This is a genomic window from Proteiniphilum sp. X52 (assembly GCF_003712195.1).
GTDB lineage: Bacteria > Bacteroidota > Bacteroidia > Bacteroidales > Dysgonomonadaceae > Proteiniphilum.
In genome coordinates this window covers 57,672-111,344 of record NZ_RDSD01000014.1, presented here as the reverse complement: position 1 = coordinate 111,344, position 53,673 = coordinate 57,672, and the positions used below count along the sequence as shown (strand labels likewise).

The following is a 53,673-nucleotide window of genomic DNA, read 5'->3' as shown; positions in this document are numbered from 1 at the left end:
GACTGTCCCAAAAACAGGATTACCGCATTGTTGTCGAATAAAGAACTGCGTAACCTGTTTTGTTACGGAAATAAAATTACAGGGGAAAATGCCACTGCCCTGATGAACTCTTTACCCGATCGCAAGGAGGCAAGTTTTGCAGGCACATTGGCTTTTATTGATACAACCGTTCCGGATGAACAAAACAAGGCTACAAAAGCGGACGTGAATATCGCGGTTTCCAAGAACTGGGGAGTCTTTGATTATAAAGGCAGTAATTCAAACAAAGTACCTTACGAGGGAGAGTAAATAATCGTAAAAATAAAAAAACTAAAAATGCAGATCATGAAAAGGAAATTTTACTTGCTATTTGCTATAATCGTCCTTTTATCTTCTTGTAATCCTATCTTGAAAAAAAAGGAACCAAAAGAAATCTGCCTGCCTGTCCAGACAGAAGTACCTGATCGGCCTGACGGTCAAAAACATGTACTGGGGCTCACAACCCCCAAAATGGATACGGTAAGAGTCGGGTTTATTGGATTGGGAATGCGTGGTCCTGGTGCGGTACAAAGGTTTTCCCACATTGCGGAGACAAAAATCGTAGCCCTTTGTGACCTGCATCCTGACCGGGTTGAAAAAGCGCAAACAATTCTATACAGGGCCGGTCGTCCACGTGCTGCCGGATACAGCGGGAGCGAAGATGCATGGAAAGAACTTTGCCGCAGAGACGACATCGATCTGGTTTACATTGCGACCGACTGGAAACACCATGCCACTATGATCATTTACGCAATGGAACAAGGCAAGCATGTAGCTTGTGAAGTTCCTGCAGCCATGACCCTGGAAGAAATATGGGATGTAATTAACACGGCCGAACGGACACAAAAACATTGTATGCAACTTGAGAACTGCGTGTACGATTTCTTTGAACTGACCACTCTCAATATGGCACATCAGGGTGTTCTGGGAGATATTTTATATGCCGAAGGCGCCTACATCCATCAGCTTGAAGAATACTGGGAATCTTACGAAAGTGATTGGCGCATGGAATACAACAAAAACCACAGAGGCAATATTTACGCTACGCACGGAATGGGTCCGGCCTGTCAGGCTCTTGATATACATCGCGGGGACAAAATGAACTACCTGGTGGCAATGGACAGCAAACCGGTAAGTATCCCTGCTTACCTGAAAGAAAAGCGAGGTGAAAAAGTTACCGATTTCAAAAACGGCCAGCACACCATGACCATGATCCGTACGGAAAACGGGAAGACCATCCATATTCAACACGATGTCGCCTCTCCCCGCCCCTACAGCCGTATGTATCAGGTACAAGGCACGAAAGGGTTTGCCAATAAATATCCGGTAGAAGGATATGCCTTGAAAGCGGATACCGTTGAAGAAAGCACGATTCCCGACCGGGAAAATATGTCGGCACATTTTTTTGTTGCGGATGATGTAAAAAAAATGCTGATGGAGAAATACAAACATCCCATCCATGTAGAACTGGAAGAAACAGCTAAAAAAGTGGGAGGACATGGGGGGATGGACTTTATCATGGACTATCGCCTCGTTTACTGCTTAAGGAACGGGCTGCCACTCGATATGGATGTCTATGATCTGGCGGAGTGGTGTTGTCTCGCTCCTTTAACGGCTTTATCCCTTGAAAATAATTCGGCGCCCGTGGCCATTCCCGATTTTACCCGCGGACACTGGAACGATGTAAAAGGATACAGACACGCGTTTTGCAAATAATTTTCTAACAATGAACCATAAACAATTATACTATATTATTTCTATGATTACCAGAAGTTTAAATCAAATGTCGTTGTTGAAGAAAATGAGAGTAATTGTTTTCTTTCTATTATTTTTCCCATTGATTGTATGGGGACAAGGAACTACAGTGAGCGGTAAAGTAGTGTCTTCAGATAAACAGGCTTTACCGGGAGTAACGATCGTGCTGAAAGGTACTTCTACCGGGACCACGAGTGACATTGATGGCAATTTTGTGTTATCGGGCATTCCGAATGATGCTGTTTTAATATTTTCTTTTGTAGGAATGCGCACTCAGGAAATTGCCGTCGGTAACCGGGAAATCATTGATGTGGTTATGGAAGAGGAGACTATAGGACTGGGAGAAGTAGTTGCCATTGGATACGGTACAACGAAAAAAAGCGACTTGGCAGGCTCGGTATCCTCCGTCTCGGGTAAACATTTTAAAGACCAACCGGTCAAACGTATTGAAGATATTCTTCAAGGCCGTGCACCCGGGGTGGAAGTTACCAACCTGAGCGGTATGCCCGGTGCAAGCGTAAAAGTTCGTGTCCGCGGTACTACATCTATCAATAAAAGTAGCGAGCCGCTGTATATTGTGGATGGGATTGTCGCCAGTGGATTAATAGGCCTCAATCCCTCCGATATTCAGTCGATTGAAGTATTGAAAGATGCGTCGGCCACAGCAATTTACGGCTCCCGTGGAGCTAACGGCGTGATATTGGTAACTACGCGTAGAGGTACTGAAGGCCGTATGGAAATAACATTCGAAACATCGATAGGTGTTTCCCGTTTGATGAAGCGGTATGACCTGCTTAACGCCTATGAATATGCAACGGCGCTCAACGATATTTGGGGTTCTTCCACAATTCCCGATGCCGACCTCAAAGCCTATGAAAACGGGACAAAGGGAATCGATTGGCAGGATATTATGACGCAAACGGGCATCAGTAAAGATTACAAACTGAGTATTTCGGGCGGGAATGTGAGAAGTCGGTATCTCGTCTCCGCAAACGTTCTTGATCAGGATGCCATAACTATTACAACCAATCTAAAAAGATACAGCCTGAGAGCGAATATTGATTCTGAAGTAACCCCCTGGCTAACGATGTCCGCCAAACTGAATGCTGCGAGAATGCATGTGCATAACGGTAGCGTCAATCTGATGGAAGCGATCAATTATTCACCTGCCATGGAAATGAAAAACGAAGAGACGGGTGTATACAACAAAGACCCTTATAATGCCATCGGAAATAATCCTTACGGGACAAGAATGGCAAACTATGACGACAATTACCGGTATTACCTGAATGCCAACGGCACACTGTTGTTTAAAATTATTGACGGCCTTACTTTGTCCGTACAGGGAGGTTACAACTATGCCCATAACCCCTCTTATTCCTTCACCTCCAAACTGGTAGCCCCGGGAGCTATCAATGGTATGAGAAATCGAAGTCAACTTTCTCTCTTTTGGCAGAACACGAATAACCTGACCTGGCAGAAAACGATCGGCGATCATAATATTACCGCAACAGCGGTATGGGAAACCAGTAAAAGTCAATCTGCCGACCTGGATGTAAGCGGTTCAAATTTACGGAATGAAGCTGTAGTCGGATACTGGAATATTGGTAATGCCGACACGAAAAGTGAGAGCAACAGCTATTCGGATACTTCTATCGCCTCGGGGATCGCCCGTGTTATGTACAATTTCAAAGGACGATATTTCCTGACCGGTACTTTCAGGGCCGACGGTTCTTCCAAATTTCAGGGAAACAACAAATGGGGATATTTCCCTTCGGCTGCCGTAGCCTGGGACCTGGCTAAAGAAAGTTTCATGAACAATCAGGATGTTTTTCAACAAATGAAATTGAGAAGCAGTTTCGGAATCACGGGCAATCAGGGTATCGATGCTTACAGCACATTGGGGATGTTATCCGCTACCTCCTATGGTTGGGGTACATCTACGGATTATGTCGGTTACTGGGGAGATTCGTTTGCAACCCCCGACGTACGCTGGGAAAAAACGTACCAGTACGATGTGGGTTTGGATTTCAGCGTGTTGAGCGGAAAAATGAATTTAACGTTCGATTGGTTCCGGAAACAATCCAAGGATTTGCTTTTCAAGAAAGAAGTTCCGATGTATAATGGAGGCGGCTCATTTTGGGTAAACCAGGGAGAAGTAAAAAACACAGGGGTGGAATTTTCAGTTACCGCTTATCCGTTGAAAAGCAGTGAAGTTATATGGGAAACGGTCTTTAACGCTTCCTATGTGAAAAACGAAGTGGTAGATTTGGCCGGAGAGGATTTTATCCTGGATGCCACTTACAGCAACTATGGAGGCTCCATGCAGATCATGAAACCGGGATATCCGTTAGGATCCTTTTATCTGTATCCATGGAAAGGATTTGACGATGAGGGCGCCAATCTCTATCAGAAAGCAGACGGAAGCCTGACGACCAGTCCTACCGCTGCCGACCAGGCAATTGTGGGACAAGGCAATCCAAAATGGACGTTTGGATGGAATAATATGGTGTCGTGGCGAAACTGGAGTGCAAGCATATTTATCAATGCAGCCACCGGATTCGACCGGTTGAACCTGACTCGTTATGCGCTTACATCCATGACCGGCATGTACAAGTTTATAACACTTCGCGATGCCTATTTCAAGGGTTGGGATTATGTGGAAAACAAAGCCGACGCGCGGTATCCAAGTCATACCAATTCCAACACAAAATACTACGGTAACTCGGATATGTGGTTGGAAAATGCTTCGTTCCTGAAATTAAAAAACATCAGTATCGCCTATCGAATTCCAAAACAAGTCGTAAAATTTGCGGATATGCAATTGTCGGTAAGTGCGCAAAACCTGTTTACCTTGACCCGATATAAAGGAATGGATCCGGAAGTGTATAATGCCTACAGCGGACTGGATATGGGCGCCTACCCGGTACCACGCACATTTACCTTTGATGCGAGATTGACTTTCTAAAAATGAAACATCGATTTTTAACAAAAATAATAGAGAACAGTATGAAGACAACACATAAATACACCGGAGTATTGCTGTTTATGCTTTTACTCTTGTGGATGGTTTCCTGCAACGATTTTTTGACCGAAGATCCTAAGGGAAGGATGGCAACACAAACTTTTTTCTCCGAAAGAAGCGATCTTGACGCATCGTTAAATGCGCTTTATTTCATTGTCGCGGATGCGCAATATGCCAACCATTATACCGGCACGAATTTTTTAGCCGGTGACGATATCACCACCCATCCGGCCAGTAACAAGCAATCGCTTAGGGAACACGATCAATTTGGCGTATCGGACAATAACGCTTGGATGCCCTATTTGTGGGAGCAACGTTGGAAGATTATAAAGGCAGCCAATTTTATCATCAATAATGCAGGGCGAACGCCTGAAGCTTCTGACGAAGAGATCAAATCGGCGATAGCAAATGCTTCTTACTGGCGGGCTTTCGCTTACTTCTACTTAGTGACAACCTGGGGGCCGGTACCTGTGATGCTGGAAGAAGAAATAAATTACGACGCGCAGCTACAATCGGTAGAGAAAATCTATGAATTGATTATACAGGATTTAAAAATGGCCGAGGAGAATTGTCCGGCATCCTATACCAAAGCGCCTTATGCCAGAAACGGAATGAATATAGCGGTCAGCCAGGGAGCGGTAAAGGCGACAATGGCTTACGTATACATGGCCATGGCAGGATGGCCGCTGAATAAAGGAACGGAATATTACCGGTTAGCAGCCGAAAAAGCAAAAGAAGTGATCGACGGAGTGGAAAACGGTACTTACTATTATACCCTGTTGGACGAATACTGGAAGGTATATTCATGGGAATTCAACGATAATAATCCGGAAGTGCTGTTGGGCGTTTATTACAACAGGGATAGGAAAAGCAATATGTCCTCGGCATGCGACTTTCTGCAAGACATGAAGCAAGGAGGATGGGGCGACACGAACGGCGAGATCAAATTCTGGAAAGAATTTCCGGAGGGGCCGCGTAAAGAAGCTACTTACTTTCCCAAAATCATGCTTAGTGATGGAAAATTATACGACTGGTGGTACGACACCGATCCTCCATCAAGGGCTGTTGTCGCTCCTGTTTTTATGAAAACCGTCGAAGGGGCGGTTCGGGGAACGGAATTTGATTATTCCAATCCCTCCAGGATCTCTTCTTCCGGTGAAAAACAGCACCAAGTGATTCGTCTTTCACAAGTATATTGTTGGTACGCCGAAGCAATAGGCCGAAGCGGACAAGTCAACACAAAAGCCATTGAAGTACTGAACAAGGTACGAAACAGGGCAGACGGCAAAGAATCAAATATCTATCACTCCGGCATGACTCCGGAAGAACTGGCTGAGGCCGCATACAATGAGCATGGATGGGAAATAGCAGGATACTACTGGGGTGGTCTGGCAAGCAGGGCCAGGGATATGTTCCGGATGTACCGTTATAAAGACCATTTTGAATTTCGAAAAGAGAATCCCCTGATAGAAGTGGCACCGGGTGTATTTCGAAAAGAGGGTGTTCCGGTAACAGGGGCATGGGACGATGGCAAAATGTATATTCCTTATCCTTACAAAGATGTCATTCTGAATCCAAACCTGAAACAATGAGCCTGCCCAAAATTATTTTTTCGAATCAACGTTTTGAAATTAACCCCCAAAAAAACAAATGTAACGATGGTTGGAGAATGGTCAAAGATTTGATTTTTCATTGACAGGTATGCTAATTGAATGGTTCGACTTTTGATAGTCGAACCATTTAAATACTAAACTGAAAACGAATTCTTTCTTATTAATACTTTTTGCATGTAATGAGAGTTAACCTATATTTTATTTCATCCTTTGAACCCGAATTTTTATTATGATAAAAATATTGTTGCTTATTGACTACTCCAGCGAATTCAGCCGCCGGCTACTGAGAGGATTGATTCAATATGCCCATGAGCACGGACCCTGGTTGTTTTACCGGTTGCCTACCTACTATAAGATAATGTATGGAAAGGAGGGAATTGTGAAATGGGCAAAAGAATGGCAGGCTGATGCCATTGTTGCCCGGTGGGATCATGAGGGAACCAATCTGTTAGCCTCGTTAAACATCCCCGTTGTGCTACAGAACTACAAATCCAGAAGTCCCTACTTTTCCAACCTGACCGGAGATTATGTGGGTACCGGCGTGATGGCGGCGCAATTTTTCATCAAGCGCCGTTTCCGCAACTTCGCGTTTTATGGTAACAAGGGTGTTGTCTGGTCGCGTGAGCGGGCTGAAGGATTCAGAAAAGAGATAGAGAAAGTCGGAGGTAATTATTACTATTTCGAGAGTGAAAATTTGAATGGAGAACAATGGAGTAGAAGTTATATACAACTGGATGACTGGTTGTTGTCGTTACCAAAACCAGTTGGATTATTTGCATGCGACGATAGCTTTGCTCTGCAAATTTCGGAAATTTGTAAAATTAACAACATTCAAATCCCCGAGGAGATTTCATTGTTGGGGGTGGATAACGACGACCTGATATGTAATCTCTCCGACCCTCCCATTTCATCCATTGCATTGGATGTAGAAAAAGGCGGTTATGAAGCCGGGAGATTAATCGACCGATATATAAGGAAAGAAAGGAAAGATCCTTTTAACATCATAATAAAACCCACCCGGTTTGAATTGAGGAAATCGACCGAAAAGTATGATATCTCAAATGCATATATTTCGCAAGTAGTCAATTATATTGAAGAGAATTTAATTTCTGATATAAATATTAAAGAACTTGCTCAAATGGTCCCTTTATCCCGTCGGAATTTAGAGGCAAAATTTAAAAAGGAGATGAATATATCAATTTATCAATTTATTTTACAAGGTAGAATTGAATATCTTTCCAATCTCTTATTAACGACTAACCGTTCCTTGTTTGATTTAGCATTGGAGTCGGGTTTTAACGATAGCAAAAACATATCCCGTATTTTTAAGAAAATCAAAGGCTGTACCCCTACGGAATTCCGTCAAAAATTCAATAATATGGAGATGGATAGCGTTTTTTGAGGAGTGCTGTTCGCTTTTTAAGTGATTGCTATTGCTTTCAAAAATAATTTTGTGCATTACAATTTGTTGAGACACAGATTTTGTATTTCATAAACTCTAATGAAAATGAACAGATTACCTCAAACGGCTCAATTCCGGAATAAAAGCGCCACCCTCCAGTCGATGATCATCCTGGCCTTGCTGTTTTTTATTTTCGGTTTGGTGTCGTGGGTAAACACGATCCTGGTTCCCTATTTCCAGTTGACCCTTCAATTGTCTAATTTCCAATCCTCGCTCGTCACCTTCGCTTTTTACATCGCTTATCTGGTGATGGCCATCCCCTCTTCTTTCCTGCTGAACAAGGTGGGCTACAAAAGGGGAATGATGCTTGGGCTATGGTGCATGGCAACCGGAGCACTGCTCTTTGTTCCTGCTGCCTATTGGCGTCTTTATCGGCTGTTTTTGGTGGGACTCTTCCTGCTGGGTGTGGGACTGGCTATTTTGCAGTCTGCCGCCAATCCCTATGTGACCATCGTCGGGCCTATCGAGAGCGCCGCCAAAAGGATGAGCATAGTCGGGACAGGGAATAAACTGGCGGGAGTAATCGCCAACCTTATTTTTGCCGGAGTGGTGATCCGCGAACCGGACAAGGTGCTGATGCGCGGGATAGAATCCGGGTCATACACCGGTGAGGCATTGGAGACTGCCCTGGACACCCTGATCAAGGGGGTCATGATGCCCTACCTGATTCTGGCCATCGCGCTTTTTATTTTTGGCATTGTTGTCCGTTATTCGGTTTTGCCCGAACTGGATCCCTCGGTGGTAAATAAACAGTCGGCCGAAGACGGGAGTCCGCAAAAATCCATCTTTCAGTACCCCGCGCTGATATTGGGAGTGATTGCCATGTTTTTCCATATAGGGACACAGATGATCGCCCTGGCTACCAGCATCCAGTATGCGGGCACCATGGGGGAAAGCCTGGCCGGGCCGGCGAAAAATATCCCTTCCTACACCATGCTGTTGACTTTTCTGGGGTATTTTATCGGGATCGTATCGATTCCCCGGTACCTGAAGCAGCGTGACGCGCTCTTGATCTGCGCTTCGCTGAATTTATTGCTTTCCGTTCTGATAATCAGCACATCGGGAACGGTGAATTTCCTCGGTATCACATCCGACATTTCCATCTGGTACCTTGTCATGATGGGCCTTCCCAATGCGTTGCTCTATGCCGGAATTTGGCCTCTGGCCATTAACGGATTAGGGAAGCATACCAATCTCGGCTCCGCTCTTCTGGTCATGGCCCTTTGTGGAAGCGCGTTCATGCCGATGATCTATCATTCGCTGGTGGAACTTAATTCGTCGCTTTCTCCTTTCGCCGCCATGAAATATGCCTACTGGATCCTTATCCCTTCTTTTGCCTATATTGTCTGGTACGCCGCTTACGGATACCGGATAAGATCGTGGACGAAAACAAACTTGTAACAAGCATTAACGTATAAATTTCAAAGGATGAAACGAGCATGTAAATCAGTTACGCACAAGTACATGATTGTAGTGATGTTGCCTCCAATTTTAATTCTCAATGGAAGTCGGCGATTTCGCTTCGCTCAATTCCATGCGACCATAATGTGAAAAATAAAATATAAACACATGAAAAATAGACTTGTCATAAAAAACGGAAAAGTAATCTTTCCGGAAAAAATTGAAGAGAACGTCACCGTGGTGTGTGAAAACGGGAAAATAACCGGTATCCTTCCTCATGAAGAGTTCATACAGGGTGATGATGACCTTGTGATAGACGCGACAAACAGGTATATTGCTCCCGGGTTTATAGATATCCACACGCATGGTGGAGGCGGCCACGACTTCATGGACGGAACGGTGGAAGCTTATCTGGGAGCGGCGGAAACGCATGCCCGGTATGGAACCACGGCGTTGTTGCCCACAACGTTGACCAGCACGACCGACGAGCTCATCAACACCTTTGCCGTATATAAGGAAGCCGCAAGACAGAACACAAAAGGCGCGAAATTCCTCGGCATGCATCTGGAAGGCCCTTATTTCGCGTACAATCAGCGGGGAGCGCAGGATCCCGAATACCTGAGAAACCCCCAACCGGAGGAGTACAACAAGATATTGTCGGCTTCGGACGATATTGTGCGCTGGAGCCTGGCGCCGGAGCTGCCCGGCGCGTTCGACTTCGGGAAAGTGCTGGTTTCAAACAATATCCTTACCTCCATAGCGCACAGCGATGCCATTTACGAGGAGGTGGTGGAGGCCTTCAACGCCGGGTTCACCCACGTGACGCACCTTTATTCGGGCATGTCCACCGTCACCCGCAGGAACGCGTTCCGGTACGCGGGTGTTCTGGAAGCCGCCTACCTGATCGATGACATGACGGTGGAAATCATAGCCGACGGCGTGCATCTTCCCAGGCCGCTTCTGCAGTTCGTGTATAAATTCAAGGGAGCCGACAGGACGGCGCTATGCACCGATTCCATGCGGGGCGCCGGAATGCCCGACGGGGAGTCCATCCTGGGCAGCCTGGAAAAGGGACAAGCGGTGATTATCGAGGACGGGGTGGCCAAACTGCCCGACCGTACCGCCTTTGCCGGGAGCGTTGCCACGACGGATCGTCTGGTAAGGACAATGGTTGAGGTGGCCGGAGTGCCGTTGGTGGAAGCGGTGAAAATGATGACGCTGACTCCGGCACGCATCATGAAGATCGATGGGCGGAAGGGGTCTGTCCGTAAAGGGAAAGACGCCGACTTGGTTGTTTTTGATGATAAAATTCATGTTTCACACACAATCTTGGAAGGAAATGTCATATACGGAAACTAACGCAAATGTAACCGCATTCAAGGTGGGAATGCTGGAAGTGAGGATTTTTCCCGACCGGGAAGAAATGGGTAGAGAAGCGGCAGCCGATGTGTCCGGCACTCTGCGAAAGCTGCTTGATGAAAAAGAGGAGATCAACATGATTTTTGCGGCGGCGCCATCGCAAAGCGATTTCATGAAGGAGTTAACAGCCGATAAACGGATCCGGTGGGAGAAGATCAATGCCTTTCACATGGATGAGTATATCGGGCTGGAAAAGCATGCGCCTCAGGGGTTCGGCAATTTCCTGAGGGAGCGGATTTTCGAGAAGGTCCCTTTTAAAAGCGTGCATTACATCAATGGGCTTGCGGAAGATCCCGATGCCGAGTGCGAGCGGTATGCCGGCTTGCTGGAACGGTATCCCGTGGATATCGTCTGCCTGGGAATCGGGGAAAACGGCCATATCGCCTTTAACGATCCTCCGGTAGCCGATTTTAACGATCCCAAACCGGTGAAGGTGGTGGAGTTGGAGATGGCTTGCAGGCAACAGCAGGTGAATGAGAATCTTTTTGCCGGGATAGACCTGGTGCCCACCCATGCCATTACCGTAACCATTCCGGCATTGCTCAGGGCGAAACGGCTGTTTTGCATGGTGCCTGCCGGAAACAAGGCAAAGGCCGTGTATCATACTCTTAACGATGATATCGGCGAGGATTGCCCCGCCACGGTCTTAAGGACAAAAAAGGGAACTGTGTTGTATCTCGACAGGGAGAGTGCTTCGTTGCTGGAGACAACTGACAACACGGCCGGTAAATGAATTCATATCTTTCACAACATCAAAAAATAAAAATATTATGAGACTTGGAATCATATTGTTTGCCACTATGGCCTGTTTTTTACCGTCCTTGCAAGCGCAGATGAAAATCGGCATCATCGGTCTGGATACCTCCCACTCAATCGCTTTTGCCAAGTTCCTGAACGGAGATGACAAAAAGGAAGAGTTCAAGGATTTCAGGATTGTCGCGGCCTATCCCTACGGCTCGAGAACCATCAAATCGAGTTACGATCGTATTCCCGGCTACATCGAACAGGTGAAAGCGTTGGGCGTGGAAATTGTTCCTTCCATCGCGGAGCTTCTGAAAAAAGTGGATTACGTGATGCTGGAGACAAACGACGGAAACCTTCACCTGGAACAGGCATACGAGGTTTTCAAGGCCGGAAAGCCCATGTTTATCGACAAACCGATAGGCGCCAACTTGGCGCAGGCTATCGCCATCTTCCGGCTGGCTGAACAATACGATGCACCTCTCTTCTCCTCGTCTTCTTTGCGGTATGTCGACCAGAGTCAGAGATTGCGTAACGGGGAATTGGGGGAAGTGCTGGGAGCGGACTGTTATTCCCCCGCGCATCTTGAACCGTCGCATGTCGATTTGGCTTGGTACGGGATTCATGGCGTTGAAGCTTTATTCACCGTCATGGGAACAGGTTGCGTGTCGGTGAACCGTATGTCGGCGGAAGGTACCGACGTGGTAGTCGGCTTATGGGGCGATGGCAGGATAGGGACTGTGAGAGGGGCGCGTACCGGAAAAGCCCCTTACGGGGGACATGCCGTCACGGACAAGGGTGTCGTCTCCACGGGAGAATACCAGGGTTACGAGGGATTGTTGAAAGAGATACTGAGATTTTTTAAAACCGGAATTCCTCCCGTAACCGAAGAAGAAACACTGGAGATATTCACGTTTATTGAAGCTGCAGACATCAGTAAAAGTGAAGGAGGAAAAATTGTTTTGATGGAAGATGTATTTCGTCTGGGAGAACGAGAGGCAAAGGAATTGCTCCGCAACTTAAAATAACCGCCGCCTCATGAAACGTTACCAAGTAGTACTGTGATATCATCAAGAGTATTGTAACTATCTCTTTTCTTTGACAATAAGAAATAAAAATCGATTAAAGATAAGTAATAATAAAAAAGTGAAATCCACAATCTGAAAAAATAAAAAAATTTGAGAGCTATTTTTTCATGTGGAAATCAAGAACGATCAGGGTTCTTTAAAATATGACGACGCTCTGCAAATTATTATTCGGTTTTAATAACATCTCCCATTTGCAAAGTAAATTGCTTGGTTATGTAGAATATATATTACCCATAGATTTATTCTACATTTATTCGAATTATTTTTTAACTCTTAACAAATTAGATTATCACCAATGATGAACAGAAATTTTAATCAAATGGCATTATTAAAGAAAATGACCTTGAATATTTTCTTTTTACTATGTCTTCCTTTAGGTATGTTTGGGCAAGGTGTCACAGTACAAGGCAAGGTAGTATCTGTGGACAATCAACCGTTGCCGGGTGTAACTATAGTAGTGAAAGGCACATCGAGCGGAACTATCAGTGATATTGATGGCAACTATGTTTTGCCAAATGTCTCTGAGAATGCAACACTGGTTTTTTCTTTCGTTGGGATGCGCACGCTTGAGGTTGTCGTAGGCAATCGAAAAGTGATCAATGTTGTAATGGAGGAAGAATCAATAGGCTTGGAAGAAGTGATAGCGATAGGTTACGGAACGGTAAGAAGAAGGGATTTAACCGGATCAGTGTCACGGGTAAGTAGCGATCAGATAAGTAAAATAGCCTCTACCCAGCTTACCGAATCTCTTAACGGTACAGTAGCCGGGCTCTATTCCTCTCAGGGTAGCTCCGCAGCAGGCGGAGGATCTTTGGAGATTCGCGGACCATCGTCCATTTCGGCCTCTTCCTCTCCGTTGATCGTATTGGACGGGGTTATCTATCCGGGTAGTATAAAGGATATCAATCCCAATGATATCGAATCAATTGATGTTTTGAAAGATGCCAGTTCTGCGGCTATTTTTGGTTCAAGAGCAGCCGCGGGAGTAATCATCGTCACATCGAAGAGAGGTCAAAGCGGTAAACCCACCATTAACTTTTCAGCACGTGTCGGGATATCAAATCCCACAAATAATGTTTATCCGTACGGCATGGGGCCGAACGATGATCCGATGGATTATTTCAACATGCATCGGGACAATCTGTACGAAAGAAACAATGGAAATTTACCATACTACTATTTTTGGCGTCCCCAAGATTTGCCGGATAATATAAGCATATCCGAATGGCTCGGTTATGTGGAAAATCCCAATCCCGATCCGCTCACGGAGTGGTTTAACAGGATAGGCGCTTGGGACATCGAACGTAAAAACTACTTGGCGGGTACAACCACCAATTTCTATGATCTGGTGATAGGAAGAGGTATTCGTCAGGACTATACGGTAAGCGCCAGCGGAGCTACGGATAACCTGAATTATTACTGGTCTTTGGGTTATCAGGAAAATGAAGGTATTATAAAAGGAGACCAGTTCTCGTCTATACGGAGTAGAATTAATCTTGATTTGAATATCACGGATTGGTTGAAAGTAGGTACAAACACACAATTCGCTTATCGCGACGAAGGAGGAGTTCAAGCAAATCTGCGTGAACTTGCATATATGAGTCCATATGGATCCATGTGGGAAGGCGATGGCTCAATTCGCTGGTATCCCAATGATTATTCAGCTGCAAGGAATCCTTTATTGGATCATTATGGTACTGATCAGTTGAAGGATATGTATACACTTTTTTCCGTCTTGTTTGCCGAATTCAAATTGCCTTTTGGCATTACCTATCGAATTTCTTATCATCCCAGTGTCGCCGTCACTAAAGAGGCCAACTACTATTCTACAAACACTTTCACAGGAAAAACGACTTATACGGGAGGGTACGGATATCGTTACCATACGAATGAATTTGCCTGGATGTTTGACAACCTGATAAAATGGAACCGCACTTTTGGTGTCCATAATTTTGACATCACTTTGCTGGCAAATGCTGAACAATCCAAGAGTTGGAGATCTGAACTAAATGCCAGCACCTTCTCTCCCAACGAGAACCTTACGTATCATGGACTGCAGTTTGGAGCAAACCAAAGCCTTAGCAGTAATGACACCCAAAGCTCAGGTGATGCCCTGATGGCAAGGTTGAACTATACCCTGCTCGACAAATACCTGTTGACAGCCTCCGTAAGGCGTGACGGTTATTCTGCATTCGGCCAGCGCAATCCGAGAGCCGTATTCCCCGCTTTCGCTCTTGCCTGGAGAGTAAGCGAAGAGCCTTTTTATCCCCAAAATGATATTTTAAACCGTTTAAAGGTACGGGTGTCATGGGGGGAAAATGGTAACCGCTCAATTGGCATCTATTCAGCACTGGCACAGATGGGCTCGAGGAGGTACTATACAGGCAGTGCTATTCAAACAGGTGTATATAATACCACGCTTGCCAACCCTTACCTTCGATGGGAACGTACCGAAGCGTTCAATATCGGATTTGACTTGGGACTGTTAAAGGATCGTATTGACATAACCCTTGATATGTATGATGCCACAACTGGAGATTTGCTACTGAACAGACAACTGCCCAAAATCACCGGATTTGAGAGTATTATGTCGAACCTGGGACTATTGGGTAACCGAGGAATTGATTTCACCATCAATACCGTGAATGTAAAAAATCCTAATTTCTCCTGGAACAGCACTCTCGTATTTTCTCTCAACCGAAACAAAATTAAAGAATTGTGGGGTGATATGGGTGATTTTACATTGCTTAACAAGGAGCAACACGGTGAGTTGCCCGACTTTCAGAACAAATGGTTCCCGGGACAGGCATTGGATGTGGTATGGGACTACGACCGATTGGGTATCTGGCAAGAAGCTGAGTCAGAAGAAGCGGCTAAATATAACCTGGAACCGGGAGATTATAAGGTGGACGATGTTAATGGAGATTATAAGTTGTCACAATTTGAAGATAAAAAATTTATCGGTTATACCAAACCCAGACAACGTTGGGGATTGACCAATGATTTTACTTTCTTTAAGAATTTTACGGCTTCCATCTTTATTCGTGCCGATTTAGGTCACATTCGTTCTATGCCTGTTACGAATAGTAAAGATACCTATAATCAGCGTAATGATTGGAATTGGGGACACTGGTCACCGGAAAATCCCGATTGCGAGTTTGCTAAACTTGATTATCCAGATAATTTAGCCCGATACGGTGGTGGAATTGGAATATACAAACCGACCGGTTTTTTGAGGGTGCAGGATGTCAACCTTTCCTATAACGTTCCCGCAAATGTGTTGAACAAACTCCTATCCATACAGGGTATACGTCTTTCCATCTCCGGGCGTAACTTATTGACATTCACCAAGTGGCCGGGGTTTGATCCTGAAACGGGTGCTACTACCCCCATGCCCCGAACGGTCACTTTCGGAGTTGATATCACTCTCTAAACGAATATATAATATATCACGAATAAGAAATAACAAACAACATGAAAAAAATAAATATAAGCACAAATAAGTCCCATTTATTTCTCTACGGAAAATTTGTCTGCGTTTTCTTGACTGCAGTTTTCATGCAGTTTTCATGCAGCGAGGACTTTTTGAAACCTGTGCCCCTCTCATTTTATGCCCCTGAAAACGTGTATGTTGACAAGGAGGGATTTGAAGCAGGTTTAATTAGCTGTAAACGGATGGTCAAGAATGAACTCTATGGCGGATGGAATAACCAGCAGTTGGAATATGCCACATCAGATTATGGATATGGACTTAATTTAACCGACTATACCAAAATGACTCCCTCTTCGCAGGCGACTGTTCATGACGTTTTGGGAATGTTCAGCAAGACTTACGGTTATATCAAAGACACAAATGTTATCATTTCCAGGATTGATAATATTGAATGGGATAAAGAAGAAGATAGAAATTTCATATTGGCTTCAGCTATGTTTTATAGGGCATGGTGGTACTATAGGCTAATTACAAGCTATGGTGATGTACCCTATATCGGCTACGAATTAACGGAAGCCAGGTTGGATTTTTACACGCATAGCCGCTGGGCTATCCTTGATAAAATCATCAAGGATATGGAATTTGTTAAAGAGTGGTTACCGGAAAAGTCGGAACCAGGTGAACTGAATCGCTACGTGGCCCTGCATTTCCTTGCAAAGCTCTACTTGGCCAACTCGGAATACGACAAATCCATCAGCGCGGCGACCGAGGTGATAAACGGTCCATACGAATTGATGACCCAACGTTTCGGTGCTGACGCCGATAATCCGGAGTATAATTTAATTTGGGATTTGCATCGCCCCGTGAACAAATCCATCCCAACCAATAAAGAAACGATATGGAATCTTATCGATAGAGTGGATGGACCTGATGATACCAAGGCATGGAGAATCACCATGCGCGGATTCCACAGCCAGTGGTGGTGGCCATGGGTGCTTGACAGCGAGGGAAAGAGAGCCACATTGCCGGAAGGTCCTCAATACAAAGCATTAGGCCGGGCCAATTCGGATGTTTATCAATCAAGATGGGTTAGTTATGAACTTTGGGAAGAATTCGGTCATACTTGGAAATCGACCCCCGACTTGAGACGTTCGGATGCATGCTGGTGGGAATCCAATGAAATACTTTCCAACAATCCCGCGTCGGTTGACTACGGAAAGCCGATCAATTTCCAGTATCTTGCCAACAAGTACGACAGTTTGCGGCTTTGGCCGATGGCATATTACAAGACCTATTACCCTCATGCCGACGATTACCAGGGAGTACCGTATGGTGGCAATGGCGATTCGTACATGTTTAGACTGGGTGGAACATACCTTCTTCGGGCAGAGGCATATTTCTGGAAAGGAGACAAAGAGAATGCTGCCAAAGATATTAATAAAGTAAGAGAACGAGCCAATGCGCTACCCGTTTCAGCAGCCGATATAGATATAGACTATATTTTCGATGAACGAATGCGCGAACTATACTTAGAAGAGTTCCGGCACTCCGAGATGGTACGGGTCGCCAACATTATGGCCCGTAATAAGATTGGCGGTTATAGTCTTGATAATCTCCACGAGAATAACTGGTGGTACGATCGTGTAAAGAGTCGTAATACCTGGTTCAAGGAGGGTAAAATTGGGCCAAACGAATACATTGTAACTCCAAGATATATATTTTGGCCTATTGAAATACAAGTTATCACTACAAACACGATGGGGGTTATCAACCAGAATAGGGGATATCCGGGTGATGAATTAAATATACCTCCGTTGACAGAGATAATTGATGAAGGCAGACCAACCAAAAATTAAGTTGAAACCGATAGAGAGTAACAAAACCATATTCGGTATGATGATAGAAACAGTATTCATATCAAACAAATCATAAAAGTTGAAGGTATGTTTTATTCGAACCCAGGAGTCACAAATAGAGAAAGGTATTTGTACGTGAAAATATCTTTTTCCATTGTGTTCCTTTTCCTATTCTTCGTGGCAAATAAGGCACTCGGAGAAAACGTTTTTGAAAACAGATCGCCGGCAAAGGGTGTCACACCAAACGTGATTTCGGACCTTAAAATTTCGAAACAACAAGCGTTCGAACAGGTTTTCGGCGATGCCGCCAGGTTAGATCCTGCCATGGTTGCAAAAGTGAAGAACGACACGCCGGGAAAGCGTCACTATGTGGACAAAGACGGCGACGGGAAACCGGAAGAGGTATGGTTTATCGACAACGATCGGCGTCACAATAAAAACAATCTTCCGATATTGGTTAAGGTGATTGATGAGAATGGAAATCTGGAAGCAGGAAAGGAACCGGACAAATACGGTGATCTTTGGATAGCAGATTGGAACGCCGATGGCTTGGTTGATGCCGTGATAGATTATGAAGATATTGATGGAGACGGAGATGTGGACAGTATGGGAATGTTTTTCTACGACCCCAAAAATGGATTACGGGTTTGGTGGAGCAGGGATGATGGCGATGACAACCTGCTGTGGTATGACGTAGATTATGTATACGATCAATCGTTGTGTCAATACAGAACACATTTTGGCGGCGACGAGTCTTTTTGCAGTTTTTACTATGATCCAGATAAAAACCGCTGGATACCTTTCTCTGAAAATCCGTTCCTTTTTTACGATCGGAACAACGACGGAGTGGCAGAAGAAGTTATCCGTGTAGCCGGTCATGGCAACGATATTTGGAGTATTCGTTGGAGTTTTGATGCCGATAATGACGGCACATTGGCCCAACCCCGCAATTTCGATGCAGGTATAACGGCTTTGGCGCCCGGTTGGACACCTGCTAAAACCGATGCGACACTAAAGATAACCGGTGATGAGAGCGAAACAATGGTCATACGAGGTATTCCAACCGGTTGGGTGCTTAACAGGAAAACGGCTACCGACTACCTGAGACAAATCACGTGGGGACGGGTTCTGCTCACATGGGATGAAATAGATCTGAACAGGGCATGGAACAAAGCCAATGACACCATCGACCGATGGGAAGGCGTCATCGCCGCCGCGTCGCTCGACACCTCTTTTTATATGCCGCGCGTTGGGGGACCCGATTGCGGACCTTACAACAAACGGTATGAATTGGTGCTTCAACCCTCGGCACCTAACGAATTTTATTTCAACCCGGCCGATTACCGGATACATATCAAATATGCCGACAAGGCATGGATGGATGTGGACTACGATGGAGACAACGAGTCAGACATGTATTACAACTGGTTGGACACCGACAACGACGGCATCCTGGATAAAATAACTTTGGATATCGGCCACAACGGCGTTATTGACGATTCATGGGATATCGACATTTCCGAAGTGAAACCGGTACCGTGGACTTTTGACGGTCTGAATTCGGTCTATGCACCGATGCTTGCTTCCATGGTGCCCCGAAAATATCTATTGAACAAAGCGTTGATGGCCGTACTGAAATCAACAAGGAATGACGTGGCGGAAGACCCTATATGGGCGTTGGTACAAAAGAACATGGAAAATGAAAATTTTTCCGGCGATGTTTCCCGAAGAGTTACCAACAGTGACGAATCCACCCTATTTTATCTGAATCTTGTTTGCGATCGTCAAATTGTGACTCTTAAAAAGCTGAAAGCGGGAACCGATTCCTTTTGGAAAGCTTTCTACACTGCCCGGGGAAAAAATGACATGGAGTCGATGATTGAATTACTATGCGAAGAGTTCGGGGTGGAAACGCCCGTACAAGATTATCGTGAGTGGAATGATCGCCGGAGGAGTCAGCCTTGCCGCCGGCGCGTGGCATGGATGGAAAATCCGTCGTCAAACTGGCGCTGGGAATCGGAAGATGCCGCTTTCCGATTTTATGAAGGACATTTTGATCTGTTCGGAAAAAGGACAAAACAACTGATTTTTCCCCGTTTTGCTGAAATCACGAAAGAAAATTATCATTACGACAGGAATGAATGGGGGATGGATATTCTCGAAATAGGGAACAGCAGCGGTTGTGGAGGATTGATTCTTTATGTGGATGGTGTGGCGCATCCCATCCGCATCGAATCCGGCCGTGATACACCTACATTTACAGGTCGTCTGATTAGAGAAACGTCGGAAGAGGTTACGCTTGAATTTGTTGCGGAGCATATCGTCTCGGGTAAACCTTATAAAGTAAGGATCCGACCGACCGCTTTTGCAGGGCGGGAAGATTGCCGGATTGAAGTGACGGTGGAAGGTAATTCCGAAGGAGAAAAAATAGAAATGGGTATCGGTCTGACTTCTTTACTTCAAGAAACTTTTTTATTCGATCCTCAAGCGGGAATCATGGGAAGTTGGGGATTCCAGAATCCGGAAATCGGATGGATGGGTATGGGAGTGATATTTCCTGCCGACCGGTTTGCAAGACTGGACGAACAACCCAATGAGCATCGCGTCGTCATGCCATACGAAAAAGGAAAACCGCTCATGTATCATATACAAAGCAGGTGGTTAAAAGGGCTTCGTTTTAGTTGCTGCCCGTCGGCTCAAGACTGGGGGAATATTTTAAAAGTTAAAGCAAATCAGATAAAGAGATGAATGATATTTTCGGATATTTTAAAGTTAAATTAAAATAATAGGTAACTATGAAACTTTTCGCAAAAAGCTATTCACGCCGTGAATTTATAAAAACGAATTTAATTGCCGGAACAGGTGCTGTCATGGGAGCGGGAACGACAAGCAGGGTGCTGGCAAGTTGTACGGAGATAAACAAAAATACGCCCGCCGTTTTAGGTGGAAGCCCCCTGATAACCTCCCACGACTGGCCTTCATGGCCTGTGTGGAAACCGGAAACCGATGAGAAGAGGTTGCTGGAGGTGATGCGAAGCGGTGTTTGGTCGAGAAATAAAGTCACAGATGAATTTGAAAAAAAATGGGCGCAACTGCTGGGTTCCAAACGATGCCTGGCTGTCGTAAACGGCACCAACGCCCTCAACGCCTCCCTGGCGCAGCTGGAGATCGGATGGGGAGACGAGGTGTTGGTTACGCCTTATACCTTTATCGCGTCCATATCATGTATCCTGTTCAACGGTGCCATTCCCGTTTTCGTGGATGTTGATCCCGAAACTTTCCAGATGGATCCCGCGAAAATAGAAGAAAAGATAACTCCCCGCACCCGGGCAATCCTGCCCGTCCACATTCTTGGGCTCCCTTGCGACATGGAGCGGATTATGAGTATTGCCCGCAAACATAACCTGCTGGTGGTGGAAGATGCCTGTCAGGCATGGCTGGCGGAGATTAACGGAAAAAAGGTCGGGACTTTCGGGAATGCGGGATGCTTCAGCTTTCAAACCTCAAAAAATATGCCGATCGGTGAAGGAGGGGCAATCATCAGTGACGACAATGCATTTATGGATCGTTGCTTTTCATATCACAATTACGGGAACCCGTACGGTTCTACCGCAGGCCAAATAGGGGTCGGCACCGTGATGATCGGAACAAAACTACGCATAACCGAATATCAGGCGGCCATCGGGCTGGCACAGCTCGAACGTTTGGAAGAGCAGACCACAATAAGGAACCAAAATGCAGAATATCTTAAATCGCTGATTGGAAAAATTCCTGGAATCGTACCCTATAGATTATATGAAAATGTTACGAAAGCCGCTTTTCATTTATTTCCATTCTTGTATAATAAAGAATATTTTAAAGAACTGCCCCGAAATAAATTTATGGAAGCGTTGCATGCCGAGGGCGTTCCCTGTTCCGGCGGATATACGGAATTAAACAAGATGCCTTATTTGAAAAATGCATTTGAAAGTAAATATTACCGGAAATTCTATTCGGCTGAACAGCTGGATTACGATAAGTATGCGCAGGAGAACAGGTGTCCACTGAACGAGAAATTGTGCAACGAGTTGGCGGTCTGGATCCCGCAGAACATACTGCTGGGGTCCAAATCGGATATGGGAAATATAGCATCCGCCATCGAAAAGGTATATCTGAATGCTGAAAAAATTAAAAACAAAAAATCATGAGAGCCATCATATTTTTGATTGTAATGACTTTTTCCATTCCGATATTTTTTATATCGGCACAGGAAAAGAAAAATGATTTGAATAATACGTCCCAAGGGTTGAAGATCTCCGTTTTTGATTTGGATGTGACTCCCCCTATTGATTACAAGATGCCCTATGGGGTTGTAAAAAACGGATGGGATTTGGGTCTCCGGGCAAAAGGGATTGTTTTGTCCGGCTCTGAGAAGCCGGTTGTTTTGGTTTCTTTGGATTGGCTCGGCATAGCGAACGACTGTTACGACGAGTTCAAGCGTTCGCTTGCCCGGGCTGCCGAAACAACACCCGAAAGGGTAGCCGTGCATGTAATCCATCAGCACGATGCCCCCTACCCTCACGATTATCTGAACGACAACTTTGCATTGTCGGTAATCCATCGCTTAGAGATGGCTGTGGCTCAATCCCTTGAAAACTCAATCCCCGTAACGCACATAGGCTTGGGGGAAGCGCAGGTGCATCGGGTGGCCTCCAACCGTCGGATCCTCGGAACCGACGGCAAGGTGAAAGCCATGCGCTGGACGACATGCAAGGATTCCACATTACGCGCCGAGCCCGAAGGGTTGGTTGACCCGATGCTGTCCGCCCTGAGCTTCTGGAATGGGGACAAGCCAGTCGCCGTGCTGAACTTCTACGCCACCCACCCGCAAAGTTACTACGGCACCGGCGTGCCCAATCCCGACTACCCCGGCATAGCCCGTTTTTACCGGCAGCTTGCCCTGCCCGACGCGTTACAGGTTTATTTCACGGGAGCGGGCGGAAACGTGGGTGCAGGCAAGTACAACGACGGCTCGCACGAAAACAGGGGTGTTCTGGCTGAAAGGGTGGCAGACGGGATGAAAAGAGCGTGGGAGAATACCGGACGAAGCCCTGTCGCAGCTTCCGACATCGAATGGAGCGTCGAGCCGGTCTCCTTGCCGCTCGACTCCGTAAAGGCCGGCAAACTCCTTTGGGAGCGGTTCAAGTCAGAAAAAAAAGTTGACTTGCAATGCCTGGCAATTGCGAATAGGGCGCGCATTCTCTTTATGCCGGGAGAATTAACGGTTGAGTACCAGTTGGCCGCAAAAAAAATGCGCCCGGACCTGTTCGTCGCCATGGCGGCGTACGGAGACCTGGGGTTTGGATATATCCCCGCCGCCGCAGCCTTTCCCCAGGGAGGTTATGAGGTGGAGGTGGCGAAAGTAACCCCTGAAGCGGAAGAAGTGCTTTTAGATGCAATGGCCGGATTATTGAAGATTAAGGAACAATTAAAATGAATCATGATGAAAGACAGGATTTTATCTGCAATACTTATTGTAACGACAGTGGCAGGTTGTTCAGATGTAAACAGTCAAAAAAAACGAACATCGGAAGAAAAGCGATTGACCGCCACATCTTACTTTTCCGGTTTTGACCTGGCACACGACACCTACAATGCCATTTCCGCCGCCAGCGACGGTAAAATTTATTACGTGCTCTCTTCACAACCTTATAATGTGGCAGGTCAGATTCACGTTTACGACCCGCAAGCGGATACAACCCGGTTTTTGGCCGACTTGACAGAAATTTGCGGCGAAAAAGATAAAAAGGTTATCGCGCAGGGTAAGAGCCACGTCCGTTTTTACGAAAGCGGCGGAAAACTGTATTTCTCCACCCATGTGGGCTACTACGAGATGATAGACGGAATGGAACGTCTGCCTGTAACAGCGCCGGATGGATATGGGCTTTACACTGGCGGCCATTTTTTAGCCTACGACCTCGGTACCGGTAAATTCGAAGATTTGGGCCTTGCACCTCATGGTGAAGGTGTACTTACCATGACAATGGACACCGTCAGAAAACAAATCTATGCCATTACATGGCCGAAAGGATATTTTGTACACTACGATGTAAACAGCGGTGAAATGAAAGACTTGGGATTGGTTTCAGCCAACGGTGAAAATGGCAAGATAGGTGAAGATTACAGGGTTTTGTGCCGATCCATATTTGTCGACCCGCGCGACGGGCTGGTCTACTACTCCACCGCCGAGGGGGATATCATGTGTTATGATCCCGAAGGCGGTACGATTGAAAAATTGGAAGATGTGGACTTGCGGCTGGATTATTTTGGGAGTTATGATCCCACAGGTGCGGGAAGCATGGGCTATAACTGGCGTGCAATTGTCTGGTACCCCAAGGAAGAAGTGGCATATGGTGTCCATGGAAATTCGGGATACCTGTTTAAATTCGATCCCAAAAAGCGAAACGTTGAAATAGTGGAAAGAATAACGTCCGAACCTTCCCGTAAAAGCGGAATGTACGACCAGTTCAGTTACGGGTATCTGGGATTTGACCTGGGAAACGACAGGGAAACGTTGTACTACCTGACGGGAGGACCCATTTATGAAGACGGAAAGAGAGTGAAAGGAAAAGATAAAATATCGATGGGAGCGGCTCGCGGTTTAGAAAATCTTCATCTGATCACATATCATATCCCTACCGGACAATACATCGACCATGGCCCCGTATTTTATGAGGACGGATCCCGTCCCACCTATGTGAATTCAATTGCTTTGGATAAAGATGGGAATGTATATACCTTAGCCAGGTTTGAACATGAAGGTAAATTGGTGGAAGATCTGGTAAAAATACCGGATCCGTTTGAAAAGTAATTGAAACATCAAGTTATTAATTACAACGTCTTGTCATCTACTATCCTAATCAGTTCTTTTATAAATTCATATTACATTTCAAAACAATAAAAAATTATGCACGAAGAATCTAATAAACCAGCTGGCGAGGCCAAGGAAGAGTATATTTCCCCCGAAATCGAAATCATTGAAGTGGAAACTTCACAACACATCCTGGGCGGGAGCACGGAACTGCCCGGAGTAGGCGACGGCGGCGACGCCTGGTAATAGTTGTCATGTATCGTATTCTATCTAAAAAACAGAAAATTATATGAAGAAACAGTATAAACGTATTTTACCTGCTACGGTCATATTGTTGCTGGTCGCCGGTTGCGCCGAAGAGATGATGAATGTCCCCACAGCAAAAGAAACTGTAGGGAAACAGATCACCATTCACGCAGGCATGTCCGGCGACACGGGAACCCGCGTGGCTTACGACGATGTCTCCCTCAAACTCACCTGGGAAGCAGACGATCAACTACTGGTGGTGGGTTTCGATGATTCCGGCAACTATAAAGGCCAATCGACATTCACCTATACGGGTATACCGGGTAAAACCTCCGGGCCTTTCACCGGAACGGCAATTAGCGGAGCCGTCAAGTACAAAGTGTATTATCCGGCCACAATAACCGTTGATGAGGAGACCGGTGCCGTCACCTACCCTTCCATGAGTAATCAGGAACAGGAAGCCGATGGCTACGCCGCACACCTGAAGGAAGTTGTTGTGTTGGAAAACACCGAAGTAACCGATCTGGCGGTTGCCATTCGGTTAACAATGATGAGTTCCATCGTAAAGTTCGACCTGACTAATGTCCCTGCCCAAGTGGGAACATTAAAAAAATTGGAGTGGAAGGTGGAAACAGACACCGGTATAAAAACCGTCTCCATGAATTTTGCGTCCGGAGCGGTTATGTTCAGCTTATCGGAAAACAGCCTCACCGCCTATATGGGCTTTCTCCCGGCGGAGATACCCAATCTAAAAGCGGGTGGCACGTCTGCGGTAATACTGGTGGGCGATAAAACCTATAAAGGCGGGTTTATTTCCACGGCCGGTAAAACCTATACGGCCGGTCAACGATATACCGCCGCACTGAGTGACGGATGGCTGGAGGAAGTAGGATCTCATGAAGCCGGGGATGTAATTGTTTATGATCAACTGGGGGCACTGAAGAATTATTATTCTTGTACCGCCGACAACATCCGCTGTGATACCATCATAAACAAAGCGTTGAGAGAGGTCGTACAATTGGGCCGCGGAACAGTTTATTTAAAAGGCCCGTTCACCTTTCTTATAGGTGATACGGTGAAAATTGGGGATAATACCCATCTAAGAGGAGACTCCGATGTGAAAGTCCAACCACATGACGGAGCCAATTGGGCCGAATACATCCCGTTAATCGGAAATATGTCGGATTTTAATCAGAATATTGAGATTTCAGGATTTCAATTATACGGGAATGAATCGGGAGTTGTTACCCCGCCGAAGCTGGACCGGTATTATTTATGTATTATCTTAAACGGGAGTAATATCTCCATTCATAATATGCATTTAAGTGGAAATTACGGCGACGGGATTTTAATCGGGCGTAACAGCCCTGCTTTCAATGAAAATATCCAAATCTATAACAACACGATAAACAGGATACAACACGATGCCGTTAGTGTGAACAAGGGGAAAAATGTGCAAGTTTACAATAATCGCATCACTTCCAGGTTAAATTGCGGAATACGGATGTATAATACAAATATTGTTGAAGTGTACGACAACTACATCACCTCCAACAACGAAGGCGGTGCAGGTATTCAAATCCAGAAGTGGGGCAATATTTCAATGGATCAGATCAATATTCACGACAATGAAATTTACAAACCAAAGACACACGGAATATGGATCTTCGGAGCCGGAAGTTACGGATCATCTGTTGCCAAAATAAGTGTTCATCATAATAGAATATACAATACGGGACAGCACGGTATCATCTCTGACGGATTTGACGCCACAGTGGAAAATAACGTGATTGACGGAGCGGGATATTCGGGAATAATACAAGCCAATGTATATTCGTACCCTCCTCCCGAGACTTTAACTTTTGTGTTGACGGCAAAAAATAATATAATTTCAAACAACCGCTATTATGGGATAAGAAATAATTTGTCCGAAACACATTCTTTTTCAATTTCTTATAATTGTTTTTTCAATAACACAGAGGGAGACACATACAATATTGAGTTACCCGCAAGTAACATTATTGCAGATCCCCAATTCGCAGACCGGACAAATCATGACTTTCATCTCAAATCACAATATGGACGATGGAACGGGACGGCTTGGATTACCGATCAACTAACAAGCCCGTGTATTGATGCTGGGGATCCGGCGGATAACTATTCAACGGAACCCACCCCCAATGGGAACAGGATAAATATCGGAGTTTACGGTAATACCGACGAAGCCTCAAAAAGTGCTAATTAAAAATACTGAAAGAGCAATATGGGAGGCTGCTGAAAGGAAAAATACGAAATCTCCTTTCAGCGCCTCTTATTGTTAACGAACACGCGGTCTTATTCCCTTGATTATCTTATTCTACTATCTTCAATATGATTTTCGACAAAAATTAACATTCTGTTTGTCGCATTTTAAGTTGAATAATTGTCATATAGTAAATAGAGGTAAGCCGGTTTGTTTGCTTTTAACGCGCCTTATTGTGGCTCACTCTTTTTTTCAAACTATAATCAACCATAAAGCATTTTTAATATGATGAAACATTTTATTGCGCTGGTTTTACTTCTGTTCTCTTTTTTAGGGGTTCATTGCCAGGAGGTCATTCCTTTTCCCAATCATTATGAACAACGTGAAGGTGTGTCAATTGTTCCGAAAGTGATCACCGTCTCTGCCCAATCGGGAGAATTCGGCTCACTGATTCCCGGATTTGTGGAAACGCTGGAAAATTTTTCCCTGCGGGCGAAGAAAACGGAGAAAAAGGGATGGATACAATTGGTCAGGAACGCCGTCTGTCACAATCCCGAAGAATACCGGTTGACGGTTTCCCCCGCAGGTATTCTTATTGAAGCCGGATGCGCAAACGGCTGTTTTTACGGGTTGCAGTCGGCTTTTCAATTGATAAACAGTGCCGGGGCGGGAGGTTCTATCCCGTGTGCGGTTATCCGTGATGTTCCCCGTTACGGATGGCGCGGTCTGATGCTGGACGAATCCCGCCATTTTATAGGAAAAGCCGAAGTGAAGAAACTACTCGACTTGATGGCGTTGCACAAGCTGAACAAATTTCACTGGCACCTTACCGACTCCCAGGGGTGGAGAATCGAAATCAAGCGGTATCCCCTGCTGACTTCCGTCGGCGCAACAGGAAACCTCACCGATCCGGATGCCCCGGCACAATATTACACCCGGGACGAAATAGCCGAAATCGTCCAGTATGCGGCAGACCGGTTTATCGAGGTCATCCCCGAGATCGACATGCCGGGGCACGCCACCGCCGCGGTCAAAGCCTATCCCGAGTTCAGCGGCGGCGGTTCAAAGCAGTATCCCAACTTTACCTTTAATCCGGGGAAAGAAGGTACCTATACGTTTCTGACCGATATTCTGAAAGAGATAACCGCTCTTTTTCCCTCAAAGTACATCCACATAGGCGGAGATGAGGTGCACTTCGGCAACGAACAGTGGAATCGCCTGCCTGAAATTGGAGATTTGATGAAACGGGAAAGACTCAGCGACCTGGTGGCGGTGGAACACTACTTCCTGAACAGGATGTCGGATTCTATCCGCATTCTGAATAAAACCGTTATAGGTTGGGATGAAGTGGTTACTGCCGGCTTACCGGTATCCAACACGGTGGTGATGTGGTGGCGCCAAGAGAGGCCGGAACAGCTTGAAAAAGCGATAAGTAAAAGTTATGAAATAGTGCTGTGTCCGCGATTGCCCCTTTATCTGGATTTCGTCCAGCATCCGTCGCACAAATACGGTCGGAAATGGTCGAAAGGAGAGTACGCACCCATGGAAAAGGTGTATCATTTTCCCGGTATGAGTTACACTTCGGGCATATCTGTGGACACACCATTGATTAAAGGAATACAAGGGAATGTGTGGACGGAAGTTATCCATACGCCCGAGAGGTTGCAGTTTATGGTATATCCCCGGATGTCGGCGTTGGCGGAAGCTGCATGGACCCAAGACCGATTAAAAAATTACGAGAACTTCAATATGCGGATGGAGAAGATGATGGAAATTTTCAAAAAATACGGCATCGTTTTCTTCGATTATAAAAATCCCGATTCAACTCCGGAAGTTGCAGGGCCGGAGAGGAGATAAAAAAATTGGAGAGATGAAGTCTGATCAAACAAGCGATGCAACTGCCGGCCTGAGCAAGGAACAGGGAAGGATCCTTTCCGTCGACTTTTTCAGAGGACTGGTAATGTTTATCCTGGTATCGGGGATAGCAACCCTGTTTCACCAAATGACGGAACAGGGGCATGGAGGCGCGTTTATTGCCTGGCTCGACAAGCACTCCAATCACGGCAAATGGTTCGATATCTATTTCTGGGACCTGATACAACCTTTTTTTATGTTTATCGTGGGTGTCGCCATGCCTTTTTCGCTATCTAAAAGGCTTGCCCGGGGCGATAGCTGGAAGCAATCGTTTATCCATGCCCTGAAACGTTCCTTCTGGTTACTGTTGCTCGGTTTTATGTTGGGAGCCAAAGATGATGCCTATTACCTGACCAATATCCTTCCCCAACTGGGGTTGGTGTATGTGTTTGCCTTTCTGCTGTTGCAAAAAAATATTAAATGGCAACTGGCCGTTTCTTTTGGGCTGATACTGGCCTCCGACCTGCTCTATCAGTTCTGGCCGGTTGAAGGATACAATATGCCTTACACGCCCGACCACAATTTCGGCGCATGGTTGGATTCAGTTACTACGGGACATCTTCATCCCGACCATTGGGTCACGTTCAATGCGGTGCCTACCTGCGCCCACATCCTTTGGGGTGTCTGTACCGGCAAATTATTGATGACGGATTTGTCACCAATGAAAAAACTGACGATCATGCTTTCAACCGGGATCGCCGGAATCATGGGCGGGTATCTGCTGGGGTTATATATTCCCATGATAGAGCGTATCGGCACCGGCTCCTTTGTCGTTTTCAGCGGCGGGTGGTGCCTGCTGGCGATGGGATTTTCCTATCTCTTTGTGGATATACTCCGCTTCAGGAAGGTCGCCACATTTTTTGCCATCGTGGGGATGAATCCCATTTTTATTTACATTTTCAGCAGCCTCGGCGGAAAGAGTCTGCTTACCCGGATGGCCCGCCCGTTCACGCATCGTATTTTTGGCTGGGGAGGCGATATGTTGATCAACATGGTGACGATTGCAGTGGTGGCGTTTATGATCTGGGGCATCTGCTATTATATGTATAAACGGAAGATTTTCATTAAATTGTAAAATAAGAAAATAACATGAGAAGAATTCATTTTGTATGGGTATCGTTTCTGCTTTATGCTTTGTCGGTGAATATCCCGGCTTTATCGGCGAAAGAACCCGAAAGGGTGATCCTGTTCATGATCGACGGAATGCACTGGCAGGCGCCGGAAAAGTTGAACATGCCGGTGCTAAATTCCCTGATAAAGGAAGGAACGTACGTGCGGAAATCGCACATGATCATTCCCCATCACCCCACGGTGGGGGATTACAGCCTGTCGAACAGTTGCTCCTTCCCCAATCCGATGCTCCACGAAGGAACCATTTTCCTGAGTCCGGAAAACAAAATGATCCAGGAGATGATCTCCCCGAAGCAACAAACGGCATTCGTGGTGAACACAACGGCCTATCGTTCCGTGGGAAGAGGTTTCTCCACCTGCATCATGGATAACTCGCTGACCGACGATCAAACAGTGGAACAAGCCATCAAACTACTCGAGAGTCAGAACATTCGTTTTATGCGTGTCCATCTGCAAAGCCCGGGCTCCATCGGTACGTCCATAGCCATGTTCAGTGAAGGAAAGCCGTATGCGAGAGATATTTTCGGTGAAGGCTCTCCCTATGTCGATGCCATTGAGAATGCCGACAGGCTGCTGGGAGAGCTGATCGATTACCTGAAAACGGCAGGAAAATGGGAAAGTTCCGTTTTGATCGTAACCTCCGACCACGGACAGAGCAAGGTAGGCTGGCATCCCATGCTGGACGAAGACAGTTGGGTAACTCCCTTAGTCTTTTGCGGAACCGGAATCGCCCGGGGACGCGAACTTCCCTACTTTGAGCATACCGACCTGGCGCCGACAATCGCCCGGCTGTTGGGCGTGGAAGCCCCGAACACCGGCGGCGGGGCGGGAAAAGCCGTGGAAGAGATCCTGGAAGAAACGGACGCATCATCCTATAAGCCAGCCCGATATATCAAGACCATCAACCAACAGATACGGCAATACAACATACTGTATGCCCAATTGGTTCTGGTTGCCGAGAAGAACAACTACGTGGCCAACATCATCTCCTCGCTTTCCAATGAAAACCTGACACCCGAGCCGTTTTACCACCAGGACAGGATAACGGAGTGGCACAGGGCGGGTTCAACGGAACACCTGATAGAGGCCAACGAGGCCGTTCTGCATAAAATGAAGGAAACATTGCTTATCAAATAAAGAATTATGACACGGAAATCATTGAACAAGCGCTATCTGCACCCTGGCTTTGCCTTTTACCTGGCAATTTTAACTCTATGCGTTCACGCAACAAATGTACAGGCACAAGATACGGATAAAGTGGCAAAACAAATTGCTTTTGAGCAGATTTTCGGCGATGCCGTCAGACTGGATCCTGCTATGGTTGAAAAAGTAAAAAATGATACCCCGGGTAAGCGCCACTATGTGGACAGGGACGGTGACGGCAAGCCGGAGGAGGTGTGGTTTATCGATATCGAACCGCGCCATACGGAAGCAAAAAAACCGATACTGGTCAAGGTGATTGACGAGAATGGTAATCTGGAAATGGGCAAAGAGCCCGAAAAGTATGGGGACCTCTGGATCGCCGACTGGCATGCCGACGGATGGGTCGATGCCGTGATCGGTTATCGTGATCTGGATGGAGACGGGGATCTCGACGTGATGGAATGGTTCACGTACGGCAAGAAAGGCTGGCGTGTTCCTTTCGACGGATTGCGGGCACTTGTCTCCACCGACGATGGAGACGACAACCTGCTGGATTACGATATGGATTACGTCTATTATCAGATCCCTTGCCAGAACCACTCGCATTTTGGGGGAAACGAAAGTTTTGTCGTTTATTACCTGAATCCCGAACAAGACAAATGGATTCCTCATTTTGAAAACCCGTTCCTTTTTTACGATTTCGATAACGACGGCATCAGTGAAGAGGTAATCCGCATAGAAGGAAAGGAAGAGCTGGTGAAGTCGCTCCGGTGGAGCTTTAATGTGAACCCGATAGCCGGGAAGCAAAGAGACTTCGATGTCTCCGTTTCGGCATGTGCAAAAGGATGGACACAAGAGAAAGATCGGGAAAGCGATTTCACCATGTATTTACCGGAAGAGCAAACGGAACATTTTATGATCCGGGGCATTCCTACCGGTCCGGTGTTGAAACGCTCTACTGCACGCAATTACTTGCAAACCGTCACCTGGGAACGTGTGTTGATGACCTGGAACGAGAATAACCTGAATATCGCATTTAATGATCCGAAAGATACCATTGAACGCTGGGAAGGAGTGATCAATGCCGCATCCACCGATTCGGGATACGTGATGCCGCGAATCGGAGCTCCGGATTGCGGACCTTATAACAAACGCTATGAACTGGTGCTCAAGCCCCGGGGACCCAACGAGTTTTATTTCAATCCCGCCGACCACCGCGTCCACATCAAGAACAGCGACAGGAGCTGGATCAAGGTGGATTACGACTTCGACATAAAAACAGACATGACCTACCTCTGGGTGGATACAGACAAGGACGGCATCGTGGACAGGGTGGATATCGATACAAATGGCGACGGCATAACGGATGACTCCTACCTCATCGATGTGTCGGACGTAAAACCGGTGGGCTGGACATTCAAGGAGTTAAACGGGACGTTGGCGCCCATTTTTAAAACCGAACCGGAAAATAAATATAATCTGGTGATGGCTCTTACGACAGCACTCCGATCCACGAAGGAGGAAATGGAAGAAGACGCCGTGTGGAATTTGCTTGCAAATCGCATGCAGGGTGAAAATATTCCGGGCGATATTGCACGTCGCCTTACGAACAGCGACCAATCCATATTGTACTACCTTACACTGGTGCAGGACCGGCTGATCGACCGGCTGAAAAAATCGGGATACAAAAACCGCTCTTTCTGGAAAAAATTCAACGTAGCCCGCAGTAAAGGAGACACACAAGCTATGGTCAAAACCGTTGCGAAACATTTCAAAACGGGCAGACCGGAAGAAGATTATCATGCATGGACGGCACGGTTGCGCAGGGAAGAGGACAGACCGCGCGTGGCCTGGAACAACCAATGGCTTCCGCCCAACTGGGGATGGGAATCGGAAAAAGCGGCCTTTCGCTTCTATTTGGGTCATTTCGACCTCTTCGGTAAACGTCAGTGGATCGACACGCTGATCATGCCAAAAATAGCCGAGGGCAAGAGTTACCATATCGACCAGAACGGTTGGGGAATGGATATCCTGCACGTGGGGAAAACGGCGGGATGCGGAGGAGTCATCCTCTATGTGAACGGCGTGCCCTATCCCGTACGCAACGAAACGGGCAAGGGAAATCCCACTTTTACCGGCCGTGTGGTTGAGCAAACCAACAACCAGCTTACCCTCGAATTTGTAGCGGAAGGGGTCGGCCCTGAAAACACCCCCTGCACCGTACGCCTGCGTCCTTCAATCGGCGCCGGGGATCTTTACTCATCGGTGGAAGCAACGGTGGACGGCGGAGCTCCCGGCGATAAGATCGAATTAGGTATCGGCCTGGTGCGGTTACCGGACGAGACATTCTTTTCCGACAGGGATGCCGGCATTATCGGTTCGTGGGGATTCCAGGATCCGGAGATCGGTTGGATAGGCATGGGGATCATGTTCCCGCCGGACCGCTTCCTGCGTTTCGACGACCAACCGGAAGAGCACCGGGTCGTGCTGGAATGCAAAAAAGGAGTTCCCGTAACTTACCAAATCCAAGGCGACTGGCTGCGCGGGCATCAGTTCCCGTGCTCTCCTTCCGTAAAGGATTGGGAAAATGTGTTAAAACAACAACTGAAACAAATTAGAATGCTAACTCAATAACAAAAAAATTATAATAAATGTCTATTAAACAGCTCGAAAACGGCTATTCGTACATCACCTAAGTGGCATTTTGTATATCCGTCCATCGCTACGCCGGTAATGCGAGCTGAACCGGAAAGTATCCTTGCTGATTTTGAAATGTTCGGATTTTTATTTGAGGCGCTCTGTACGCGTGATATACGTATTTATACCCAAGCCAACCATGGTGATGTTTTCCATTATCGGGATAAAGGAGAACTAGAGACCGACATGATTGTCCGTCTGCGGAACGGACGGTTGGTTGCCATTGAAGTGAAGCTGGGGAAAAGACAAATAGAAGATGCTGCCCGTAATCTACTCCGTTTGCAAGAGAAAATAGGGGGGTAAAAATGAAACGTACAATTAATAGTTATCAATGGATCGGGGTAATTGACTGATAGGATGATCGATAAGTGTAATTCTTTCCTCTATCCAAAAAAAAACGAATTGTGCAAATCAATTCAATTCGGTTGAATTATGCTTTAGTATTTGATTAAATGGCAAGAGCAATCTTAACCCTTACACCAAACAGGCATAGAGCGTGCTAGTAAGCGCTTACAATGCCTGATAACACGTATTCTGGATAAATATATATTGTGATAAAAAATCGAGCAAATATTAGACATTATATTGAATAAAATTATATACAGCTCAAATTCAGAGACATTGTGATTCTAAAATTATGTAATCCGCAGGCAATAAGCATGACTAAATCGTCAAAGCCAAACTTGCGGCATCGAAAGCGTTCTTTTACAATACGACATTTTTTGATTCCGCCAATGGCGTGTTCAACAAGAATTCGAAAACTTGATATTTCTCTGTTTTCCTTTTTTTGATCATCGTTTTCCTTTTTTTGATCATCCGATAATTCTTTGCCTTTGGGCTTTTTTGTCGGCATTTTTACCGTCACATCTTTAGGGCTATGTCCCAAGAAACCGGTATCTTGCCACAGAGTTATGCCTTTTGATAATGTCAACGGTTGCTCATCTTGTATTTTTTGTCATGCACATGCCCCTCACAAGTCTTTGACAACCACAAAATACGTTTATCAGGCGTGCAAAGCAGGTTGTTTTTTACGTTATGCGTTTTTTTTACCACTATAACAGGATTTTTGTCTGTCGGTGTCTTGCGGGCGCTCAATAGGTCTTTCCGTACCGTCAAGCAACAAGTCCTGGCATTGCTCTGTCAAATATTTTACCCTTAAGTGGTGTCTATCCGGTAATTCGCCCAACGTTTTAAGTAGAATTTCCTATAAAAGATGCACCCATTGATTACACTGATTTTATATAAACTCTATTATTCGCTTTTTTATTGTTTTATGACGAGTTTTATGGATAAAAAATAATAAAAACTTGAATGGGTGGTCAAAACATAGGGAATGTCTATCGTCGCTCTGATGGAGTATTCGTAGTACCTATAGAATGTTTGAAAGATTGACAGATGATAAATTCGATATATTTTCAGGTTGCCCCTTGTCCTGGTACAATAATATTTTGCCCGTTTTCATTAAAAAGAATATCTTTGGGGAAAATTTATTGATTTGGTAATCCCGAGGGATCGGCACAAGTTGTCCCGATCCCTCGGGAAGTAGGGATGATTTGTTGATTTATGAATGTATAATCCAATCTTACCCGATCTTTTTCAATCTCATTAATGACTGATTTTAAGTTCATTATTCTGAAAGATGACATATATCTAAATAAAATAATTATATGAGAACACTGCTGGTGCCAAAGCAAAATGTTTCACAACTTGAAACGGTATTCGATAAGATAAAGATGCTCCACGAAGCCGGAGCGGAAGCCCCTGTCGATCAGGTCAACTGGAAGGCTGATTTCCCGAAAACCCTGCCCGTGACAGTGCGGGTGGCACACGACGGAGATATGCTCTACCTTTATTATACTGTAATCGGAGAAGCTGTCCGCGCGGTAAATACCGAGGATTTCGGATCCGTATGGGAGGATAGCTGCGTGGAATTTTTTATGCAACGTGAAGGGGAAAGCGGGTATCGCAATTTCGAGTGCAATATATTGGGAGTGCTGCTTTCCCGCCGGCATGAGACAAGGGAAAAGGGAGAGAAGCAGGCATCTGAAATGCCTTCTATCTTCAGGCATAGTACCATCTCTCACAGGTATGAAGGGGACCGGCAGGTGAGCGACTGGAGCATGTACCTGGAAATACCCAAAAAAGCCCTGGGCTTTGATGCCCAGGAATCGCTTTCCGGGCAAAAAATCAGGGCTAACTTCTACAAATGTGGTGATGAGACACCAGAGCCTCACTTCTTGAGCTGGAATCCCATCGATCTGCCCAAACCGAATTTCCATGTCCCCCAGTTTTTTGGATTGCTGGAATTGGAATGAAGAATGAAGAATGAAGAATGAAGAATGAAGAATGAAGAATGAAGAGTGAAGGACTTAGAACTTGGAACTTAGAACTTAGAACTTGGAACTTGGAACTTGGAACTAAAAATGCTTAATAGAATTCAACTATAAATGGAAGAGATGAACAAACTGAAAGAGATCGTTTCTCAATTTATCGGAGACGATGCTAACGTGGAGATAAAACCCTTGGGTAAAGGGCATATCAATGATTCATATAAAGTGGTATCGGGCGACGGTGATAAAGAGTACGTGCTGCAACGCATCAATCACCATATATTCAAGAATGTGTACGAATTGCAGAATAATATCCGGAGAGTAACGGAACATATCCGCAAAAAACTGGAGGAGCAGGGAGTCGCCGATATGAATCGTCGTGTGCTGACGCTGGTTCCTACGCGGGAAGGAGCACTTTATTACCAGGATGCCACAGGAGATTACTGGCGGGTCATGGATTTTATTAAAGAGAGCAAAAGTTACGATGAGATTAATCCTGAACTGGCATACCGCGCCGGAATGGCTTTCGGTGATTTCCAGAAAATGCTGTCAGATCTTCCGGGTGAGCCGCTGTTCGAGACCATTCCGAACTTTCACAATATGGAAGCCCGCTTGGAGACATTCCGTGAAGCGGTCAAAGCCAATAAGGCAGGGAGACTGGATAAAGTAGCCGGATTGGTAAAGGAAGTCGAAGATCGCGCTGAAGAGATGTGCAAAGCGGAAAAATTACACCGCGAAGGAAAACTGCCCAAACGGATCAACCATTGTGATACCAAAGTGAATAATATTTTGTTTGACGATAACGACCAGGTACTCTGTGTGGTGGATCTGGATACCGTGATGCCGGGATACGTGCTCTCCGATTTTGGTGATTTTATCCGTACGGGGGCCAACACCGGCGCGGAAGATGATAAGAACCTCGATAATGTCTCGGTTGATCTGGATATTTTTGAGGCATATGCGAAAGGTTATCTGAAAAATGCGACATCCTTCCTCACCGCTGTGGAGATAGAAAACCTCGCCTTTGGGGCAAAACTGCTTACCTACATGCAGGCGGTACGTTTCCTCACCGATTATATCGATGGTGATACCTACTACAAGATTGCCTATCCGGAACACAATCTGGTGCGAACCCAAGCGCAGTTCAGACTGTTGCAAAGCCTTGAGGAGAACTTTGGGAAGATGCGGCAGATTGTAAAAGAAGCGGCAGGAATTTAAGATTCAAGATTCAAGATTTAAGATTCAAGAACCAAGAGCCAAGAACCAAGACTATTTAGGATTTGGGATTAGGATTTGGGAATTGGGATATCGGATATCGGATTTGAGATGTAGTTAACTATTCATTTTCAAATTTCAATGATCGTCATTCTTCTCCACTTCTTGACTTCTAATGGAGTAATTGGTAAATGGATAAATATTCAGTAAAAACAGGCGGTGTAAAGAAAAAATTACTATCTTTGCACCGCTTTATTTTGAGGAAAAAACGTGGCAAAATTCAGTTTGTACAATATTTCCCTGAAAAATCTATCCGAAGGAGTGCATACCTTTGAGTATGACCTGGATAGGAAATTCTTCGACGCTATAGATGGCGACGAAGTGCGGAAAGGTAATGTGAAGGTGACGGTGAAAGTGCGGAAAACGTCATCCACTTTCGAATTTAATTTCGATCTTAAAGGAATAATTCAGGTGCCTTGCACACGGTGTCTGGATGATATGAATTTAGACGTGGATACGCAGAGCCGGTTGATCGTAAAGTTCGGTAAGGAATATTCCGAGGAAAGCGATGAAATAGTGATCATCCCCGAAGAAGAAGGAGAGATCAATATCGCCTGGTTCCTGTATGAATTTATTGCCCTGACCATCCCAATAAAACATGTGCATCCGACAGGAGAGTGTAACAGGGCGGTATCCTCCAAATTACGTAAACATCGGGCGGTCAGTACAGACGATGCCGATGATGATGACGGCGAGATTCCGGATGATGATTTCTCTGATGATGAGTCGCAGGACAACGATCCCCGTTGGGATGCGCTCAAAGGATTGAATCTGGAAGAAAGTTGAGTATATAAACAATTAAAAACAAAATATAGAAATGGCACATCCAAAAAGAAGACAGTCTTCCGCGAGACAAGGTAAAAGGAGAGCGCACGATCATGCCAAATTGCCTACTATGGCAATCTGCCCCAACTGTGGCGCCTGGCACATTTATCACACCGTATGCGGCGAATGTGGTTATTACAGAGGTAAATTGGCTATCGAAAAAGACGTAACGGCATAATTATTCCTTAGTTTACAGAAATAGTAGACCCTGAAACGTCACAATTGCTTTCAGGGTCTTTTCGCAGTAATTATTTTACGACGATGAGACAATTAAACGCCGTAATCACCGGAATCTCTGCCAGAGTACCCGATTATATCCTCACCAACGAAGAACTTTCTACCATGGTCGACACCTCCGATGAATGGATCATGACCAGAGTGGGAATTAAAGAACGACGAATCTTAAAGGGTGAACAGCAGGGTATTTCGGTATTGGGCGCGGCGGCCGTAAAAGAGCTGCTGGTGAAAACGGATACGGCTCCCGAAGAGGTCGATGCGGTAATTTTCGCCACTTCCACTCCCGACCATATCTTCCCTTCGGCCGCCTCTATCGTGGCTGAGCAGAACGGTATCAAAAACGCCTTCTGTTTCGATATGGAGGTGGCTTGTTCCGGATTTGTTTACGGACTGGAGATTTGCAACGGTCTGATCCAAACAGGCAAGTATAAAAAGATAATTCTGTTGGCGGGTGATAAGATGTCATCCATCACTAATTATAAAGACCGGACTACCTGCCCCCTTTTCGGTGACGCGGCCGGGGCGGTGATGATTGAGCCTACCGTGGAGAATGTCGGGATCATGGATGCGGAACTCCATTCGGATGGAGTGGGGTACCATCCGTTGCAAATGAAAGCCGGGGGGAGTAAATTCCCCGCCACGCATGAAACGGTGGAGAATGGTCAGCACACCGTATATCAGGATGGGAAAGTGGTCTTTAAGCATGCCGTTTCACGTATGGCGGAAGTTTCATTGAATATTATGCGGCGTAACAACCTCACTGCCGACGATGTGGATTGGTTGGTTCCCCATCAGGCCAATATGCGTATCATTGATGCTACCATAGACCGTAGCGGATTACCCCGCGAAAAAGTGATGATCAATATAGGTCGTTACGGAAATACCAGTGCCGGTACTATCCCGCTTTGTTTATGGGAGTGGGAACCTAAACTGAAAAAAGGGGATAATGTGATCCTGGTCGCTTTTGGGGCCGGTTTCTCCTGGGGAAGTGTTTACCTGAAGTGGGGGTACGATGGGAAAGAAGGTGGAAAGGTGAAAAAGTGAAAGAGTGGAAAGGTGGGAATGAGTGAAACGCGTCGGGACCGGTGCGTTTTTTATCTTTATTGGGTTACAATAAGGTAAAATCGTTCGCTAGATGTTATCTTTGTCCTATTAAGAGTCGTAAATATGTCGCAGAATAAACATCGTTCCGGTTTTGTCAATATCGTGGGTAATCCCAATGTCGGTAAATCCACATTGATGAACCGGCTGGTAGGAGAAAAGATCTCCATTATCACAGCAAAGTCACAGACCACCCGTCACCGTATTATCGGTATAGTGAACAAGCCTGAGTACCAGGTGGTCTATTCCGACACGCCGGGGGTTCTGCGTCCCAATTACAAGTTGCAGGAATCAATGTTAAACTTCTCTTTATCGGCGCTGGAGGATGCCGATGTGTTGCTCTATGTGACAGATGTGGTGGAGAAGATCGATAAAAATGACGAGTTTCTGGGTAAGGTGCGACGATTGAATATCCCCATCCTGCTATTGATCAATAAAATAGATCAGACTCATCAGGAACAATTGGAGAAAATGGTAGCACAATGGCAGGAATTGTTACCTCAGGCAGAGATATATCCCATCTCGGCATTGAATAATTTTAGTGTCGATGTGGTACAGAAGCGTATTCTTGAGCTTTTGCCGGAATCACCTCCCTATTTCGAAAAGGATGCGCTTACCGACAAGCCCGCCCGTTTTTTTGTCACTGAAATTGTCAGGGAGAAGGCGTTAATTATCTATCAGAAAGAGGTGCCTTATTCCATTGAAGTGGTTGTGGAGGAATTCAAGGACGAAAATGATATAATCCGGATCAGGGCGATTATTTTGGTGGAACGTGATTCACAAAAAGGGATTGTAATCGGCCATAAAGGCGAATCATTGAAAAAACTGGGCACCATGGCACGAAAAGATATCGAGCGCTTTTTTGAGAAAAAGGTCTTTCTGCAACTTTATGTGAAAGTGGAAAAAGATTGGCGGAACCGGGATAATCTGTTGAAAACTTTCGGGTATCGGCTGGATTAATATGAATAATTACCAATTACCAATTACTAATTATTCTTGATTATTGCTTCTTGGCTCTTGATTCTTGGCTCTTGGCTTTTGATTCTATAAAAAATATGCAAAATTTAGTAGCGATAGTAGGACGTCCTAATGTGGGAAAATCCACACTCTTCAACCGGTTGACACAAAGCCGTCAGGCTATTGTCACGGAGACTGCCGGTACCACGCGTGACCGTCAGTACGGAAAAGTGATCTGGGGCGGCCGCGAATTTTCGCTGGTGGATACCGGCGGATGGGTTGTGAATTCCGATGATGTGATGGAAGATGAGATCAATAAACAGGTACGGATAGCCATAGAAGAAGCGGATGTGATTCTCTTTGTAGTGGATGTGATGCATGGCTTGACCGATCTCGATGAAGGTGTGGCACAGATGCTGCGTAGATCGGGTAAACCTGTGGTAGTGGTAGCCAATAAATCGGATAATTTCGAGCTGGGACACCAGTCTGCAGAATTTTATTCCCTTGGATTGGGCGACCCGTTCAGTATTTCGTCTATTAATGGTTCGGGAACCGGCGATCTGCTGGACCATATCCTCACATTGTTCTCCAAAGACAATACTGAGGAGGAATTGGATGATATTCCCAAATTTGCCGTGGTAGGTCGTCCTAATGTCGGAAAATCTTCTATTATCAATGCGCTGATCGGGGAAGACAGGAGCATCGTAACCGATATCGCCGGCACTACGCGCGACTCGATCCATATGCGTTACAATAAATTCGGTATGGATTTTTATCTGATCGATACGGCTGGGATTCGTAAAAAAGGAAAGGTAACGGAAGATCTGGAATACTTCTCTGTCATCCGTTCCATCCGTGTTATCGAAAGTGCGGATGTATGCATCCTGATGCTCGATGCTACTCGTGGTATTGAAGGCCAGGATCTGAATATCTTTTCTCTCATTCAGAAAAACCGGAAAGGATTGGTCGTTTTTGTCAATAAGTGGGACACGGTGGAAGAGAAGGACAACATTGTGATCAAGACTTTCGAGAATGCCATCCGTGAACGTCTGGCGCCGTTTACCGATTTTCCGATAATCTTCGGTTCCGCACTTACCAAACAGCGAATCCTCAAGGTGATGGATACCGCGAAAGAAGTATACCAGAATAAAAAGCGCAAAGTACCCACCAGTAAGCTGAATGAGGTGATGTTGCCCATTATTGAGAGGACACCGCCTCCCTCTAACAAGGGAAAGTTTATAAAGGTAAAGTATATCACCCAACTGCCCAATACACAAGTTCCATCATTTGTATTCTTCTGCAATCTGCCCCAATGGGTCAAAGAACCATATAAACGATTTGTGGAAAACAGAATGCGGGAAAACTGGAATTTTTCGGGAACCCCGATTAATATCTTTTTCCGGGAGAAATGATAAAGGTTGGAAGGAGGATAGGTGGTATATGACTGGCAGACTGAGAGAATGTGAAGAAAGTGAAGAATGGGTAGAATGGACAGAATGGGAGAGAAAATAGTGAAAATATAGTTTTTAGTGTATAAAGTCTTGGTTGCCGACTCTTGGTTCTTGATTCTGCAGAAAAAAATGAACTAATCGTATGAAACGAGCAGAGGAAGATTTCCCAGGCCGGGAGATTATTATTGTGAGTTCCATACACCTTGATATAAAAAAATGAACTAATCGTATGAAATCACAAAAATATTGCGTTAATTTGTATTACTTTTGGGATGCGAATGATAAAAACTGCTATCTTGTTTTAAAAAGAACAAAATTGAAATGCAACATATAGGCTTTTAAAGCCGGATTTAAACGAAGGGACTACTGATGAATACGAAAAACAATCTTGACAACGATAAATTACCTGTTAACAAAGAACAAAATAGTGAAGACTTGCAGTCTGAACTTCCGGAAAAGGATTCAGCGGTAGAGATCCCTCAAAATGAGACTCCTGCTGTAGGGGAGGATGCCGAGAAAAAAGATCTGCCGGGTACGGGAGAAACTGCTTCTGAGGAAGATATTGCTTTGGAAGAGGTCGCCGGGGAAGAGTTGCCAAAGAATATGGAGCAAGCGATCGACAATATGGAACAAGCGATCGACGAGGACGCTGTTCCTGGCGAAGTATTTCCTGAGGAAGTGGTGCATGAAGAAGTATTTCCTGAAGAAGTAGTGCCCTGTGAAGTAGTTCCGGAAAAAGTTGTTCCCGAGGAAGTAATGCCCGGGGAAGTAGCACTTGAGGAAGTTGTATCAGGGGAAGTTGTTCCTGAAGAAACCATTCCTGAAGAAAATACGACTGCGGATGAGAGTCCAGAAGGGACTATGGTGGAAGAAAAAGAGAGTCGAGGGAAAACTACACAAGAACCGGAGCCGATAGAGGCCGAAGAGGAACATTCTACCATTGATTATGATCTGGACGATGGTAATGGGCTAACAGATACGGAAGATGACGAGGAAGAGGATACTGATGAAGATTCCCTTGCGGATGATTCTTCCGTTGCCTTGCTCCCCATCGAAGAGATTGTGCGTAACTTGCGTGAACTGTTGAACGCTGAAAGTCCCAAACGCAAAGAGGTGGATGAGTATAAAAATCAATTCTATCGTTCTTTGCGAAACGAAACCGAATCACAGAAGCAAGTGTTCCTCTCAAACGGCGGCGAAGAGATTGATTTCGTAGGAAAAGAATCCGAAATTTACACTGAAGGAAAGGAGTTAATCCGGAAAATAAAGGAAAAAAGGGCGGATATCCTCGCGAAAGAAGAGGCGGAGAAAGAGAAAAACGTAGCCAGAAAACTGGCTATTATAGAACAGGTCAAAGTGTTGACCGAAACCCAGGGGCAAGAGGATTTCAACAAGATCTACCAGGAATTCAAACTGCTTCAGCAGGAGTGGAATGTCATTAAACTGGTGCCTCAGGAAAGAGTGAATGAGTTATGGAAATCGTATCAGCGGTATGTGGAGAAATTCTATGATCTGGTACGGATCAATAATGAATTCAGGGAATATGACTTCAAGAAAAATCTTGAAATCAAGACTGAGTTATGTGAAGCGGCAGAGAGACTCAACGATGAACCGGATGTGGTTTCGGCTTTCCATCAGCTGCAAAACCTGCATCAGGAGTGGAGAGAGGTGGGCCCGGTTTCCAGAAAAGACAGGGAAGAGATATGGACCCGATTCAAAGAGGCATCCACTCAAATCAATAAAAAATACCAGGTTCATTTTGAGCAGTTAAGGGAGAAAGAAAATGAAAACTTGGAATTAAAGACCGCCCTTTGCGAGAAGCTCGAGGCAATTGATTACAGCGCGCTTAAATCGGTCAAAGACTGGAATAACAAAGTAAAAGAAGTACTTGAAATACAAACCCAATGGCGCCAGATAGGATTTGTGCCGAGAAAATGGAACACAAAGATATATAAACGTTACCGGGCAGCCTGTGATTTCTTTTTCAGGAGTAAAAACGAGTTTTACAAATCCCTTCGTGGAGAGATGGAAGAGAACCTCAAGAAAAAAATTGCTCTCTGTGAACGTGCCGAAGCTCTTAAGGAGAGTCAGGACTGGAAAAATACGACACGGGAAATGATTGATATCCAGAAAGAGTGGAAAACGATCGGTATTGTCCCGCACAAATATGTGGACAGTATCTGGAAACGGTTTATCTCAGCTTGCGATTACTTCTTTGAACAGAAAAAATCGCATACCTCGTCGCAACATGAACAGGAACAAAAGAATCTGGAAGAAAAAAGAGCGATCATCGGGAAAATAAACCAGTTGGATACTGCTGTGGGAAAGGAAAAGGCTTTGACTGAGTTGCGCGAGTTGATGGAGCAGTGGCATGAGGTCGGTCATGTCCCTTATAAGATGAAGGACCGTATTTATAAAGAGTTCTATGAGGCTGCGGAAGCTCAGTTCGACAAGCTGAATATTGACAAGGAGGAAAGAAAACTGGAGGCGTATAAAAGCGCGATCTCCGATATGGCAAAATCGGATAATTCAAGAGGACAGCTTTTCCGGGAACGGGAAAAGCTGGTACGTCAGTATGAGCGGATAAAGAATGAATTGCAGACCTATGAAAACAATATCGGATTCCTGTCGGTTTCCTCCAAAAAAGGAAATCATCTGCTGGATGACATGAATCAGAAAGTGGATAGGCTTAAATCGGAATTGGTCTTATTAGAGAAGAAGATCAGAACGATCGAAGAGGAATTGTAACAACATGCCTCATTGATAGAACAACCGTTATAGGACAAGTTATGCGGCCGGGCATCAATCCGGCCGCTTTTTTTGATCCCACCTGTCTATATAATCATCATTTTAATAACCGTAGTTTTGATCGAGATTGGGATTTAATGAAATCTCACTATCAGGGATCGGTAAATAATTGTCTTTTTCTATATCATATCCATTCGGGAATTTGATTTGTATTAATTCCCCCAGCGCACCCCTGACTTCAACCGGATAAATTTCCGGCCCGATATTCCACCGTTTTATGTCGTCCCAATACTGACCTTCAAGCGCAAGCTCAACACGTCGTTCCTTACGCACAATCTCCCGGGTTTCACTCTGGTGCAAACCTTTTGGGATAGCGGTGATTTTTACGTCTTCCCTGCCTCTTCTGATCAGGTTAATCAAATCAATGGCTCTGTCAATGTCTCGGTTGAGTTCTATAAGTGCTTCAGCCTCGCAAAGAATCACATCACCGTAGCGAAGGATCATAAAATCCAATGGCGATTCGTTGCCTTTTACTTCCATTGTTTCAATAGTATATTTACGAATTCCATAGCCTACTAATTGGCCGGTATGATTTTTAATTTCATCCGGATAGAGTTGTCCCTGAAAATATGCGCCGGGTCTTAATATGGTAAAATCTAAACGCGGATCTCTGTTTTCATAGGGATTCTCCGGATCAATCGCTGTGCCGTCAATGGTTTCATACGCATCCACCAAATCTTGTATCGGCGCAACGGAATTCGATCCGTCAATGCCATATTTCAGGTTTTGAGGTTGCCAATATCTGTCGAAAACACTTCCTTGACTGTAAGGCCCGGCCATAAAGCTTAAACTGAAAATTGTCTCGCTGTTCCCTTCATTTTCAAATTGAAATAATCCGTAATAAGAAGGGAATAGTGAATATTTCCCAAGCGCTTCAATTTTATTACAATATTCAAGTACTTCTTCCCATTGAGAATTATAGAGGTACGCTTTCATCTTCATGCCTAATGCTGCACCCAAAGTAATATGTCCGGTAGAAGCATCCTTTGATAGTACTTTGATCGCCTCATTATAGTCTTCATGAATTTGATTCCATACTTCTACTTCACTGGCACGGGTCAGATTTTTCGCCTCGTCCGGTGTTAATGTATTCAACACAAGTGGAACCCCACCATAGGTTTTTACCAGCAAATCATAAAAGACAGCCCTCAGAAAATATGCTTTACCTTTATACACACTGTTCTGTTCATCAGTGAGAGAGGTTACTTTATCAATATTCTCCAGGAAGTAGTTTGCCCTGTAAATGCCTTGATAACAGTATGTCCATCTTGAACTGACAATACCTCCTGACCCGGAATATATTTGTCCGGCTCCGACCTGCATTTGTTGTCCTTCCCAATGAGCCCATTGGTAAGCATTTGGCGTACATGCATCATATCCTCCGCCGTATCCGTATACAAAATTATTTCTCAATGTGTTGTATATTCCATTCAAGGCAAGTTCGACATCCTGTTCTGTTTGCCAAAATGTTTGATCTGTTATCTGATCGTCAGGCAAGATATCCAAGTAATTACTACAAGCGGCTATGATCAAAACCAGAGGAAGGTGGAAAATGGATCTATATATTCGTTCCATAATATCTTATTGTTAAAAATTTATATTTAATCCCAGACTGTAAATTGTAGGAATTGGGTAATGCCCGTATCCATCAGTAAAGGTGTCCCTTTCGGGGTCAAAGCCTTCGTATTTATTGCTGACCAGAGTAAACAGGTCTGTTCCGTTTGCATAAACATACAGGTTTTGCAAGGAAAGCCTCTTGCTGAAATGCTTGGGCAAATTATATCCAAGTTGTAAGTTCTTCAACTTAAACCATGACATATTAGTCGTCCAAAATGAGGATTCCTGCCTGTTCCATGTGTCATTGATCACTATTCGGGGGGTAACAGGGGACGGATTTTCTTCACTCCAAGCGTCTCTCCATCTTTCAGTCACAGTTCCACCCGAAATTCCGAGAGGCTGTGTCCATGCATTCTGGAAATAGCCTGTTACCCCTGCAATCCCGGAAAAAAGAAAATTCAAATCAAAGTTTCTCCAGGTCAGGTTTCCCGAAATTCCATAAACGAACTTTGGAATGGTATTCCCTATTTCTCTTTTATCCTGGTAATCAAGCCTGCCATCATTATTAAAATCCTTGTACTTCAAATCGCCGGTAACGGGTATATAGCCATTATTCTTCATATGGATTGCCGATTCCTCATCAGATTGATACACACCCTCCTGGATGAATCCGTATAAGGTTTTATAAGAAAAACCTTCCCTTATAAGATACAGCTGATCCGGCGCTCCCTCCCTGAATTTAGTGACCCTGTTTTTAATATAGGTCAGGTTTGCCCCGAGGTTATAACTCAAATCATTTTCCGGGATCCTGTCATTCCATCCTACAATAACTTCAAAACCTTTATTTTTCATTTTGCCTACATTCTCAAAGGGGGCGCTCAATCCTCCCATCACCCTGGGGATGGGTAGTTGTACAATAATGCCTGAGGTGTTCTTGACAAAAAAATCGCTTTCAATGGTGAGTCTGTTATCGAGAAATCCCATATCGATTCCGATGTCGGTGGTAGTGGTTGTCTCCCAAGTGATATTTTGATCCACTAAAGCCGTTACAGCGGCACCCGGTGCGAGTTGATTCCCGAAATTATAGCTGGTGCCGTAATCCTGTGTGATAAACGTCAGGTAGGGAAAATAATCCCTATTATTGGAAGAGCCAATATTTTGGTTGCCCAGTTTTCCCCATGAAGCTCTCAGTTTCAAATTATCGAAAATCTCCCATTTCTTCATGAATGGTTCTTCACTGAGCCGCCAGGCGGCAGAGAATGAGGGGAAATACCCCCATCTGTTTTCTTTGGCGAATCGGGAAGAGGCATCCGCCCTTAGATTCGCTTCAAACAGATATTTGCTCAACAGGGCATAATTGACTCTCCCAAAATAGGAGAGCATTCTCCACAGGTTTTTGTTGCCGTTCGCGATTGGATTTGATGTGCCTGCGCTTACTTGGTGCAAGCCATCCTTTTTTGGGGGATCCGATTTTTGGGCTTCTGTTGTTTTTCTCTCGAGACTTTCCGTTTGAAATCCCAATACGCCCGATATTTCGTGAGTGGTATTGAATTGGCGGTTAAAATTCAAATTGGTGAAAAAAGTGGAATAAAAATTATCGGATACCCCTCTGTATAGGTTTATGGTGGATGGAAAGTCAAGAGGTTTTGTCTGATTGTTCAGATCCAGGTCTGTATAGCAATAATGCAGTTCGTTATACCTATCCCTGGTATTGTTGTTATACTGTCCGTTGTATTGAGCCGTTAAGTTCAGGGAACCGGTAATTTTATATGTGGCTGAAAAATTGGCTTTGACAAAATTGTTGGTGTAGGTATTTTCACCGTTGTGTAGATCAGGAAACGGGTTCCGGGTATCTACTATGGGTTGTCCGGCCCTGGCGCCCGATTGGTAAAGGGCCATAGTGCCTCCGAACGTCTTTCCGTCTTCTAAATAAGGCGTTGAGAAGGGATGCCCGTTGGCCATCATGTAAATTACCCTGCTGATCCCGTCATAAGGCTGGCTTGAAATCTTTCGCGTATAAATAAGCTTTGTCCCTATGTCTATCTTGTCGTTGATCTTCATATTGTTGTTCACTGTGATGCCGTACCTGTTGGAATTAGTGTTTTTGACAATCCCTTCCTGTTTTAAATAATTTACAGACAGGTAGGTGGTTGACAAATTGCTTGACAATTGGGCCGATAAGTTATGCTGTGTGGTGATGGCACTTCTGAATACTTCATCGAAATAATTGGTACTGGGATATTTGTACGGATCATTACCTGTCTTGAAAGCCTCCAATACATCATCCGGAAATAGTGCTTCCCCGCCACTGCTTACGTTCGCAGCATTCCACATTTGCATATACTCGTAACTGTCGGAAATCAGGTTGTACCTCCGTCCCAGTTGGGAAACACCCACGTATCCATTATAGTTGAGTGAAATCTTTTGTTCTCCTGTTCCCTTCTTTGTTTCAATGAGTATTACCCCGTTTGCGGCGCGCGAACCATATATGGCCGCGGAGGCGGCATCTTTCAGGACAGTGATACTTTCAATATCATTTGGATTGATTTCAGCAATTTGCCCTTCAATTCCATCGATGAGTATGAGAGGGTCTGTATTATTCAGGGTGCCGTAGCCTCTGATCCTGATGGTAGCACCGTCACTTCCCGGCGAACCTGAATTCTGGCTTACCCATACGCCGGGGATTTTTCCTGCTAAGGCCTGAGATGCATTCGTAATGGGCCTGTTTTCTAGTGTTTTATCATATCGTATTGCAGATACTGATCCGGTGAGATTCACTTTTTTCATAGTCCCGTAGCCCACGACAACGATCTCTTCCAAAGTCTCGACATCCTCCTCCAACACCACATTTATATTGGTCTGTCCATTGATAGGAATGGTTTGAGTTTCCATACCTACATACGATATCTCCAGTACCGCCTCCGGATGTACATCCGGTAAAATGAAACGGCCATCCATATCTGTGACCACACCGATGCCCGTCCCCTCTATTCTGACTGATACGCCCGCCAATAATTCCCCTTTCACGTCAGTAATCGTTCCGCTGACCGTAACGGTCTGTGCGGACATATATACGGAAAATGCCCATATAAACGCTGACAAAATTCCTTTCGTTACACTTAAAAATACTTGTCTCATTTTCACATTTTGTTTTAAATTGATTAATTAATTCTTTCAGATATTACAGGTTTGTTCTTGTTTATTTGGGTGTCGATACCTTAAAAGGAACACCGGGTCGTTTTTTGACAAAGCAGGGCCTTGTGTCCGCAGGAGCTTGTGGTGCAAACATAGGGGATCAAATAGGAGGTATTTCAACACTTTTGGTTGTTTAACTTCTGGCAGGTGGAGTAGAATATAATTATAATGGAATAAAATACAACGCCGTATAAAATTTTTTTTTGTATTTTTGTTGGTTAAGGAGTTTACTATGTTTCATCTTTCATCACAAAACAAGTTCCTATGTTTGAAATTGGAAACTCCAGCAAAATAGCGAAAAAATAAGCTATATTAAATGCGTTCTTTGATAAGGTTAAGAAGTTCAATAGTAAAAGACACCACAAGGGAAAAGAACAGGATAAAATCGCTGTCACGTTTCCATGGGATGGAAATCCCCGGGGAATTTACGAAACATTCCGTTGGTAATTGGTCGAAGCGTTGTGGAAAGTATGTTTACGATAGGATTTACATTTGGATTTTCTTAGCCATATAGACAGTGTCATTAATACAAAAAAGGAGGCAGGATATCCACCTCCTAAAACCAACATTACTGCATACAGTCAGGATGCTTATTGCTGACAGGTTGCTCCCCAGCAGAGCCTGCTTCCTCTTAACACCCTGATACAAAGACAGAATGTTAAAGCTAATTAATAACAATTATCCGGGTTTTTCTTGGATTTTAAATGGAAAGCAATTATGGAAACAATTTACAGGGTTAACCGGAAACATTTGGGATATAACGTGAAACGTCTTCGTGAAATACTGGGTGTGAAACAGGAGGATCTGGCGGAGAGGCTGCACCTGACACAACAATCGGTATCCAAGCTCGAGAATAAGGAGGAGCTGGATAATGAAATGCTGGAGAAGATAGCCAACGCGATGAATATCCCTTCGGATGCCATAAAGAATTTTACCGACGAGGGAACAGTGCATATTGTTTCGAACACCTTTTCTGGTCATTACTCGGCATTATATAATAATGCCACGATCAATAACCCAATCGAAAAGATCGTGCAGTTGTATGATGAAAAAGTGGGGCTGTACGAGCGGATGCTTCAATCGGAGAAGGAAAAGGTGGCTTTGCTGGAAGAGTTGCTTCGGGATAAATCAAAAGCCTGAGTGAAGGCGATTAGATGCCGTTCTCGGGAAGTTTGTTCCACGATGATTAGGTGAAATGGATTCGTTGATATTATATCACCCTTTCTTGACCGCCCGTTTGCGGTCGTTGTCATCCAGCAGTATCTTGCGGATACGCATGTGTTTGGGTGTCACTTCCACATACTCATCTTCCTTGATGTACTCCAAGGCCTCCTCCAGGCTGAAGATGACGGGCGGAGCCAATTGCGCCTTGTCGTCGCTTCCTGACGCGCGCACGTTGGTCAGCTTTTTCGATTTGGTGACGTTGACCACCAAGTCGCCCTCCTTATTGTGTTCGCCCACCACCTGTCCTTCATACACATCGGTTTGCGGTTCAATGAAAAACCTGCCTCTGTCCTGCAACTTGTCCAAGGCATAGGCATAGGCATTTCCCGACTCACCCGCGATGATGGATCCATTCTGGCGTTTTTCGATAATTCCTTTCCATGGACGGAATTCCAGAAAACGATGCGCCATGATAGCCTCTCCGGCGGAAAGCGTGAGCACGGTATTGTTCAGCCCGATGATCCCTCGTGAGGGAATCACGAATTCCATGTGCATGCGGTCGCCCTTATTTTCCATGGTAAGCAATTCCCCCTTGCGGCGGGTGATGACGTCGATCACTTTGCTGGCCGATTCTTCGGGGAGGTTCACCGTGAGCTGTTCCATCGGCTCGTGCCTTTCTCCTCCGATCTCCTTGATGATCACCTGCGGCTGCCCCACCTGCAGCTCATATCCTTCGCGGCGCATGGTTTCGATCAGCACCGAGAGGTGCAATACCCCCCTCCCATATACGATCCATGAATCGGCGCTGCCGGTCTCCTCCACGCGAAGTGCCAGGTTCTTGTCCAACTCCCGCATCAGCCGCTCGTAGATATGGCGCGAAGTGACATATTTGCCATCCTGACCGAAAAAGGGTGAGTTATTGATGGTAAACAGCATCGACATGGTCGGTTCGTCGATAGCTATGGGGTCGAGCGGGTCGGGCTTTTCCACATCTGTCACCGTATCCCCGATATCAAATCCTTCAATTCCGATCAGTGCGCAGATGTCGCCCGATGTGGCCTCGTCCACTTTGACGCGCCCCAACCCCTCAAACAGGTTTACCTCCTTGATACGGATCTTTTGAATGCTCCCATCTCTTTTGCAAAGCGCATAATCCTTGTTCGAAGCGATGGTGCCGCGGTGTACGCGTCCCACAGCTATGCGACCCACATAGTTGGAGAAATCGAGAGAGGTTATCAGCATCTGCGGCGTGCCTTCCAGCACTTTGGGGGCAGGAATATATTGGATGATCGCATCCAGCAGGGGAGTGATGCTGCCGGACGGTTTTTTCCAGTCATCAGACATCCATCCCTGTTTGGCGGAACCGTAAATGGTGGGGAAATCGAGTTGCTCTTCGGTGGCGTCAAGGCTGAACATCAGGTCGAACACATCCTCCTGCACCTCTTCGGGACGGCAGTTGGGTTTATCCACTTTGTTGATCACCAGGATAGGCTTTAGCCCGATCTCGAGTGCCTTTTGCAATACAAACCTGGTCTGCGGCATAGGCCCTTCAAAAGCGTCTACCACCAACAGGCAGCCATCCGCCATGTTGAGCACGCGCTCCACTTCACCGCCGAAATCGGCGTGGCCGGGCGTGTCGATAATATTTATCTTGATATCATTGTATCGTATGGAGACATTCTTTGAGAGGATAGTGATACCCCGCTCCCTCTCCAGGTCGTTGTTGTCGAGAATCAAACCTTCTGTCTGCTGGTGGTCCCTGAAGAGATGGCCTGCCATCAACATTTTGTCCACCAAAGTGGTCTTGCCGTGATCCACGTGGGCGATGATGGCAATATTTCGGATATTCTGCATGTAAAACAATCTTTCTTATTAGGAGTGCAAAGATACAGATTTTCAATGATAAATTGATCATGTGATTTGTTTTAGTAGCAATAACCCATTTTTTTTCTCTTGAAAGCCATTACCTTCCTGCTTCGACGGTCGCCTCGCGATTTTGCGGGAACGGGCGGTTTTACCAAATTAACCGGTTAATAAGTTTTTTGGAATTTTGACCGAAAAATATTTACTTTGCAAAAAATTTGTAGTAGCAATTATTTGTAATGGAATCAATCTGCCGTCTAAAAGATATATATAAAGCTCTTTACGATTATGAGAAGCGGTTCGCGGAGGAAACGGGCATTACTATCAATGAAGGGGCTTTGCTTTGCTGCCTGAAAGATGACAAGCCGAAATCCGCGAACGAATTATGTGATTTCATCGGACTGTCCGGTTCAAGGGTGTCACGTATCATCCATACTATGGAAGAAAAGAATTTTATTTTACGCGAGATAGGAACCTCCGATAAGCGTCAGATGATTTTTACGCTGACAGATACCGGCAGGAAAAAAATCAGGGAAATGAGAAAGCATGATATCGATATCCATTCGCTGCTTGCCCAATGGGCTTCCATCGTAAAAGAATAAAAGTTTCACCTGCATTATTGTTATTGGCAAATATATAGAGTGACAAATAAGGAACACATGAATATGAAGATCATTATTATCGGGGGAGTAGCCGGAGGGGCTACTGCGGCTGCGCGCCTCAGAAGGCTGGATGAGGAGGCGGAAATTATTCTTTTCGAGAGAGATGAATATGTATCTTATGCCAATTGCGGCCTGCCGTATCATATCGGGGGAACGATCGGGAACCGGGAAGATTTATTCCTGCAAACTCCGGAAGGTTTCAGAAGTCGTTTCC

34 protein-coding genes and 3 pseudogenes (1 of these 37 cut by a window edge) are annotated in these 53,673 nt (G+C 45.3%); 33 read left to right on the top strand and 4 right to left on the bottom strand.

The genetic code is table 11. The features are described from left to right. The 22 genes and pseudogenes from D7D25_RS18045 to D7D25_RS11890 form a co-directional block, all read left to right on the top strand. Positions 1–288, top strand: a pseudogene (locus D7D25_RS18045) (hypothetical protein); the annotation flags it as partial. 36 nt (positions 289–324) lie between these two features. Further along, complete coding sequence (locus D7D25_RS11985; RefSeq protein ID WP_122969194.1) at positions 325–1,734, top strand: Gfo/Idh/MocA family protein; 1,410 nt, start codon at positions 325–327, stop codon at positions 1,732–1,734. An 85-nt stretch (positions 1,735–1,819) separates the two neighbouring features. Next, complete coding sequence (locus tag D7D25_RS11980) at positions 1,820–4,741, top strand: TonB-dependent receptor (protein WP_255417286.1); 2,922 nt, start codon at positions 1,820–1,822, stop codon at positions 4,739–4,741. Between the two features lie 41 nt (positions 4,742–4,782). Further along, a complete protein-coding gene (locus tag D7D25_RS11975) occupies positions 4,783–6,390 on the top strand; it encodes a RagB/SusD family nutrient uptake outer membrane protein (RefSeq protein ID WP_122969179.1) in 1,608 nt (535 codons plus the stop codon). Positions 6,391–6,640: 250 nt separating this feature from the next. After that, positions 6,641–7,813, top strand: coding sequence for a XylR family transcriptional regulator (locus tag D7D25_RS11970; RefSeq protein ID WP_122969178.1), 1,173 nt, complete (start codon positions 6,641–6,643; stop codon positions 7,811–7,813). A gap of 105 nt (positions 7,814–7,918) precedes the next feature. Continuing rightward, positions 7,919–9,274: an MFS transporter gene (locus tag D7D25_RS11965; RefSeq protein ID WP_122969192.1), complete on the top strand. Its 1,356-nt coding sequence runs from the start codon at positions 7,919–7,921 to the stop codon at positions 9,272–9,274. 168 nt (positions 9,275–9,442) lie between these two features. Further along, positions 9,443–10,633 (top strand): N-acetylglucosamine-6-phosphate deacetylase, encoded by a 1,191-nt coding sequence (gene nagA, locus D7D25_RS11960; RefSeq protein WP_122969177.1) that lies wholly within the window; start codon positions 9,443–9,445, stop codon positions 10,631–10,633. Next, positions 10,614–11,426, top strand: coding sequence for a glucosamine-6-phosphate deaminase (locus D7D25_RS11955; protein ID WP_122969176.1), 813 nt, complete (start codon positions 10,614–10,616; stop codon positions 11,424–11,426). Before nagA ends, D7D25_RS11955 begins: the two co-directional genes overlap by 20 nt. A 37-nt stretch (positions 11,427–11,463) precedes the next feature. After that, positions 11,464–12,462, top strand: a complete 999-nt coding sequence (locus tag D7D25_RS11950) for a Gfo/Idh/MocA family oxidoreductase (protein ID WP_185140255.1) — start codon at positions 11,464–11,466, stop codon at positions 12,460–12,462. A gap of 379 nt (positions 12,463–12,841) precedes the next feature. Beyond that, positions 12,842–15,955 carry a SusC/RagA family TonB-linked outer membrane protein gene (locus D7D25_RS11945; protein WP_221408008.1) on the top strand — a complete coding sequence of 1,038 codons (3,114 nt, stop codon included), beginning with the start codon at positions 12,842–12,844 and terminating at the stop codon, positions 15,953–15,955. Between the two features lie 161 nt (positions 15,956–16,116). Next, complete coding sequence (locus D7D25_RS11940; protein ID WP_221408007.1) at positions 16,117–17,811, top strand: RagB/SusD family nutrient uptake outer membrane protein; 1,695 nt, start codon at positions 16,117–16,119, stop codon at positions 17,809–17,811. A gap of 135 nt (positions 17,812–17,946) precedes the next feature. Beyond that, a complete protein-coding gene (locus D7D25_RS11935; RefSeq protein WP_255417288.1) occupies positions 17,947–20,559 on the top strand; it encodes a DUF4861 family protein in 2,613 nt (870 codons plus the stop codon). A 47-nt stretch (positions 20,560–20,606) separates the two neighbouring features. Next, entirely contained in the window at positions 20,607–21,998 is a 1,392-nt protein-coding gene (locus D7D25_RS11930; protein WP_122969173.1) for a DegT/DnrJ/EryC1/StrS aminotransferase family protein, read from the top strand. Beyond that, a complete protein-coding gene (locus D7D25_RS11925; protein ID WP_221408006.1) occupies positions 21,995–23,287 on the top strand; it encodes a hypothetical protein in 1,293 nt (430 codons plus the stop codon). The genes D7D25_RS11930 and D7D25_RS11925 overlap by 4 nt, the downstream gene beginning before the upstream one ends. A 3-nt stretch (positions 23,288–23,290) precedes the next feature. Continuing rightward, positions 23,291–24,661: a hypothetical protein gene (locus D7D25_RS11920; RefSeq protein ID WP_221408005.1), complete on the top strand. Its 1,371-nt coding sequence runs from the start codon at positions 23,291–23,293 to the stop codon at positions 24,659–24,661. Positions 24,662–24,757: 96 nt separating this feature from the next. Next, positions 24,758–24,907, top strand: a complete 150-nt coding sequence (locus D7D25_RS18040) for a hypothetical protein (protein WP_158602607.1) — start codon at positions 24,758–24,760, stop codon at positions 24,905–24,907. 43 nt (positions 24,908–24,950) lie between these two features. Then, on the top strand, positions 24,951–27,152 hold the full coding sequence (locus D7D25_RS11915) for a right-handed parallel beta-helix repeat-containing protein (RefSeq protein WP_122969172.1): 2,202 nt from the start codon (positions 24,951–24,953) through the stop codon (positions 27,150–27,152). A 282-nt stretch (positions 27,153–27,434) separates the two neighbouring features. Beyond that, on the top strand, positions 27,435–29,006 hold the full coding sequence (locus D7D25_RS11910) for a beta-N-acetylhexosaminidase (RefSeq protein ID WP_122969171.1): 1,572 nt from the start codon (positions 27,435–27,437) through the stop codon (positions 29,004–29,006). A gap of 13 nt (positions 29,007–29,019) precedes the next feature. Continuing rightward, positions 29,020–30,138, top strand: coding sequence for an acyltransferase family protein (locus D7D25_RS11905; RefSeq protein ID WP_148038921.1), 1,119 nt, complete (start codon positions 29,020–29,022; stop codon positions 30,136–30,138). Between the two features lie 14 nt (positions 30,139–30,152). Next, the gene (locus tag D7D25_RS11900) at positions 30,153–31,331 is read left to right on the top strand and encodes an alkaline phosphatase family protein (RefSeq protein ID WP_122969169.1); all 1,179 of its coding nucleotides are present in this window, start codon (positions 30,153–30,155) and stop codon (positions 31,329–31,331) included. Between the two features lie 6 nt (positions 31,332–31,337). After that, positions 31,338–33,971, top strand: coding sequence for a DUF4861 family protein (locus D7D25_RS11895; RefSeq protein ID WP_122969168.1), 2,634 nt, complete (start codon positions 31,338–31,340; stop codon positions 33,969–33,971). 36 nt (positions 33,972–34,007) lie between these two features. Further along, positions 34,008–34,337: pseudogene (locus D7D25_RS11890) on the top strand (DUF4143 domain-containing protein); the annotation flags it as partial. Between the two features lie 292 nt (positions 34,338–34,629). On the opposite strand, the gene D7D25_RS11885 reads toward D7D25_RS11890, so the two are convergent. Next, positions 34,630–34,965 carry a transposase family protein gene (locus D7D25_RS11885; RefSeq protein WP_158602606.1) on the bottom strand — a complete coding sequence of 112 codons (336 nt, stop codon included), beginning with the start codon at positions 34,963–34,965 and terminating at the stop codon, positions 34,630–34,632. Positions 34,966–35,701: 736 nt separating this feature from the next. Between D7D25_RS11885 and D7D25_RS11875 the strand changes: the two genes are divergently transcribed. From D7D25_RS11875 to D7D25_RS11840, 8 genes are all read left to right on the top strand, one after another. Continuing rightward, complete coding sequence (locus D7D25_RS11875; RefSeq protein WP_122969164.1) at positions 35,702–36,349, top strand: carbohydrate-binding family 9-like protein; 648 nt, start codon at positions 35,702–35,704, stop codon at positions 36,347–36,349. 141 nt (positions 36,350–36,490) lie between these two features. Next, positions 36,491–37,582: a phosphotransferase enzyme family protein gene (locus D7D25_RS11870; protein ID WP_185140254.1), complete on the top strand. Its 1,092-nt coding sequence runs from the start codon at positions 36,491–36,493 to the stop codon at positions 37,580–37,582. 267 nt (positions 37,583–37,849) lie between these two features. Next, positions 37,850–38,425 carry a DUF177 domain-containing protein gene (locus tag D7D25_RS11865; RefSeq protein WP_122969162.1) on the top strand — a complete coding sequence of 192 codons (576 nt, stop codon included), beginning with the start codon at positions 37,850–37,852 and terminating at the stop codon, positions 38,423–38,425. A gap of 31 nt (positions 38,426–38,456) precedes the next feature. After that, complete coding sequence (gene rpmF / locus D7D25_RS11860) at positions 38,457–38,642, top strand: 50S ribosomal protein L32 (RefSeq protein WP_076929590.1); 186 nt, start codon at positions 38,457–38,459, stop codon at positions 38,640–38,642. An 83-nt stretch (positions 38,643–38,725) separates the two neighbouring features. Further along, on the top strand, positions 38,726–39,745 hold the full coding sequence (locus tag D7D25_RS11855) for a beta-ketoacyl-ACP synthase III (protein WP_122969161.1): 1,020 nt from the start codon (positions 38,726–38,728) through the stop codon (positions 39,743–39,745). Between the two features lie 123 nt (positions 39,746–39,868). Beyond that, on the top strand, positions 39,869–40,762 hold the full coding sequence (era, locus tag D7D25_RS11850) for a GTPase Era (protein WP_122969160.1): 894 nt from the start codon (positions 39,869–39,871) through the stop codon (positions 40,760–40,762). A 95-nt stretch (positions 40,763–40,857) separates the two neighbouring features. Continuing rightward, complete coding sequence (gene der, locus D7D25_RS11845; protein WP_122969159.1) at positions 40,858–42,171, top strand: ribosome biogenesis GTPase Der; 1,314 nt, start codon at positions 40,858–40,860, stop codon at positions 42,169–42,171. A 900-nt stretch (positions 42,172–43,071) separates the two neighbouring features. Beyond that, on the top strand, positions 43,072–44,958 hold the full coding sequence (locus tag D7D25_RS11840; protein ID WP_370453855.1) for a DUF349 domain-containing protein: 1,887 nt from the start codon (positions 43,072–43,074) through the stop codon (positions 44,956–44,958). A gap of 102 nt (positions 44,959–45,060) precedes the next feature. On the opposite strand, the gene D7D25_RS11835 is transcribed toward D7D25_RS11840, so the two are convergent. Both D7D25_RS11835 and D7D25_RS11830 read right to left on the bottom strand, forming a co-directional pair. After that, positions 45,061–46,593, bottom strand: coding sequence for a RagB/SusD family nutrient uptake outer membrane protein (locus tag D7D25_RS11835; protein WP_122969157.1), 1,533 nt, complete (start codon positions 46,591–46,593; stop codon positions 45,061–45,063). 12 nt (positions 46,594–46,605) lie between these two features. Beyond that, a complete protein-coding gene (locus D7D25_RS11830; protein WP_122969156.1) occupies positions 46,606–49,713 on the bottom strand; it encodes a TonB-dependent receptor in 3,108 nt (1,035 codons plus the stop codon). A 774-nt stretch (positions 49,714–50,487) separates the two neighbouring features. Here D7D25_RS11830 and D7D25_RS11820 point away from each other — a divergent pair. After that, complete coding sequence (locus D7D25_RS11820; RefSeq protein ID WP_122969155.1) at positions 50,488–50,910, top strand: helix-turn-helix domain-containing protein; 423 nt, start codon at positions 50,488–50,490, stop codon at positions 50,908–50,910. A gap of 75 nt (positions 50,911–50,985) precedes the next feature. Here D7D25_RS11820 and typA read toward each other — a convergent pair whose 3' ends face one another. After that, positions 50,986–52,788 (bottom strand): translational GTPase TypA, encoded by a 1,803-nt coding sequence (typA, locus tag D7D25_RS11815; RefSeq protein ID WP_122969187.1) that lies wholly within the window; start codon positions 52,786–52,788, stop codon positions 50,986–50,988. Positions 52,789–53,036: 248 nt separating this feature from the next. Here typA and D7D25_RS11810 point away from each other — a divergent pair, with 248 nt between their 5' ends. Both D7D25_RS11810 and D7D25_RS11805 read left to right on the top strand, forming a co-directional pair. Further along, a complete protein-coding gene (locus tag D7D25_RS11810; RefSeq protein WP_122969154.1) occupies positions 53,037–53,399 on the top strand; it encodes a MarR family winged helix-turn-helix transcriptional regulator in 363 nt (120 codons plus the stop codon). 63 nt (positions 53,400–53,462) lie between these two features. Further along, a pseudogene (locus D7D25_RS11805) lies at positions 53,463–53,673 on the top strand (FAD-dependent oxidoreductase); its annotated part runs 1,418 nt beyond the window's last position; the annotation flags it as partial.

Coding starts and splice junctions, on each gene's coding strand:
- D7D25_RS11975 (WP_122969179.1), top strand. CDS start 4,783: ATGAAGACAACACATAAATACACCGGAGTATTGCTGTTTATGCTTTTA.
- D7D25_RS11810 (WP_122969154.1), top strand. CDS start 53,037: ATGGAATCAATCTGCCGTCTAAAAGATATATATAAAGCTCTTTACGAT.
- D7D25_RS11910 (WP_122969171.1), top strand. CDS start 27,435: ATGATGAAACATTTTATTGCGCTGGTTTTACTTCTGTTCTCTTTTTTA.
- D7D25_RS11925 (WP_221408006.1), top strand. CDS start 21,995: ATGAGAGCCATCATATTTTTGATTGTAATGACTTTTTCCATTCCGATA.
- D7D25_RS11920 (WP_221408005.1), top strand. CDS start 23,291: ATGATGAAAGACAGGATTTTATCTGCAATACTTATTGTAACGACAGTG.
- nagA (WP_122969177.1), top strand. CDS start 9,443: ATGAAAAATAGACTTGTCATAAAAAACGGAAAAGTAATCTTTCCGGAA.
- D7D25_RS11970 (WP_122969178.1), top strand. CDS start 6,641: ATGATAAAAATATTGTTGCTTATTGACTACTCCAGCGAATTCAGCCGC.
- D7D25_RS11945 (WP_221408008.1), top strand. CDS start 12,842: ATGGCATTATTAAAGAAAATGACCTTGAATATTTTCTTTTTACTATGT.
- D7D25_RS11870 (WP_185140254.1), top strand. CDS start 36,491: ATGAACAAACTGAAAGAGATCGTTTCTCAATTTATCGGAGACGATGCT.
- D7D25_RS11875 (WP_122969164.1), top strand. CDS start 35,702: ATGAGAACACTGCTGGTGCCAAAGCAAAATGTTTCACAACTTGAAACG.
- D7D25_RS11895 (WP_122969168.1), top strand. CDS start 31,338: ATGACACGGAAATCATTGAACAAGCGCTATCTGCACCCTGGCTTTGCC.
- D7D25_RS11855 (WP_122969161.1), top strand. CDS start 38,726: ATGAGACAATTAAACGCCGTAATCACCGGAATCTCTGCCAGAGTACCC.
- D7D25_RS11985 (WP_122969194.1), top strand. CDS start 325: ATGAAAAGGAAATTTTACTTGCTATTTGCTATAATCGTCCTTTTATCT.
- D7D25_RS11835 (WP_122969157.1), bottom strand. CDS start 46,593: ATGGAACGAATATATAGATCCATTTTCCACCTTCCTCTGGTTTTGATC.
- D7D25_RS11955 (WP_122969176.1), top strand. CDS start 10,614: ATGTCATATACGGAAACTAACGCAAATGTAACCGCATTCAAGGTGGGA.
- D7D25_RS11820 (WP_122969155.1), top strand. CDS start 50,488: ATGGAAACAATTTACAGGGTTAACCGGAAACATTTGGGATATAACGTG.
- D7D25_RS11830 (WP_122969156.1), bottom strand. CDS start 49,713: ATGAGACAAGTATTTTTAAGTGTAACGAAAGGAATTTTGTCAGCGTTT.
- D7D25_RS18040 (WP_158602607.1), top strand. CDS start 24,758: ATGCACGAAGAATCTAATAAACCAGCTGGCGAGGCCAAGGAAGAGTAT.
- D7D25_RS11900 (WP_122969169.1), top strand. CDS start 30,153: ATGAGAAGAATTCATTTTGTATGGGTATCGTTTCTGCTTTATGCTTTG.
- D7D25_RS11980 (WP_255417286.1), top strand. CDS start 1,820: ATGAGAGTAATTGTTTTCTTTCTATTATTTTTCCCATTGATTGTATGG.
- D7D25_RS11965 (WP_122969192.1), top strand. CDS start 7,919: ATGAACAGATTACCTCAAACGGCTCAATTCCGGAATAAAAGCGCCACC.
- D7D25_RS11905 (WP_148038921.1), top strand. CDS start 29,020: ATGAAGTCTGATCAAACAAGCGATGCAACTGCCGGCCTGAGCAAGGAA.
- era (WP_122969160.1), top strand. CDS start 39,869: ATGTCGCAGAATAAACATCGTTCCGGTTTTGTCAATATCGTGGGTAAT.
- der (WP_122969159.1), top strand. CDS start 40,858: ATGCAAAATTTAGTAGCGATAGTAGGACGTCCTAATGTGGGAAAATCC.
- rpmF (WP_076929590.1), top strand. CDS start 38,457: ATGGCACATCCAAAAAGAAGACAGTCTTCCGCGAGACAAGGTAAAAGG.
- D7D25_RS11950 (WP_185140255.1), top strand. CDS start 11,464: ATGAGACTTGGAATCATATTGTTTGCCACTATGGCCTGTTTTTTACCG.
- D7D25_RS11930 (WP_122969173.1), top strand. CDS start 20,607: ATGAAACTTTTCGCAAAAAGCTATTCACGCCGTGAATTTATAAAAACG.
- typA (WP_122969187.1), bottom strand. CDS start 52,788: ATGCAGAATATCCGAAATATTGCCATCATCGCCCACGTGGATCACGGC.
- D7D25_RS11915 (WP_122969172.1), top strand. CDS start 24,951: ATGAAGAAACAGTATAAACGTATTTTACCTGCTACGGTCATATTGTTG.
- D7D25_RS11840 (WP_370453855.1), top strand. CDS start 43,072: ATGGTGGAAGAAAAAGAGAGTCGAGGGAAAACTACACAAGAACCGGAG.